Annotated in this window: 37 protein-coding genes (1 of these 37 only partly in view); 12 read left to right on the plus strand and 25 right to left on the minus strand. The window is 69.5% G+C overall.

What is annotated here, in order from left to right; all coding sequences use genetic code 11:
* From ACZ4RZ_RS42895 to ACZ4RZ_RS42910, 4 genes are all read right to left on the minus strand, one after another.
* Nucleotides 1-878 carry the 5' portion of a DUF4153 domain-containing protein gene (locus ACZ4RZ_RS42895; protein ID WP_467752983.1) on the minus strand. 595 nt of this gene lie to the left of the window's left edge, so the window shows 878 of its 1,473 coding nt (coding positions 1-878); the start codon lies at nt 876-878; the stop codon falls past the left edge of the window.
* A gap of 565 nt (nt 879-1,443) precedes the next feature.
* Nucleotides 1,444-2,373 (minus strand): ADP-ribosylglycohydrolase family protein, encoded by a 930-nt coding sequence (locus ACZ4RZ_RS42900; RefSeq protein WP_467752984.1) that lies wholly within the window; start codon nt 2,371-2,373, stop codon nt 1,444-1,446.
* A 12-nt stretch (nt 2,374-2,385) separates the two neighbouring features.
* Entirely contained in the window at nt 2,386-3,045 is a 660-nt protein-coding gene (locus ACZ4RZ_RS42905) for a histidine phosphatase family protein (RefSeq protein ID WP_467752985.1), read from the minus strand.
* A gap of 106 nt (nt 3,046-3,151) precedes the next feature.
* On the minus strand, nt 3,152-3,757 hold the full coding sequence (locus tag ACZ4RZ_RS42910; protein ID WP_406174206.1) for a DUF4937 domain-containing protein: 606 nt from the start codon (nt 3,755-3,757) through the stop codon (nt 3,152-3,154).
* A gap of 155 nt (nt 3,758-3,912) precedes the next feature.
* On the opposite strand from ACZ4RZ_RS42910, the gene ACZ4RZ_RS42915 reads away from it, so the two are divergent.
* On the plus strand, nt 3,913-4,446 hold the full coding sequence (locus tag ACZ4RZ_RS42915; RefSeq protein ID WP_467752986.1) for a TerD family protein: 534 nt from the start codon (nt 3,913-3,915) through the stop codon (nt 4,444-4,446).
* Between the two features lie 138 nt (nt 4,447-4,584).
* Here the strand turns inward: ACZ4RZ_RS42915 and ACZ4RZ_RS42920 are convergent, their stop codons facing one another.
* Together ACZ4RZ_RS42920 and nrdR are read right to left on the minus strand one after the other, a co-directional pair.
* Nucleotides 4,585-7,479 (minus strand): vitamin B12-dependent ribonucleotide reductase, encoded by a 2,895-nt coding sequence (locus ACZ4RZ_RS42920; protein ID WP_467752987.1) that lies wholly within the window; start codon nt 7,477-7,479, stop codon nt 4,585-4,587.
* Nucleotides 7,480-7,629: 150 nt separating this feature from the next.
* A complete protein-coding gene (gene nrdR / locus ACZ4RZ_RS42925) occupies nt 7,630-8,193 on the minus strand; it encodes a transcriptional regulator NrdR (RefSeq protein WP_467752988.1) in 564 nt (187 codons plus the stop codon).
* Nucleotides 8,194-8,712: 519 nt separating this feature from the next.
* On the opposite strand from nrdR, the gene lexA reads away from it, so the two are divergent.
* The gene (gene lexA, locus ACZ4RZ_RS42930; protein WP_189188217.1) at nt 8,713-9,489 is read left to right on the plus strand and encodes a transcriptional repressor LexA; all 777 of its coding nucleotides are present in this window, start codon (nt 8,713-8,715) and stop codon (nt 9,487-9,489) included.
* 801 nt (nt 9,490-10,290) lie between these two features.
* Here lexA and ACZ4RZ_RS42935 read toward each other — a convergent pair.
* From ACZ4RZ_RS42935 to ACZ4RZ_RS42955, 5 genes are all read right to left on the minus strand, one after another.
* Complete coding sequence (locus tag ACZ4RZ_RS42935) at nt 10,291-12,267, minus strand: ATP-dependent DNA helicase (protein ID WP_467752989.1); 1,977 nt, start codon at nt 12,265-12,267, stop codon at nt 10,291-10,293.
* An 88-nt stretch (nt 12,268-12,355) separates the two neighbouring features.
* On the minus strand, nt 12,356-14,323 hold the full coding sequence (locus tag ACZ4RZ_RS42940; RefSeq protein WP_467752990.1) for an IucA/IucC family protein: 1,968 nt from the start codon (nt 14,321-14,323) through the stop codon (nt 12,356-12,358).
* Between the two features lie 57 nt (nt 14,324-14,380).
* Entirely contained in the window at nt 14,381-15,268 is an 888-nt protein-coding gene (locus ACZ4RZ_RS42945) for a GNAT family N-acetyltransferase (RefSeq protein WP_467752991.1), read from the minus strand.
* 39 nt (nt 15,269-15,307) lie between these two features.
* On the minus strand, nt 15,308-17,671 hold the full coding sequence (locus tag ACZ4RZ_RS42950; RefSeq protein ID WP_467752992.1) for an IucA/IucC family protein: 2,364 nt from the start codon (nt 17,669-17,671) through the stop codon (nt 15,308-15,310).
* 338 nt (nt 17,672-18,009) lie between these two features.
* Nucleotides 18,010-19,539, minus strand: a complete 1,530-nt coding sequence (locus ACZ4RZ_RS42955) for a diaminobutyrate--2-oxoglutarate transaminase family protein (RefSeq protein WP_467752993.1) — start codon at nt 19,537-19,539, stop codon at nt 18,010-18,012.
* A gap of 265 nt (nt 19,540-19,804) precedes the next feature.
* Between ACZ4RZ_RS42955 and ACZ4RZ_RS42960 the strand changes: the two genes are divergently transcribed.
* Both ACZ4RZ_RS42960 and ACZ4RZ_RS42965 read left to right on the plus strand, forming a co-directional pair.
* Nucleotides 19,805-21,034 carry a trypsin-like serine peptidase gene (locus tag ACZ4RZ_RS42960; protein WP_467752994.1) on the plus strand — a complete coding sequence of 410 codons (1,230 nt, stop codon included), beginning with the start codon at nt 19,805-19,807 and terminating at the stop codon, nt 21,032-21,034.
* Between the two features lie 188 nt (nt 21,035-21,222).
* Entirely contained in the window at nt 21,223-22,407 is a 1,185-nt protein-coding gene (locus ACZ4RZ_RS42965) for a trypsin-like serine peptidase (RefSeq protein ID WP_467752995.1), read from the plus strand.
* A gap of 90 nt (nt 22,408-22,497) precedes the next feature.
* On the opposite strand, the gene hflX is transcribed toward ACZ4RZ_RS42965, so the two are convergent.
* From hflX to miaA, 6 genes are all read right to left on the minus strand, one after another.
* Nucleotides 22,498-23,994: a GTPase HflX gene (hflX, locus tag ACZ4RZ_RS42970; RefSeq protein WP_467752996.1), complete on the minus strand. Its 1,497-nt coding sequence runs from the start codon at nt 23,992-23,994 to the stop codon at nt 22,498-22,500.
* Nucleotides 23,995-24,188: 194 nt separating this feature from the next.
* Nucleotides 24,189-25,685 carry a M1 family metallopeptidase gene (locus ACZ4RZ_RS42975; protein ID WP_467752997.1) on the minus strand — a complete coding sequence of 499 codons (1,497 nt, stop codon included), beginning with the start codon at nt 25,683-25,685 and terminating at the stop codon, nt 24,189-24,191.
* Between the two features lie 116 nt (nt 25,686-25,801).
* The gene (locus tag ACZ4RZ_RS42980) at nt 25,802-27,979 is read right to left on the minus strand and encodes a RelA/SpoT family protein (RefSeq protein ID WP_467752998.1); all 2,178 of its coding nucleotides are present in this window, start codon (nt 27,977-27,979) and stop codon (nt 25,802-25,804) included.
* 413 nt (nt 27,980-28,392) lie between these two features.
* Nucleotides 28,393-29,262 (minus strand): diaminopimelate epimerase, encoded by an 870-nt coding sequence (dapF, locus tag ACZ4RZ_RS42985; RefSeq protein WP_467752999.1) that lies wholly within the window; start codon nt 29,260-29,262, stop codon nt 28,393-28,395.
* Between the two features lie 201 nt (nt 29,263-29,463).
* Entirely contained in the window at nt 29,464-29,991 is a 528-nt protein-coding gene (locus ACZ4RZ_RS42990) for a hypothetical protein (protein WP_467753018.1), read from the minus strand.
* Between the two features lie 107 nt (nt 29,992-30,098).
* The gene (gene miaA, locus ACZ4RZ_RS42995; protein ID WP_467753000.1) at nt 30,099-31,037 is read right to left on the minus strand and encodes a tRNA (adenosine(37)-N6)-dimethylallyltransferase MiaA; all 939 of its coding nucleotides are present in this window, start codon (nt 31,035-31,037) and stop codon (nt 30,099-30,101) included.
* 183 nt (nt 31,038-31,220) lie between these two features.
* On the opposite strand from miaA, the gene ACZ4RZ_RS43000 reads away from it, so the two are divergent.
* Together ACZ4RZ_RS43000 and ACZ4RZ_RS43005 are read left to right on the plus strand one after the other, a co-directional pair.
* Nucleotides 31,221-31,478 carry a hypothetical protein gene (locus ACZ4RZ_RS43000; RefSeq protein ID WP_467753001.1) on the plus strand — a complete coding sequence of 86 codons (258 nt, stop codon included), beginning with the start codon at nt 31,221-31,223 and terminating at the stop codon, nt 31,476-31,478.
* Between the two features lie 24 nt (nt 31,479-31,502).
* On the plus strand, nt 31,503-31,766 hold the full coding sequence (locus ACZ4RZ_RS43005) for an antitoxin (RefSeq protein WP_467753002.1): 264 nt from the start codon (nt 31,503-31,505) through the stop codon (nt 31,764-31,766).
* Nucleotides 31,767-32,047: 281 nt separating this feature from the next.
* Here the strand turns inward: ACZ4RZ_RS43005 and ACZ4RZ_RS43010 are convergent, their stop codons facing one another.
* From ACZ4RZ_RS43010 to ACZ4RZ_RS43030, 5 genes are all read right to left on the minus strand, one after another.
* Complete coding sequence (locus ACZ4RZ_RS43010) at nt 32,048-32,776, minus strand: class III extradiol dioxygenase subunit B-like domain-containing protein (protein ID WP_467753003.1); 729 nt, start codon at nt 32,774-32,776, stop codon at nt 32,048-32,050.
* Nucleotides 32,777-32,795: 19 nt separating this feature from the next.
* Complete coding sequence (locus ACZ4RZ_RS43015) at nt 32,796-33,131, minus strand: hypothetical protein (protein WP_467753004.1); 336 nt, start codon at nt 33,129-33,131, stop codon at nt 32,796-32,798.
* On the minus strand, nt 33,116-34,642 hold the full coding sequence (gene miaB / locus ACZ4RZ_RS43020) for a tRNA (N6-isopentenyl adenosine(37)-C2)-methylthiotransferase MiaB (RefSeq protein ID WP_467753005.1): 1,527 nt from the start codon (nt 34,640-34,642) through the stop codon (nt 33,116-33,118). Before miaB ends, ACZ4RZ_RS43015 begins: the two co-directional genes overlap by 16 nt.
* Nucleotides 34,643-34,691: 49 nt before the next feature.
* On the minus strand, nt 34,692-34,895 hold the full coding sequence (locus ACZ4RZ_RS43025; protein ID WP_467753006.1) for a helix-turn-helix domain-containing protein: 204 nt from the start codon (nt 34,893-34,895) through the stop codon (nt 34,692-34,694).
* Nucleotides 34,896-35,212: 317 nt separating this feature from the next.
* Nucleotides 35,213-35,617: a pyrophosphohydrolase domain-containing protein gene (locus ACZ4RZ_RS43030; protein WP_467753007.1), complete on the minus strand. Its 405-nt coding sequence runs from the start codon at nt 35,615-35,617 to the stop codon at nt 35,213-35,215.
* Nucleotides 35,618-35,713: 96 nt separating this feature from the next.
* Between ACZ4RZ_RS43030 and ACZ4RZ_RS43035 the strand changes: the two genes are divergently transcribed.
* Nucleotides 35,714-36,709 (plus strand): TAXI family TRAP transporter solute-binding subunit, encoded by a 996-nt coding sequence (locus ACZ4RZ_RS43035; RefSeq protein WP_467753008.1) that lies wholly within the window; start codon nt 35,714-35,716, stop codon nt 36,707-36,709.
* Between the two features lie 36 nt (nt 36,710-36,745).
* On the opposite strand, the gene ACZ4RZ_RS43040 is transcribed toward ACZ4RZ_RS43035, so the two are convergent.
* Nucleotides 36,746-38,152 carry a sensor histidine kinase gene (locus ACZ4RZ_RS43040; protein ID WP_467753009.1) on the minus strand — a complete coding sequence of 469 codons (1,407 nt, stop codon included), beginning with the start codon at nt 38,150-38,152 and terminating at the stop codon, nt 36,746-36,748.
* A 9-nt stretch (nt 38,153-38,161) separates the two neighbouring features.
* Nucleotides 38,162-38,848 carry a response regulator transcription factor gene (locus ACZ4RZ_RS43045; protein WP_467753010.1) on the minus strand — a complete coding sequence of 229 codons (687 nt, stop codon included), beginning with the start codon at nt 38,846-38,848 and terminating at the stop codon, nt 38,162-38,164.
* Between the two features lie 285 nt (nt 38,849-39,133).
* On the opposite strand from ACZ4RZ_RS43045, the gene ACZ4RZ_RS43050 reads away from it, so the two are divergent.
* The 4 genes from ACZ4RZ_RS43050 (at nt 39,134) to ACZ4RZ_RS43065 (ending at nt 42,482) form a co-directional block, all read left to right on the plus strand.
* Nucleotides 39,134-39,910, plus strand: coding sequence for an amino acid ABC transporter ATP-binding protein (locus ACZ4RZ_RS43050; RefSeq protein WP_189188190.1), 777 nt, complete (start codon nt 39,134-39,136; stop codon nt 39,908-39,910).
* Between the two features lie 83 nt (nt 39,911-39,993).
* Nucleotides 39,994-40,836: a glutamate ABC transporter substrate-binding protein gene (locus ACZ4RZ_RS43055; RefSeq protein WP_467753011.1), complete on the plus strand. Its 843-nt coding sequence runs from the start codon at nt 39,994-39,996 to the stop codon at nt 40,834-40,836.
* A 75-nt stretch (nt 40,837-40,911) separates the two neighbouring features.
* Nucleotides 40,912-41,577 carry an amino acid ABC transporter permease gene (locus tag ACZ4RZ_RS43060; protein ID WP_467753012.1) on the plus strand — a complete coding sequence of 222 codons (666 nt, stop codon included), beginning with the start codon at nt 40,912-40,914 and terminating at the stop codon, nt 41,575-41,577.
* Nucleotides 41,574-42,482, plus strand: a complete 909-nt coding sequence (locus ACZ4RZ_RS43065; protein ID WP_467753013.1) for an amino acid ABC transporter permease — start codon at nt 41,574-41,576, stop codon at nt 42,480-42,482. The genes ACZ4RZ_RS43060 and ACZ4RZ_RS43065 overlap by 4 nt, the downstream gene beginning before the upstream one ends.
* 274 nt (nt 42,483-42,756) lie before the next feature.
* On the opposite strand, the gene ACZ4RZ_RS43070 is transcribed toward ACZ4RZ_RS43065, so the two are convergent.
* Nucleotides 42,757-43,134, minus strand: a complete 378-nt coding sequence (locus tag ACZ4RZ_RS43070) for a hypothetical protein (protein WP_467753014.1) — start codon at nt 43,132-43,134, stop codon at nt 42,757-42,759.
* A 78-nt stretch (nt 43,135-43,212) separates the two neighbouring features.
* Here ACZ4RZ_RS43070 and ACZ4RZ_RS43075 point away from each other — a divergent pair, with 78 nt between their 5' ends.
* Nucleotides 43,213-43,980: a transposase gene (locus ACZ4RZ_RS43075; protein WP_467753015.1), complete on the plus strand. Its 768-nt coding sequence runs from the start codon at nt 43,213-43,215 to the stop codon at nt 43,978-43,980.
* Nucleotides 43,981-44,138 lie beyond the last annotated feature (158 nt).

Genomic DNA, 44,138 nt, shown 5'->3' on the forward strand with positions numbered 1-44,138 from the left:
AACACGATGACGAGCAGGGTCAGAAGCGTGACGAGCAGCAGCTGCCAGAATCCCTGACGGGCGTATTCGGCGTACGTCTGGCCGGTCTTCTTCAGTACGGCGTCGTATCCGCCGAACAGCACAGCCAGTTGGACCGCGTTGAAGGCCGCGAAGAGCGCGGTGAGCACGATCAGTGGCAGCGCCCACTCCAAGCGGCCGCGAGGGCGGCCCTTGGGCACTTCGACCCGGTCCCACTGGACGGGCGCGGCGGCCGTGTGGGCCGCCGCGAGCGCTCCCACCAGGCCGAGGACCAGAAGCACAACGCGCCAGGGGCCGCCGGAGACGGACGCGTCCGGCATCAGTTCGCCCAGCAGATCCGCGAACGCCGCGTCGGCCCCCGCGAACAGCGCTCCGAAGACCAGCAGCAGGACCGCGGTCACGGCGAGCGCACGCAGCCCCGCACCCACGCTGCGGCGCGCTCCGCCGAACCGTTCGCGCAGCCCGCGCCAGCCCCAGGTGGGGCCGGTGACCAGGGCGTTGAACACGCCGATGGGGCCGAGCAGGACGGCGGGCCAGGTGCGGCCGCCGTGCAGCGCGAGCGAGCCCAGCGCGACCGCGGTGACGACCGCGAGGAACGAAGGCCAGTCAGCGTCGCGCAGGGCGGGCACGATGAGCAGACCGATGCCGCCGATGCCCCAGACCAGCGTCCACGCGCGCGTGCGTCGTCCCGCGGCCTGGGCGGCGAAGTACGCGGCGAGCGCGGCGGGAATCGCGACCAGCAGGAGATTGAGCGCCAGGCCGTCATCGAGAAGCAGCATGCTGAGCACGCCGGTGGCGAGCGCGGCCCACAGCGTGGCCGTACGCACCGGGGCGGGTGACCTGACCTGAAGCCCGGACAACCAGGGGACGGGGGTGGGCGACGGGTAGGCCCAGCCGGATTCCTGTTCCGCTTCCTCTTCCGCCTCGGTGGCATCCCCCTTGGAGCCGGATTCGGGGCTCGGCCCAGTCGATTCAGGTTCCCCCGGATCCGCCGAAGCCGCGGATTCCGTTGGATCGGCGGGAGCGGTCGGCTCCGTCGCCTCCTTCGGCCCCGTGACCTTCCTTGGCTCCTCGCCCTCCCTTGGCTCCTTCGCCTCCGGATCCCTCGGCTTCGCCGGTCTCTGGCCTCTCGGCTCGGACGCGGACGGTATGTCGGACACAGCACCCCCTCCCAGCCGGCCTCTGGACAGCCCACAACACGCCACAGTGGCGGAAGGCTGCTGACCGGTGTCTCGTCGGAGCACGCCCGTGGTGATCAACAGGCGGCGTGGCGGACAGGGTATGCACGGGCAAGGCGCCTGAGGGAGTGGCGGCCGTGCTGTAGCAAGCCTGTGACACAGATGACCGGCATTGGCCACGGTCGCCGGCTCCCGAGGCAGGCCTCTGGGACTTCACGCGGGGCGCGGGGCGCTCCGCGCGGCCGCCCTATGCGCCGCTCGCCGTACGCCGGTACGCGGGACCCGGCACCCATTCCGGCAGCCCCTCGGTGCGCTCCACCCAGGCAGCCGGTGGCGCTCCCGCCTTTCCCGCGGCGACCGCCCCGCCCACGATGGCGCAGGTGGTGTCCACGTCACCGCCGACCTGGGCGGTGACCCAGAAGGCCTCTTGGTAGTCACCGAGGGCCCGGGCCGCCGACCAGAGCGCGAACGGCACGGTGTCGTGCGCCGACGTACGCCGTCCGCAGCCCAGGACGGCGGCCACGGTCGCGGCGTCCCCGTAGTCGAGCATGTCCCGGGCGCGCCGCAGACCCGCGCCGACGGCGCTGCGCGGCACGAGCGCGACGACGCCGTCGAGCAGCGCCTCGGCGCTCGGCGGGCCCGCCGGGTCGGCCGCCAGAGCCGCGGCCGCGGCGACGGCCATGGCACCGACCACGGCCTCGCGGTGCTGGTGCGTGGGGTACGCGGAGATCTCCGCCTGGTGCGTCGCCTGCTCCGGGTCGTCGGCGTACCAGGCGCCCAGGGGGGCGATCCGCATCGCGGCGCCGTTGCCCCACGAGCCCTGGCCCTTGAAGAGCGCGGATGCCAGCTCACGCCAGTCGCCGCCCTCCCTGATCAGCCGCAGCAGCCTGTTGACCGCGGGCCCGTAGCCCCGGTCGAAGTCGTGGTGCTCGGCGAAGGAGCGGGCCAGTTCGTCCTGGTCGATGCGGTGGTGCGCGGCCAAAACGGCCACTACGGAGCAGGCCATTTCGGTGTCGTCGGTCCACTGCCAGGGGCGGGGCGGCAGCTCACGGCGCTTGAGCAGCGGGTAGTTCGCGGGCACGAAGAACTGCGAGCCCAGCGCGTCCCCCACCGCGAGTCCGCGCAGGCTGGCCAGGGCGCGGTCCAGGCGCCTGTCGGGGGAGGAGTCAGCGGTCATCGCCCTGCCACTCTATCCGGTGACTCCGTACGATTCCGGATCACGCCATTGCTCGAAAGGCCGGTCAAGCGTGTACCTGCCGTCCTCCCCCAGAACGAGCATCCGCGTCTCCCCGTTCCCCGGGTTCGACAGCGATTCGAATTCCGCGACCGTCCAGTGGAACCAGCGCATGCAGAACAGCCGCATGGCCAGGCCATGGGTCACCAGGAGCACGTTCGGCGGGTGGTCGGGGGCCTCGAAGCTGCGGTACAGGCTCTCCAGGAAGCCACCGACCCGGTCATACACGTCGGCCCCGGACTCGCCCTGCGCGAAGCGGTAGAAGAAGTGCCCGTACGCGTCCCGGTACGCCTTCTGGAGGCGTACGTCGTCACGGTCCTGCCAGTTGCCCCAGTCCTGCTCGCGCAGTCGCGGCTCCTCGCGCACCCGTACGAGGTCGGGGTCGAGATGGAAGGCGCGGAACGTCTCGTGCGTGCGGCGGTAGGGCGACACGTAAACGCTTACGCGCTCGCGTCCAAAGAGCTCCCGCAGCTGTTTGCCCGTGTCCTCCGCCTGCTGCCACCCCTTCTCCGTGAGCGCCAGAGCGTGGTCGGGCTCGCGTTCGTACACGGTGTCATCGGCATTGCCCACCGACTCGCCGTGCCGGACAAGAACGATGCGCCGTGGTCGTGCCATGCCAATGACCCTAGATCGTGTCGCGGCCGATCGAGCACTCGTGCGGGCTCCATACGATGTAGGTCACACGGCTCCCCGCACACAGGAATCACACCACGTGGCCCGATCAGACCGTCCAGCCGGGCTCCAGGTCCACGATGTCACCCGCGAGGGCCGCGACGTCGGCCTCGATCTGGGCGCGCAGCGCGAGCCGCTCCACCCGCTCGGCGCGGTACTTGCCGTGCTCGGCCGCCGACTGCCACATGGACAGGATCAGGAACTCATGGCCGGGCGCCTCGCCGAACAGGCCGCGCACCATGCCGGGCGAGCCGGCCATCGCGGGGTTCCAGACCTTCTCCTGCATCAAAGCGAAGTGCTCGGCACGCTCCTCGTGAATCCGGCAGTGGGCCACGCGCACCAGGTCGGCGTCCGTGAAGCGCGGTTCGAAGCCGGTCTTCACGTCGAAGCGGTGATCGAACAATTTGACCTGGGAGTCCTTGAAGGTGCCCGACTGAGCGGCGGCGAGCCGGTCGTGGGAGCGGGCCATGAAGGAGTCGTAGAAGGCACGGCTTTCCCAGAAGGCGAAGACATGTGCGACGCCGGACCGCCCCCGACTCCATCCCCCGCCCTGTCCCCGGAAACCCGGCTCCCCCAGAAGCCCCGCCCACTTTCGCTGCCCCCGCTCGAAACCGCGGCGGTCCACCACGGTGCAGCGAATCCACTTGACCAGCACCGCGCCATCGTAAGGCCACGGAGCGTGGCGCTGGTCACGCTCCGGCGGACTACATCCGCGCGAGCGCCCCGGCGCGCGTGGCACGATGGACAACCGGCCCTGACCACAGGCTAGTTCGGCCAGGGAGCAGATGGGGAACGGGGAGGGGAGATCCGGTGAACGGTCTCAACAAGGGAATCCGCAAGGTCGAGCTGGCGGTGAAGTGGGATCCGAGTCCTGTGGGGCAGCCCGCAACCGATCTCGACATCATCGCGGCGACCTATCTGGCGGCCGCTCCGGGCGAAAACCCGGCCTACGTAGTCCACTTCGACAGCCGCTCGCCGGACGGCACCATCTATCTGAACCGGGACAGCAAGGACGGCAAGGGCTTCGGCTGGGACGAGGTCATGACACTGGAGCTGGACCGCCTGGACAGCCGCTACGCGCGCGTGGTGGTCGGCGTCCTCATCCAACAGCGCGCCGGTCACAAGGCGTTCGTGGGTGTGCTCAATCCCGCCTTCCGTATGCGTGAGGGCTACACCGTCCTCGCGGAGGACAACTTCGGCGACGTCCTGGGGGCTACTGCCGCGACCGTGGGGGAGTTCGTACGCGACGACTCTGGAGAGTGGACGTTCCACCCGGGCATTCACGGCTACGACACGGACCCGGCGACCTTCGCCAGGGTCATGGGCAGCCCTCAGGACGCCTGATCGCACTCCCCTGGGGACCGCATTCCAGAAACAGGCCTCTCCGAAGAACCGGGACAGCCGAAACCGGCTCTCCGTAGCGCCACGAAAACGCCGAAGGGCGGCACGGCCGGTGGCCGTGCCGCCCTTCAGGGCCTCGGATCAGCTGCAGCCGCTGGTCGAACCGCAGCCCTCGCAGATGTAGCAGGAACCGGCCCGCTGCATCTTCGTGCCGCAGGAGAAGCACAGGGGAGCGTCCGCCTGGATGCCCAGCTGCATCTCCACCAGTTCGGCACTGGTGTGGGCCTGCTTCGGAGCGGGCTTGGCCGCCTCGACCTCGGCCTTAGGGGTGGCGACGGCCTTCAGCTCCTGCGCACGGGGCGCGGACTGGGCCAGGCCCTCGACGTCGACCTCGTCGTCGGCGGGCTCGTAGGAGCCCGTCTCCAGGTGACGCTGACGCTCCTCGGCGGAGTGGATACCGAGCGCGGAGCGGGTCTCGAAGGGCAGGAAGTCCAGCGCCAGGCGGCGGAAGATGTAGTCGACGATCGACTGCGCCATCCGCACGTCCGGGTCGTCCGTCATGCCCGCCGGCTCGAAGCGCATGTTCGTGAACTTCGAGACGTACGTCTCCAGGGGCACGCCGTACTGCAGACCCACCGAGACGGCGATCGAGAAGGCGTCCATCATGCCCGCGAGGGTGGAGCCCTGCTTCGACATCTTCAGGAAGACCTCGCCGAGACCGTCGTCCGGGTAGGAGTTGGCGGTCATGTAGCCCTCGGCGCCGCCGACCGTGAAGGAGGTCGTGATCCCAGGACGGCCCTTGGGGAGGCGCTTGCGGACCGGGCGGTACTCGACGACCTTCTCGACCGCGGTGCGGATGGTCTCCTCGGCCTTGGCCGTGACCTCGGCCTTCTCCTTCGCCTTGGTCTTGGCGGAGAGGGGCTGGCCGACCTTGCAGTTGTCGCGGTAGATCGCGAGTGCCTTGACGCCCATCTTCCAGGCCTCGAAGTAGATCTCCTCGACCTCTTCGACCGTGGCCGACTCCGGCATGTTGACCGTCTTGGACAGCGCGCCGGAGATCCACGGCTGGATCGCGGCCATCATGCGGACGTGGCCCATCGCGGAGATGGAGCGCTCGCCCATGGCGCAGTCGAAGACCTCGTAGTGCTCGTGCTTGAGGCCCGGGGCGTCGACGACATTGCCGTTCTCGGCGATGTGGGCGACGATCGCCTCGATCTGCTCCTCCTGGTATCCCAGGCGGCGCAGAGCCTGCGGCACGGTGCCGTTGACGATCTGCATCGAGCCGCCGCCGACCAGCTTCTTGAACTTGACCAGCGCGAGGTCGGGCTCAAGACCGGTGGTGTCGCAGGACATCGCGAGACCGATGGTGCCGGTCGGGGCGATGACGGAAGCCTGCGAGTTGCGGAAGCCGTTCTTCTCGCCGAGGCGGATCACGTCCTGCCAGGCCTCCGTGGCGGCGGCCCAGATCGGGGTGTCCAGGTCGTCCATGCGGACGGCCTCGGCGTTGGCGTCGGCGTGCTGCTTCATGACGCGCTGGTGCGGCTGCGCGTTGCGGGCGTAGCCGTCGTACGGGCCGACGACCGCGGCGAGCTCGGCGGACCGCTTGTACGAAGTGCCGGTCATCAGCGAGGTGATGGCGCCGGCGAGGGCGCGGCCGCCGTCGGAGTCGTACGCGTGGCCGGTCGCCATCAGGAGGGCGCCGAGGTTGGCGTAACCGATGCCCAGCTGACGGAAGGCGCGGGTGTTCTCGCCGATCTTCTGGGTCGGGAAGTCCGCGAAGCAGATCGAGATGTCCATCGCGGTGATGACCAGCTCGACGACCTTCGAGAAGCGCTCGACGTCGAAGGACTGGCGGCCCTTGCCGTCGTCCTTCAGGAACTTCATCAGGTTCAGCGAGGCGAGGTTGCAGGACGTGTTGTCCAGGTGCATGTACTCGCTGCACGGGTTCGAGCCGTTGATACGGCCGGACTCCGGGCACGTGTGCCAGTGGTTGATCGTGTCGTCGTACTGGATGCCCGGGTCGGCGCAGGCCCAGGCGGCCTCGGCCATCTTGCGGAACAGCGCCTTGGCGTCGACCTCCTCGATGACCTCGCCGGTCATGCGGGACGTCAGGCCGAACTTGCCGCCCGACTCGACGGCCTTCATGAACGTGTCGTTCACACGGACCGAGTTGTTGGCGTTCTGGTACTGGACGGACGTGATGTCGTCGCCGCCCAGGTCCATGTCGAAGCCCGCGTCACGCAGGGCGCGGATCTTCTCCTCCTCCTTGACCTTGGTCTCGATGAAGTCCTCGATGTCGGGGTGGTCGACGTCCAGGATGACCATCTTGGCCGCGCGGCGCGTGGCGCCACCCGACTTGATCGTTCCTGCGGAGGCGTCGGCACCGCGCATGAAGGAGACGGGACCCGAGGCGTTGCCGCCCGAGGAGAGGAGCTCCTTGGAGGAGCGGATGCGGGAGAGGTTCAGGCCGGCGCCGGAGCCGCCCTTGAAGATCATGCCCTCTTCCTTGTACCAGTCGAGAATCGACTCCATGGAGTCGTCGACGGACAGGATGAAGCAGGCGGAGACCTGCTGGGGCTGCGGCGTGCCGACGTTGAACCACACCGGGGAGTTGAAGCTGAAGATCTGGTGCAGGAGGGCGTACGCCAGCTCGTGCTCGAAGATCTCGGCGTCGGCGGGCGAGGCGAAGTACTTGTAGTCCTCACCGGCCTTCCGGTACGTCTTCACAATGCGGTCGATGAGCTGCTTGAGGCTCACCTCGCGCTGCGGGGTGCCGACGGCACCGCGGAAGTACTTGCTGGTGACGATGTTGACCGCGTTCACCGACCAGAAGCCGGGGAACTCGACGCCACGCTGCTCGAAGTTGACCGAGCCGTCGCGCCAGTTGGTCATGACGACGTCACGGCGCTCCCACTCCACCTCGTCGTACGGGTGCACGCCGGGGGTGGTGTGGATGCGCTCGATGCGCAGCCCCTTGCTGGCCTTGGTGCCCTTGGCGCGGGAACCTCGTGCCGGACCGCTCGCCGTCTCTGTCATGCCGCCTCCCTGTATCGGGCTAAAACGCCCTGAAGTGCCTCGTTCTTCCCGTGGCACGGTGTGTGTCTGGTGCTGCGCGCGCCGTATGCGCGGCCGCCCGCAGCAGGTCCGTGGTCGCCGCCGATGAGCCGACTCAAGTCGGCCTTCCCCTCAGTCGGCGGCGCTGGCGGGCACGGGGACCTGGACGGCCTCTCCGGACCCGCGGTCGCATTCCGGGCGCTCCGCGGCGGCGTCTTCGTCGTCCGCCTCGTCCGCGGTGGGCCGCTGCCTCGTCTCTTCCCTGAGTTCCGCGATGGCGGCCTCGAAGTCCTCGAGCGAGTCGAACGCCCGGTAGACGGACGCGAACCGCAGATAGGCGACGAGGTCGAGTTCCTGCAACGGGCCGAGTATGGCCAGCCCCACGTCGTGGGTGGTCAGTTCGGCACTTCCGGTGGCCCGCACCGCCTCCTCGACCCGCTGGCCGAGCTGGGCGAGTGCGTCCTCGGTGACAGGCCGCCCCTGGCAGGCCTTGCGCACGCCGTTGATGACCTTGGTACGGCTGAAGGGCTCGGTCACGCCGGAGCGCTTGACCACCATCAGCGAGCACGTCTCCACGGTCGTGAAACGACGGGAGCAGTCGGGGCACTGGCGGCGCCTGCGGATCGACGTGCCGTCATCCGTCGTACGACTGTCGACGACGCGGCTGTCGGGGTGCCTGCAGAAGGGGCAGTGCATGGCTCCAACCCTCCTTCACAGCACGACTCATAGACCTCTCGAGACCTCTCGGGCCCCTCGAAGCAGCCCCAAGCATAGGCGATGGCCGCAGGCCCGGAGACCTGGGGGACCACAACACTTGGGCTGCTGTTGCAATCCAACCACTAGATGTGGGGATCGACGCGAAGAATGGCCCACGTCGCGCGTGTCGCATGCGTATTGGCATGTGCCGCACGGCCATACCGATCCCGGACACACGGCGATACCGTGGTGGCCGTGCAGATTGGGGGGTCGGTACCCGGTTGACGGGGTGCCGGGTGGCAGACTGGACCGCAGCGCACATCTGTCGGCACGATCATCGCCCCGGCGGTGAAGAGTGCAGCAATACGCCCTTTTGTCCGCCAGGTGCAGCGTTAGCCATACACCCAGACACATGATCACGACAGGCAATCCGCGTTTTTTCACTCGAACGTGTGTTTGGCGCAACCTTTCGAAAGCAACTACCGTTGTCCAGCAGGGAGACCATCGAGAGGGGCCGACGTGACCACCACCGCAGACAGTGCCACCATCACTGCCCAGGACCGCTCCCAGGGCCGACTCGAGCCGGTGCATGCGATGAACGAAGCCGTGAATCATGAGGGACCCAAGCGCTCCCTGCCGGGCCGACCTCCAGGCATCCGGGCGGACAGCTCCGGGCTCACAGACCGCCAGCGCCGGGTGATCGAGGTGATCAGGGACTCGGTGCAGCGACGCGGCTACCCGCCGTCGATGCGGGAGATCGGACAGGCGGTCGGCCTCTCCAGCACCTCCTCGGTCGCGCATCAACTGATGGCGCTGGAGCGCAAAGGCTTCCTGCGTCGCGACCCGCACCGCCCGCGCGCGTATGAGGTCCGAGGCTCCGACCAGTCCTCGGTACAGCCCACCGACACAGCGGGCAAGCCTGCCGCGTCGTACGTCCCGCTGGTCGGCCGGATCGCCGCCGGTGGCCCGATCCTCGCCGAGGAGTCGGTCGAGGACGTCTTCCCCCTCCCTCGCCAGCTGGTCGGTGACGGCGAGCTGTTCGTCCTCAAGGTCGTCGGCGACTCGATGATCGAAGCCGCCATCTGCGACGGGGACTGGGTGACGGTCCGCCGCCAGCCGGTCGCGGAGAACGGCGACATCGTGGCCGCGATGCTCGACGGCGAAGCCACGGTGAAGCGCTTCAAGCGCGAGGACGGGCACGTGTGGCTGCTGCCGCACAACTCCGCGTACCAGCCGATTCCCGGCGACGAGGCGACCATCCTCGGCAAGGTCGTGGCAGTGCTGCGGCGGGTGTAACCACCTGCGAAGGGCGGGACGCGCCGCCCCGCCCCTGACCGGGCCCCGGGACCAACTGCGCCGGTTCCGGGGCCCTGCGTTTTTCTGGCCGGGGGCCTTGGCAGGGAGGTGGGGTTCCTGGGCCGGGGCTTTGGGTGGGGGTGCGCCTTTCCAGGGCCAGGGGCTCTGCGCAGGGTGCGCTTCCAGGGCCAGGGACTCTGCGCAGGGTGCGCTTCGTTGGCCAAGGTGCGCGGGGTGCGCTTCCTTGGCCGAGGGCGCTGCGTGGGGGTGCGCGCCCCAGGCTGGGGGCCTCGCGTGGGGTGCGCTTTCTGGACCAGGAGCTCTGCGTGTTCTTCCTGGACCAGGAGCTCTGCGTGGGATGCGGTGCCCAGGCTGGGGAGCCTCGCGTGAGGGTGTGTGCGCCTCCTGGGTCGGGGATCTGGGTCTCCGGGGCGCTTCCCCAGCGGGGGTGGGCGGGCAGCAATGCTGTTCGGCCGGGGATTGCGGGGCGCATCGGTCGACGGCCGGGCAGGCGAGGCGCTCCCGCACCGGTGATTTGGCCGCGCGCTGGGCCGTCCTGCGGAGGACTGTGGGGCTCCCTTCCCGGATGGGCGGCGCGCTCCGGGGGAGCTGATCTGGGCGCGCGTCGGGACGGCTGGACGCGGCGGTCGGACGCCCGGCTTGCGGCGTGTCTGACCCGGTCCCCCGGGCTCAACATCTTCGCTCCCGGCCCGCGCCCGACTGACCCCGCACCGCGGGCGAACGCGGTCGGCGCACCGTGGCCGCCCAGGCCAACCCACCCCGCGGGCCGCCGCCCAGGCGCTAGGCCTCCTCCGTCTTCCTCGCCACCTCATCGATCGCCGCGAGTGACCTGCGGACCTGGTTGCGGTCCGTCGTGTACCAGAAGTCGGGCAGTGATGCCTTGAGATAACTGCCGTAGCGGGCGGTGGCCAGGCGCTGGTCGAGTACGGCGACCACGCCCCGGTCCCCCGAGGCTCGTACGAGGCGGCCGGCGCCCTGGGCCATCAGGAGGGCGGCGTGGGTGGCGGCGACCGCCATGAAGCCATTGCCGCCGTTGTCCTCGACCGCCTTCTGGCGGGCGCTCATCAGTGGGTCGTCGGGGCGCGGGAAGGGGATCTTGTCCATGACGACCAGCTGGCAGCTCGGGCCCGGGACGTCCACGCCCTGCCAGAGCGAGAGTGTGCCGAAGAGGCAGGTCTTGGGGTCGGTCGCGAAGTTCTTGATCAGCTCGCCGAGCGTCCCCTCGCCCTGCAGCAGGATCGGGTACTCGGGGATGCGCGTGCGCAGTTCCTCGGCCGCAAGCTGGGCGGCCCGCATCGAGGAGAACAGTCCCAGCGTGCGACCACCGGCGGCCCGGATCAGCTCGGTGAGCTCCTCCAGCATGTCCCCGCGGTCGCCGTCCCGTGCGGGGCGAGACAGGTGCTTGGCGACGTAGAGAATGCCCTGCCTGGGGTAGTCGAAGGGCGAACCGACGTCGACGCCCTTCCACTGCGGAAGGTCCTCGCCCTCGGTACCCTCGGGCGCGAGCCCGAGCGACGCTCCCACACCATTGAAGTCGCCACCGAGCTTCAGGGTCGCGGAGGTCAGGACGACGGAGCGGTCCGCGAAGAGCTTCTCCCTGAGGAGTCCGGACACGTTCATGGGAGCGACGCGGAGCGATGCGCCGAAGCGGTCGTGGCGCTCGTACCAGACGACATCCCACTCGGAGCCGTTGGTGATGCGCTCCGCCACGTCGTGCACGGTCTCCACGGAGGCCAGCGCCTGCTTGCGTACCGCGTCCTCGTCCTGGACGGACTTGTCGCGGGTGGAGCCGAGCGCCGAGATCACCGTACGAGCGGCGTCGCGCAGAGCCATCAAGGCGTACCCGAGGTCCTCGGGGATCTCCTCCAGACGTCCCGGCAGCGCCAGCTCCATGAGGCGCTCGAAGCCCTCGGCGGCGGTCTGGAGCTGGTCGGCGGCCTTCTCGTTGACAAGCTTCGCGGCACGGCGGACGGCGCGGTTGACCTGGCCCGGGGTGAGCTCGCCGGTCGCGACGCCGGTGACGCGGGAGACCAGCTCATGGGCCTCGTCGACGATCAGCACCTCGTGCTGCGGAAGGACCGGCGCGCCCTCGATGGCGTCGATCGCGAGCAGCGCATGGTTGGTGACGACGACCTCCGCGAGCTTGGCACGCTCGCGGGCCATCTCGGCGAAGCACTCCGCTCCGTAGGCGCATTTGGTGGCGCCGAGGCACTCCCGGGACGACACGGACACCTGGGCCCAGGCGCGGTCGGAGACTCCGGGCGTGAGGTCGTCGCGGTCGCCGGTCTCGGTCTCGTCCGACCAGTCCCGCAGCCGCAGCAGGTCCTTGCCCAGCTTGCTGGTGGGTGCGGCCGCCTCGAACTGATCGAAGAGGCCCTCCTCCTCGTCCTGCGGCACGCCCTCGTGCAGGCGGTGCAGGCACAGATAGTTCGACCGGCCTTTCAGCATCGCGAACTCGGGGCGGCGGCGCAGCAGCGGATGCAGCGCGTCGACAGTGCGCGGCAGGTCACGCTCCACGAGCTGGCGCTGCAGCGCAAGGGTCGCGGTCGCCACGACCACGCGCTCCCCGTGCGCGAGCGCGGGCACCAGGTATCCGAGCGACTTTCCGGTGCCGGTGCCCGCCTGGACCAGCAGATGGGAGCTGTCGTCGATGGCGTCCGCGACGGCTTCGGCCATGGTCACCTGGCCAGGGCGCTCCGTACCGCCGACGGCAGTGACGGCAGCATGCAGGAGTTCGGGGAGTGAGGGCTCTGTCATAGCGCTGCCACCCTACGGGGCGCCACTGACAATCGGGCGATCAAGCTGGGGACGACGGGCGTGATCAAGACGCGTACCGGCCGCGTGATCAAGGCTGGTGAAGGGGGTTCGGGACGGTACCGTGCACGGCGGCGTGCGGGCGATCGGGGCGGTCGCGGTAACCGTCGAGGTGCAGCCGGTTGCGGTTCAGGCACAGCCGCTCGATACGGGGAGTGAGCAGGTCGAACATCTCGTAACGCTCCTTGAGCTCGGGAAAGCGCGTCTGGTGGCGGATGATCTCCGCTCGCACGAGGGACCAGAACTCGCCTTCCGGCACGCCCAATTGCTCCTCGCAGAGTGGCGCGAGATAGCGGAACACCCCTACAAAGAGCCCGGAATGGATGAACTGGGTCAGGAACTCGGGCGGCTCGGTGAGCAGCACACCCCGCACGTCGTCCGGCATGGAGGCATGCTCGGGCAGTGGCTCCGCGCTCACATTGATGTCGTCCACGAAGTCCTTCACCGCGAGCCGCACGGGTACGTCATGGTCGTCGAAGACAACGATCGCGTTCTCTCCATGGGGGCTGAACACAGTGCCGTACCGATAGAGGCAGTGCAGCAAGGGTGGCAGGAGCGCCGCGAAGAGACGGCGCAGCCAGACCTTCGGAGTCACCCCCGAGCGGGCGACCAGCTGCGCCGTGAAGGCACGCCCCTCCGGGTCGGTGTGCAGGAGCGCGGCCAGAGTGCGGGCGCGTTCGCCGGGGACCAGATGTCGGGAGATCGGTTCGCGCCAGATGGCTCCGAGCAGCTCCTTGTACTGATAGGGCACTTCAGGGAGGCCGTCGTACACCGGATGTCCGACAGTCACCGACGCGACCTCGCCGAGCATGATCACTCCGCAGGTGTCGCGCAGGAACGGGTCGGCGTCGCGCAAGCCCTGCATCCAGGCGGTGACGGCAGGGGCTGCGAGCGTCCGTTCCGTCGGGATGCCACGCCACACCAGCGTGTTCAGGACGGACAGCGGCAGCTTCACGGTGTGCCGGTCCGGCCGCGAGACATTGAGGAACGTACGGATCGACTGCTGAGGCAGGCGCAGATCACCGTCCGAGTGCAGCGGCACGATCGCGTCCGCGGCGACGTGGGACCCGAAGAGGGGCAACACGACGTCGTCCCACTGCCAGGGGTGAACGGGCAGATAGAGGTAGGACTCCGGCGTGAGCCCACGCGCGCGGAGTACCCCGTCGAAGGACTCCCTCGTGGCGGGGGCGAGCTCGCGTGCGTAAAGGTGTTCTGCCGTGTCGAGGCCCCGCACACCCCTGTAGGCGGCGAGCGTGGTGTGGACCGCGATCCACGGAAGAGCCGTCGCCCGGCGGGCCTCCGGCGCCCAGTGCGCGGCGTCCTTCGCGGAGAAGCCGAGGCGCCCCTTGTTGAGCACGATCCAGGGGTGCCCGGTCTGGTTGCCCTCCAGTTCCGCGTATCCCAGCTCGGCCAGCTCGGCGGCCGAGACGGCATGGTGGTCGAGGCGCGCGTCCGCGGCGAGCGTGGTGCTCAGCTCGCGGATGACATGACCGAGCGTCGCTCCGTCGAGCCCCAAAGTGCCTCGGGTACGGGTGAGGAAGCCGACCGGGTCGGTGAAGGGCCGGGGCTCCGCCCCTCCCTCTTCGAGGGTGAGCGAATCGGGGTCCACGCGCCAACTGTCGTATGCGGTACGTCGGGCGCGGAAGGACAGGCTGCCGCCGGCGTCGAGGCGGAGGGTGTAGTCGGCGCGGCGCCTGTCGGCCGCAGTCGTTTTCCTCTCCGGGTTCGCGACGGGGACTGAGGAAAGGTCCGTTCCCGGGGCCACGGACACTGAGGCCCGAATGACGTCCCGCCGCAGCTCCGGCTCGCGCTCCGGCTCCGGCTCCGGCTCCGGCTCCGGCTCCGGCTCCGGCTCGATGATCCCCTCGTACGCGAACTCGCCGATCATCTTGGCGAGCAGGCGGCGGCCGACCCGATCCCATCGCTCTTTGCGCAGCTCAGGCGGGTCGTAGAGGCTGGGCGGCTCTCCGGGTGCCGGGGCGGCGGATGGATTCGGCACGGGGACTCCTCGGCAGGGAACCGGATCGGGACGAGCGGTGTACTAAGAGTGATAGCGCTACAACAGATCGCGCAGGGCTCGGTCTCGGACCATGAGGGCTGCTCGCTTGTCGGGCAGATCAACCTCGGCGGAGAACCGGAAGCCGGCGCTCAGAAAGGCGGAGACGGATGGGGTGTTGCGCAGATCGGGTTCCGCGACGACGCGAGCGCATGCCGGGCGCTTGTCCAGTACGTGGTCGGCGACAGCTCTGAGCAGGGTGGAACCGAGGCCGCGCCCACGGTTGGCGACACCACCGATGAGGAGGTGAATTCCGGTGTCGTGCGGTCGGGCGGGGTAGTGGCGAGCCAGGAGATCGAGATCCGCGCGGTAGATCTCCCAGTAGCTCATCGGCGTGCCGTCCAGCACTCCGAGGCACGGGACGCTGCGTCCGTCCCCGTCGAGCTGGCGGCGCAGATGCTCCTCCGCCACGGACTCGGGCCCCGCCAGCTCCCAGAACGCCGCGACGGCAGGGTCGTTCATCCAGCGAGCGATGAGCGGGAGATCGCGCTCGACGCGCACGGGGACGAGGTGGAAGACGCCGACGGGCGTGGCGGTGGGCCCCCAGCCACCGACGCGGTCGAGCAGGTCGTCGTCGGCCGGAGCGGCGGCGGGGTTCTCCGCCATGCTCCGACGCTCTCCCCCGGCCCCTCCCGAGGCGTCGCCCATGTCGCCACCCGAGGCGTCGCCCATGTCCTCCCCCGTGGCGTCGCCTGTCGCCCCGCCGCGTGTCCCGGCTTCCCCGGCGAAGAGCGCGATGAGCTCGTCGGGAAGGCGCAGGTCAAGGGTGTCCTCGCCGTCGGTGCTCGCGCCGGAGCCCGAACCGGGACCCGAGCGGGGCCCCGTGTCGGTGGCGAGTTCGGTGGCGGGGGCGGTACCGGCGTCGGTGCTCGCATCGGTGGGAGGCACGGCGACGCTCCTCTCAGGAGACGGGGTGGGTCATGTTCCTCAGGAATGAAGGGGGTTGGAGATGGTGACGTAGACCGACTGGGTGTCCACGGGACCGACGAGTTCATCGAGGCCGTGCAGCCGGGTCAGCAGGTTGGCCTTGCACCGCAGGACGGGTGAGTCGAGCAGCTGGGCGGGCAGAGACGTACGCAGCCGAGCCGGACCGGTGGCCACATCGGCGAGGAATCGGCGGAAGGCGGCGAGCAACAGCTGTTCGTCGGCCAGGCGCTGGGAGCCGAACGCACCGACGAGGCCGAGTACGTTGTTGATGGCCAGGTAGTAGGCGAAGCGTTCGTCGGTGACCTCGTCGGAGACGAAGGTGTCGCTGTGCTGGCCGATGCCGGGCAGCCGGGCGTCGAGATCCGCGCGCCGTGACTCGCGGAAGTAGTAGCCCTGGTTGTCGCGGTAGCGGCCGCCCTTGGGCCAGCCCTCGGGGTCCAGCAGAAGCAGGGTGTTCTGCTGGTGCGCTTCCAGAGCGATGCCCGCCTCGCTGTCCAGCCAGAGCACCGGGCGAACGACCTGCTCCAGATAGCGCAGAAACCACTCGGTGGCGACCGCGCCGCGCGAGCGGCCGGTGCGCCCCGCGAGACGTGTGACGATCTCGGTGAGCCGGGACCGCATGAGGGGCCGGCCCTTTGCCGCGTTCCGTGCGCCGGACTGGGCGTGCGGCCGGGGCGAGACCAGTCCCGCGATACAGCCGGCATCGTCCGTCGGGCTGAACGGGTTGTGGCGGATCATCACATCGAGCCCGGGCAAGGGGCTGCCGTCCGAGCCGTTGACGGCGAGCCAGGCCGGGTCGCGGACGATGTCGAAGCCCGGGTGGGCGGCCTGCCACTGCTTGAACAGGCCGCTGCGCAGCAGGCGGTGGACCTCCACGCCACGGTGGAGTTCCTTGCGGAGGTTCTCACGACGGGAGTTGGTGATACGCAGGCCCAGCGAGAGTTTGAGCATCGCCGGGGCACCGGACCGGTAGACGGTGCGGACCGAGGAGGTGGGGTGCCACGGGGGGCCCTGCGGGCCGAGGTCCCGGAGCAGCCCGTCATCCAGCAGGGCCGCGGCCTCGCGACGGTGGCGAATCTCGCGCATCTGCCAGGGGTGCAGCGGTAGTGCGGCATACCCCTCGGGCAGTGACAGCGCGGCGTCGGCCAGCCGTGTGGTGAGCTGCTCCGCCGAGACGGGGCGGCCGCGCTCCGTCCACGCCGAGTCGGCTACCAGCACCGAGGGGGCGACCGCCATCCAGTGCAGGGGGAAGGATCCGCGCAACTCGGGTGAGTACAACCGGGCTTCGGCCTCGGAGAGCCCCTCGCGGCCCTTCGGTGTGGGATGCAGCGGGTGGCCCAGCAGCAGCGCCTGCTCGGCGGCGAGAAAGAGGTCGGGCTCGTCGGCGGGGCGTTCCCTGCGGTCGCGGATGAACACGGCGGTGCGCCGAACGGAGTCGGCAACGCGCCCAACGAGTTCGGACCCGTCACCGGCCGGGCTGTGCGGGGCCGCCTGAGGTTCGGGGCGAGTCGCGGCGGCGCCGAGGAGCGCTCTGCCGGGCCCGGTTGCACGGGGCGTGGTGGTCGCCGGGTCGAAAGTGCTGGGTGCCGCCTGAGCAGTGGCAGGAGCCAGGGCGGCAGTGGCGGGAGCCTGGTCGACGGTGGCAGGAGCCAGGCCGACGGCAGAGGCAGCCTGGTCGACGGTGGCAGGAGCCAGGCCGACGACAGAGGCAGCCTGATCAACGGTGGCAGGAGCCAGGCCGACGACAGAGGCAGCCTGGTCGACGGTGGCAGGAGCCAGGCCGACGACGGAAGAAGCCTGGTCGACGGTGGCAGGAGCCAGGCCGACGACGGAAGAAGCCTGGTCGACGGTGGCAGGAGCCAGGCCGACGACGGAAGAAGCCTGGTCAACGGTGGCAGGAGCCAGGCCGCCATTCGTGGCTGCCGATGTGCCGGTCGCCGTTTGCCGTGTGAACAGTGCCGCCACCGTGACCGCGTCGGCGGGCGGCGCCTCGTCGGGGGCGTCGGCGAGGTAGGGGAGGCCGAAGCGGTGCCAGCCGGTGGCGGACCAGTAGTGCACGGGGGCCAGGAGTGTCGTGCCGCTGGCGGGGAGGGGGATGCGGAGGGTGCCGTCGTCGGGGGCGGGCAGGTTGTTCTCCCGTACCCAGCAGCGCAGCAGGTTCTCTACGGCCGCCGCCTGGGCCGCGGTCTGCGGATCGGGGTGTTCCAGCAGGTCGGCGGTGGCGCCGCCCAGCCGCTCGGACTCCCGGGCCCCTTCCTTCTGCCGGGGGACCGATTCGGCCCCCGGCACGAGCGGGGTCTGCGTGCCACGGGCCGCTCGCTCGTGGGTGTGGGGACGGCCGTCGGGTGCGGGGGTGGCGTTCACGGGGTTCCTTGTGGGGTCGTTCGGGCTCGTGCGGCGACGAACCGGGGCGGTACGTCGGGCCTTCGGCGTTCCCGGTTGATTCGGGTGGGAGCGGGGTGCTTCGGGTAGAGGTCGTTGGCTGTGTGTGAGGGCTGGGGTTTCCATGCGTGGGGGGCGTTGATCGGGATGGAGCCTGAGTGGGCGGGGAATGCGGCTCGAGCTGGGTGCGCCGGTCCGGTCCTGGCGGTCCCCGCTGGGTGAGAGCGAGCCCCCACGGCCCGAGGCCGTGCGCCGGGCTCCGGAGCCGACGCCCCGCCCGACGCCTTCCAGGACGGCGTTCACCGACCAGTCCTCCGGCTCTACGGCGTCCGCCGGGGCTCCAGCTCCCGCAGGTCACCGTGAAGCTCGCCCTGACCGCGACCCCCATCAGCACGGCGAGGCTCGCCGACACCGCGAGGCCGATTTCCGCCACGCTCCAAGTCCCCGCGCGCCACCGCCCCCACCGCGTCCGACAACCGGTCGAGCACCGCGGTTGTCTGTTCGTCGCTGATGGTCAGGGGAGGGAGCAGACGCACGACGCTCGATTGGCGGCCGCCCAGTTCCACGATCAGGCCGCGGCGGAGGCACTCTCGTTGGACGGCGGCGGCGAGTTCGGGGGCGGCGGGTCGGGGACCGTCGGCCGCGGGATACGGGGGCGCTTCGGGGTCGACGAGTTCGACGCCGATCATCAGTCCCCGGCCGCGTACGTCGCCGATGCAGGGGAACTCGTGGGTGAGTTTGCGGAGTTGGGCCAGCATCCGGGCGCCCAGAATCCCGGCACGCTCGGCAAGACGGTTCTCGCGGACGTACGCGAGGGTCGCGGCGCCCGCGGCCATGGCGAGCTGGTTGCCGCGGAACGTGCCCGCGTGGGCGCCGGGTTGCCAGACGTCGAGGTCGTCGCGGTAGATGACGACGGCCAGCGGCAGACTGCCGCCGATGGCCTTTGACAGGACCATCACGTCCGGCGTGATCCCACTGTGTTCCACGGCCCAGAAGGTGCCGGTCCGGCCGACTCCAGTCTGGATCTCGTCCGCGATCAGCGGGATGTCCCGTGCCGCGGTGATCTCACGCATCCGGCGCATCCAGTCGTCGGGGGCGGGAATCACCCCGCCCTCGCCCTGCACGGGTTCGAGGATCATTCCGGCGGGACGCGGCACACCCGACTTGCTGTCGTCGAGCACGGACTCGGTCAAGCGCGCGGCGAGTTCGGCGCCTCGCGCGCCGCCGACACCGAACGGGCAGCGGAAGTCCTGTGGATAGGGCAGGCGCGCGACACGTACCTCGGTCGCGCCCCCGGATGCTTCGAGCGCCCCCGCGGTCATCCCGTGGTACGCACCGGTGAAGGCGAGCATCCCCGTGCGCCCGGTCGCCGCGCGCACCAGCTTGAACGCGGCCTCGACGGCGTCCGTCCCGGCCGGTCCGCAGAACTGGACCCGCGCGCGGTCGGCGAACCCGGACGGCAGGCTGCGGAACAACTCGGTGGTGAAGGCGTCCTTCACGGGCGTGGCGAGGTCGAGGACGTGCAGCGGCGCCCCCGAGTCGAGGACCTTTCTGATCGCCTCCAGGACCACCGGATGGTTGTGCCCGAGGGCCAGAGTTCCGGCGCCCGACAGGCAGTCCAGATAGCGGCGCCCGTCGGCGCCCTCGATCGTCAGCCCGCGCGCCCGCACCGGAACGATCGGAAGGGCACGTGCGTAGGTGCGCGCCGCCGACTCGCGGGCCGACTGGCGCCGCAGAATCCCCTCGTGCGCCGCGCGCGCCCCTTCGGACACGCCAGGAACAGCCTCCCGCGCCCCCTCGGACACCCCGGGCGCCCCCACCGGCACCACCGCAGACTCGGTCACGGCCACGACTTCAGGTCCTCCCGCTGTCCAGAGGCGAGTTGGCAGGGGGCTCTGAACGCAGGCGGCAGGTCCCCCGTACGTACCAACGACGCGGACCGCGCGGGGAAGCGGGTGAGTCGAAGATCCTTGCCGTGACGGAACCGTTGCCGTTCCGTCGGATGTCCCCCACAGCGACCGCATAGTCTTTGGTGCCGTTCAGACGTACCGATTGATCAAGGTTGATCGGCGCCCACCAGCGCACAGTTCTCTTACGCCCAGGGGGAGTTACACCATGCGATCGATACGCCCGCCTTTCGCCGCTCGCCGAGGGAGGAGCGCGCGCCGCAGAACCTCCCCCGTGCTGGCCGCCGTCGGCCTCACGGCGGCGCTGGCGCTGACCGCCACCGCCTGCAACTCGGGCGACGACAAGGCGAGCGGTGAGCCCACCGCGTCCGCCACCCAGAGCGGCGACGACAAGATCAAGATCCCGGACGACATCAAGAACAAGCTCAAGCAGCACGGGATCGACATCGACAAGTGGAAGAACGGCGCCTGGAAGAACTGGAACAAGGACGACTGGCTACGCGAGGCCGACGACTACATCAACCCGATCATCAAGGGGCTGTGGGACCCGGATCGGATGCGCGGCGCCGACGACCCGGACAAGAACAAGGGCGTCGACGAGAACGACCTCTCCGGTGACCAAGGTGTCACCGACCCCGAGCCGGCTCCCGTGACCGCGCAGGCCGTGAAGACCGCTTACCACGCCAATGTGCCCGAGGCCGGCAAGGTGTTCTTCGACTCCCCCGAGGGCACGATGGTCTGCTCGGCGACGGTGGTCGAGGACCCGGCGCACCCGGGCAAGTCCAACCTCGTGTGGACCGCGGGCCACTGTGTGCACGCCGGCAAGAAGGGCGGCTGGTACCGCAACATCGCCTTCGTGCCCTCGTACAACGACTCGGGCAAGGCGGCCGCCCAGCTGGAGAAGGCCACCCGCCAGGAGGTCGCTCCGTACGGTGTCTGGTGGAGCGACTGGGCGCAGACCTCGGACCAGTGGATCGAGCAGGGTGGTTCCACGGGCGGCCAGGGAGCCCCGTACGACTTCGCCGTGCTGCATGTGACGCCGGAGAAGGGCAGCGACGGCAAGTCGCTGGAGGAGACGGTCGGTTCGGCGCTTCCCGTGAACTTCAACGCTCCCGCCGTGCCCAAGGTGTCGAGCATCACGGCGACCGGCTACCCGGCCGCGGCGCCGTTCGACGGCCAGAAGCTGTACCAGTGCACGGACAAGCCGGGACGGTTGTCGGTGGCGCAGTCCGACCCGACGATGTACCGCATCGGGTGCACCATGACCGGTGGCTCGTCCGGTGGCGGCTGGGTGGCCACGGGGTCGGACGGCAAGCCGGCGCTGGTGTCCAACACCTCTATCGGGCCGGTCAAGTTCGGCTGGCTGGCGGGCCCGCGCCTGGGCGATGTGGCCAAGGGTGTGTACGACTCGGTGAGCAAGAAGTTCGCCGGACAGTGATGCACGCGACGTAACAGGGTTCGGACAGACGGCGGTGGACCTGCTCACAGGAACCTTCACCGGCCCACCGCCGTTCGTCCCCAACTGCGCAGGCATAGTGGGGTGTCGCGTCCGGGCGGGTGTCGCGGGGAGCCGCCCCACGCCTGACAAGCACATGACATAAACGCTCCAACGGGGGTTACAGCACCATGCGTTCCTCAAGAAGTCGGCGCACCTTCCTCACCGCCACCGGCCTGGTGGCGGTCCTGGCACTGACCGCCACCGCCTGCAACTCGGGCGACGACAAGGCGAGGGACGATTCCAACGCCTCTTCGTCGCAGAGCTCACAGAGCGGCGACGACAAGATCAAGATCCCGGACGACATCAAGGACAAGCTCAAGGAGCACGGCATAGATGTCGACCAGTGGGCGAACGGCGGCTGGAAGAACTGGGACAAGGACAAGTGGCTCAGTGAGGCCAAGGACTTCGTCAACCCGGTGATCGAGGGGCTGTGGAAGCCCGAGCGGATGAAGTCCGCCAAGGACCCGGACAAGACGATCTCGGCGAAGGACGCGGCGGCCGACCAGGGCGTCAACGACCCGGAACCGGCGCCGGTCGAGGCCAAGGCCGAGAAGACTCCGTACCACGACTACGCAGCTCCGGTCGGGAAGGTCTTCTTCGACTCCCCCGAGGGCTCGATGGTCTGTTCGGGCACGGTCGTCAAGGACGTGAACCACCCCGGCAAGTCCAACCTCGTGTGGACCGCGGGCCACTGCGTGCACGCCGGCGGCAGCGGCGGCTGGTACCGCAACATCGCGTTCGTCCCGTCCTACAACGACCTCGGCAAGTCCGAGTCCGAGCTGGGCAACGCCACGGCGTCGGAGATCGCCCCGTACGGCCAGTGGTGGGCGGACTGGGCCGCCACCTCCAACGAGTGGATCTCGGACGGCGACGAGACGGGCGGCGCGGGCGCTCCATACGACTACGCCGTGCTGCACGTGAAGCCGGAGCAGGGCGGCAAGTCGCTCGAGGAGACGGTCGGCAACGCGCTGGACGTGGACTTCTCCGCGCCGTCCGCCCAGGACGTCAGCGCGATGGGCGCGTGGGGCTACCCGGCCGCACCGCCGTACAGCGGTCTGAGCATGTTCAAGTGCGTCGACAAGCCGGGCCGTCTCTCGCTGGACCCGACCCTGCCGACGATGTACCGCATCGGGTGCACCATGACCGGCGGTTCGTCCGGCGGCGGCTGGTTCCGTGTCGTCGACGGCGAGACGAAGCTCGTCTCGAACACGTCGATCGGCCCGTCCGAAAACACCTGGCTGGCGGGACCGCAGCTGGGCAAGGGCGCCGAGGCGCTCTACGAGAACATGAGCAAGGAGTACGGCGGGCAGTAGGCACCGTCGTCCACGTACGCATGAGGAAGGCCCGCCCCCTGAGACAGGGGGCGGGCCTTCCTGCGTCCGTACGAGTGCGTACGCGTGTCGCTACCGGAGCGCCGGCGCCGGAACGTACGGCGCCAGATCCGCCGCCAGTTCCTCGTGCACACGCACCTTGAGCAGCGTGCCCTCCGGGGTGTGCTCCTCGGAGATCACCTCGCCCTCGGTGTGGGCACGGGCGACCAGCTTGCCGTGCGTGTACGGCACGAGCGCCTCGATCTCGACCGAGGGGCGCGGCAGCTCGTTGTCGATGAGCGCGAGCAGCTCGTCGATGCCCTGGCCGGTACGGGCCGAGACCGCGATGGAGCGCTTCTCGATCCGCATCAGCCGCTGGAGCACCAGCGGGTCGGCCGCGTCCGCCTTGTTGATCACGACGATCTCAGGTACGGCCGTGGCGCCCACATCCCTGATCACCTCGCGCACGGCGGCCAGCTGCTCCTCCGGCGCCGGGTGCGAACCGTCCACCACGTGCACGATCAGGTCGGAGTCGCCGACTTCCTCCATGGTCGAGCGGAAGGCCTCGACCAGGTGGTGCGGCAGGTGGCGTACAAAACCGACCGTGTCAGCCAGCGTGTACAGCCGCCCGCTCGGGGTCTCGGCCCTGCGGACGGTCGGGTCCAGGGTCGCGAACAGCGCGTTCTCGACCAGCACGCCCGCGCCCGTGAGGCGGTTGAGCAGGGAGGACTTGCCCGCGTTGGTGTAACCGGCGATGGCGACCGAAGGCACCTTGTTGCGTCGGCGCTCCTGGCGCTTGATCTCGCGGCCCGTTTTCATGTCCGCGATCTCCCGGCGCATCTTCGCCATCTTCTCGCGGATACGGCGCCGGTCCGTCTCGATCTTGGTCTCACCGGGACCACGGGTGGCGAGGCCGCCGCCCTTGCCGCCGCCCATCTGACGGGACAGCGACTGACCCCAGCCGCGCAGCCGCGGCAGCATGTACTGCATCTGCGCGAGCGCGACCTGTGACTTGCCCTCTCGGGACTTGGCGTGCTGGGCGAAGATGTCGAGGATCAGGGCCGTACGGTCGATGACCTTGACCTTGACGACGTCTTCGAGGTGGATCAGCTGGCCGGGGCTCAGCTCACCGTCGCAGATCACGGTGTCGGCACCGGTCTCCAGGACGATGTCCCGCAGCTCATTGGCCTTGCCGGATCCGATGTACGTGGCCGCGTCGGGCTTGTCGCGGCGCTGGACGACGCCGTCGAGGACGAGCGCGCCCGCGGTCTCCGCGAGGGCTGCCAGCTCGGCGAGCGAGTTGTCCGCGTCCTGAATGGTTCCCGTGGTCCAGACACCGACGAGCACCACGCGCTCCAGGCGGAGCTGTCGGTACTCGACCTCGGTGACGTCCTCGAGCTCGGTGGAGAGGCCCGCCACACGGCGCAGCGCCGCACGCTCGGAGCGGTCGAACTGCTCGCCGTCCCGCTCTCCGTCGATCTCGTGGCTCCAGGCGACGTCCTCTTCCATCAGGGCATCGGCCCGAAGACCTTCGGGGTAGTTCTGCGCGAAGCTCTGCGCGTCCTGGGAAGGGGAAGAAGAGGAGGTCATTGGATCCTTACGTCGATGGGGAACATCATGCGGCGACGGATGCCACCCGTCATCGAGAACAACGTCCGAGGCCTCCGGGAGATTCCCGGATTCCGCCGGGCCAACCCTCCGAGGGGCCGCGCCGCCGACCCGAAGATGGTCGCACGGCACGGCCCGTCTCGTCACGCGAGTTATCAGCGGCCCGTACGCGCCCGTCAGGAGCCCTTGCGCGCCTTCGGAGGGTCGCTCTTCCAGTCCGGGTGCCCCGGCATCGGCGGTGTCTTCTCGCCGTACAGCCACGCCTGGAAGAACCCGCTCAGATCGCGGACTGCGACGGCGGAAGCGAGGTCCACGAAGTCGGCCGTCGAGGCGGCGCCGTCGCGGTGGACGCGCACCCAGGTCCGCTCCAGGCGCTCGAAGGCGGGGCGCCCGATCTCCTGGCGCAGCGCGTACAGGGCCAGCGCCGCACCGTCGTAGACGTTCGGCCGGAAGATACTGATCTTCTGGCCCGGCTTGGGGCCCTTCGGCGCCGCGGGCGGTCCTCCTGCCGCCCGCCAGGAGTCGGACGCGCGATAGGCCGCCTTCATCCGCTCCTCCATGGGCCTGTGCGCCTTCTCCTCGGCGTACAGAACCTCGTACCAGGTGGCGTGCCCCTCGTTGAGCCACAGGTCGGACCAGGTGCGCGGGCTCACGCTGTCGCCGAACCACTGGTGCGACAGCTCATGCACCATGATCGACTCGACGTACCACTTCGGGTACGCGGGCTCGGTGAAGAGCTCTCCCTCGAAGAGAGAGAGCGTCTGTGTCTCCAGTTCGAAGCCGGTTTGGGCCTGGGCCATCAGCAGCCCGTAGGTCTCGAAGGGGTACCGGCCGACCTTCCCCTCCATCCAGGCGATCTGGTCGGGCGTCTTCTTGAGCCACGGTTCGAGCCGCTCGCGGTCCTCGGTGGTCACCACATCCCGTACGGGCAGACCATGCGGCCCGGTCCGGTGCAGCACGGTGGAGCGTCCGATGGACACCTGGGCCAGCTCGGTGGCCATGGGGTGCTCGGTGCGGTACGTCCAGGTGGTGGACCGGCGGGCACGTTCCGCTCCGGCCGGAAGTCCGCTGGCCACGGCCGTGTACCCGCTGGGCGCGGTGACATGGATGGTGAACATCGCCTTGTCGGAGGGATGGTCGTTGCACGGGAAGACCAGGTGCGCGGCGTCGGCCTGGTTGGCCATCGCGAGCCCGTCCTTGGTCTGCACCCAACCGCCGTCCTGGCCCTCGGCGGCGACCGGGTCGCTGGTGTGGCGCACGGTGATGCGCATCCAGCTGCCGGCGGGCACCGGCTCCTCGGGCGTCACGACCAGGTCCTCACCGGCCCGCGTGAACGCGGCGGGTGCCCCGTTGACCTGGACCGATCCCACCGTTCCGCGCGCGAAGTCGAGATTGATGCGTTCGAGCCGGGAGGACGTCACGGCGTCGATGGTGGTGACGGCGGCGAGCGGCTTGCTGTTGGTGCCGGGATAGGTGAAGGCGAGGTCGTACGACTCGACGTCGTATCCGGGGTTCCCCAGGTGCGGGAAGAGGCGGTCACCGACGCCGAGGGGTGCGGCCGGGTTGGGGGCGCTCGCGGCGATCAGGCAGACCGAGACGGCCGAGGCGAGGAGGGCCGCCTTGATACGGCGGGTCCGGGGGTGTGGGGGCCTTGGGCGGGGGGTGAGCAGCATGGATCACCGCTACCAGCGCGCGCCCGTCCCGCGGTGACGACTCGCGCCGGGCTCACCCGAACGGGTCGATAGAGAGGCCAACGGGTCGACAGGGAGACGTGGAAAGCCCAGGGACGTTATTGCGCGGCCGCCGCCTGATGCTGTGCCCGGCTCACGTCGTACACCCCCGGCACGTTGCGCATGGCCCGCATCAGCCCGGGAAGGTGCGCCGCGTCCGGGAGTTGGAGCGTGTACGTGTGGCGTACGCGCTGCTGGCTGGGAGGTTCGACGGTCGCCGAGACGATGGCGACGCCCTCCAGAGCGATGGCTTCGGTGAGGTCGGCGAGCAGATGCGGGCGCCCGAAGGACTCGGCGACCAGCGTGACGCGGCACTCGGTGGTGTCGCCCCAGCGCACGCCGACCTCCGCGCGCCCCCCGCTCTTCATGCGCGCCACTCCCGCGCACTCCGCGCGGTGGACAGTCACCACTCCCCCGCGCACGGCGAAGCCGGTCACCTCGTCGGGCGGTACGGGCGTACAGCAGCCCGCGAGCCGTACGGTCGCGCCGGGCTGGTCGACGACGGCATTCGCCGCGGGCCGTGCGGCGCGCACGTCGGCCGCCGGCCGAGGAGTCGCGGCGGGGGCCTCCGGGGTCTCCGTGCCGCTGGGTGAGGGATGCGCGGCAATCCAGCGCTGGATGGCGATCCGCGCGGCGGGCGTGTGCGCGTGCTCCAGCCACTCTCTGGAGGGCTCGGAGGCGGGGTCCTGGCCCATGAGGAGCTGCACGGTGTCGCCGTCCCGCAGGACCGTACTGAGCGTCGCCAGGCGGCCGTTGACGCGGGCGCCGATGCAGGCGTGCGCGTCCTCGCCGTACTGCGCGTACGCCGCGTCGACACAACTGGCGCCCTCGGGAAGCCCCAATGCGCCGCCGTCGGCGCGGAAGACGGTGATCTCGCGGTCCTGGGCGAGGTCTTCGCGCAGTGTGGACCAGAACGTGTCCGGGTCCGGGGCGCCTTCCTGCCAGTCGAGGAGCCTGGAGAGCCAGCCCGGACGGGTGGGGTCGGCGCGCTCGCCGTCGAAGGGGCGCTCCTCGCCGCCGTCCGCCTGCTCCTCCGAAGGAGGAGCGTAGGGGTTGCCGAGCGCGATGACCCCGGCCTCGGCGACCTTGTGCATCTGGTGGGTGCGGATGAGGACTTCGGCGACCTCGCCGTCGCCGCGCGCGACGGCCGTGTGCAGCGACTGATACAGGTTGAACTTGGGGACCGCGATGAAGTCCTTGAACTCCGAGACCACCGGAGTGAGACAGGTGTGCAGTTCGCCGAGGACTCCGTAGCAGTCGGCGTCCTCGTTCACGAGCACCAGAAGCCGTCCGAAGTCGGCGCCGCGCATGGGGCCGCGTTTGCGCGACACGCGGTGCACGGAGACGAAGTGGCGTGGCCTTATGAGGACTTCGGCCTGGATCCCGGCGTCGCGCAGGACCGTGCGCACCTCCTCGGCGATCTCCGCGAGTGGATCGCCCCCGCGTGCCGCGTTGTCGGCGATCAGCTCCCTGGTGTGCTCGTACTCCTCGGGGTGCAGGATCGCGAAGACGAGGTCTTCCAGCTCGGTCTTGAGCGCCTGGACGCCGAGCCGTTCGGCGAGCGGGATCAGGACGTCCCGGGTCACCTTGGCGATCCGCGCCTGCTTCTCGGGGCGCATGACGCCGAGGGTCCGCATGTTGTGCAGCCGGTCCGCGAGTTTGATCGACATGACGCGGACGTCGTTGCCGGTCGCGACCAGCATCTTGCGGAACGTTTCCGGCTCGGCGGCGGCCCCGTAGTCGACCTTCTCCAGCTTGGTGACGCCGTCCACCAGGTAGCAGACCTCGTCGCCGAACTCCTCCCGTACCTGATCGAGCGTCACTTCCGTGTCCTCGACGGTGTCGTGGAGCAGGGAGGCGGTCAATGTCGTGGTCTCCGCGCCGAGTTCGGCGAGGATCAGGGTCACGGCGAGCGGGTGCGTGATGTACGGCTCCCCGCTCTTTCGCATCTGGCCGCGGTGCGAGGACTCGGCCAGGACGTACGCCCTGCGCAGTGGCTCCAGGTCCGCGTCGGGGTGATGGGCGCGGTGGGCCTCGACCACATGGCCGATCGCGTCGGGCAGCCGGTCGCGGGCCGCGGGGCCGAGCAGCGCGGCCCGGCCCAGGCGGCGCAGATCGATCCGCGGAAGGCCCTTCCTGCGGTGCGACGGGGGTACCCCCTGCTCGCGCGAGCCCGAGAGCTTGGGGGAGGGCGTGGCAGGACCTGGCGTCGCGGGATTCGTCGCCTCCGCACTCATGGGCACCTCCGGCTGCGTAGACCGGCGGACGGGTGCCCCATGGCGTAGACGGCTCAGGGGATGGCGTCGATCCCCCGTCCGGGCCGGTGCTTGATGCTACCGAGCCCACCACGCTCGGCTGACCGCCTCTCGCCGAGCGTGAAACGGATCACCCATTCGAGCGAAGGTTCAGGGGTTTACGGTTTCGAACTTTTGGAAGGGGCGGGAGGTCCGGCAGCCAGCTCCAGGCCAGGGCAGCGGGGTACGGCGCCTCAGAGGCCCAAGGGCGCACGGCGTCAAACCCCAGGGGCTCAAAGGCGGGCCGCGTCGTGGCCCGGGAGGCATGGCGCCGAGTCCCGCGGAGGCTCAGGAGTGCGCGGCGCCATGTGCCGGGAACGCTCAGGAGTTGCGCGGCGCCGTACCCCGGGGAACGCTCAGCGGCGCGCGGCGTCGAGCCACTCCGCGTCGATCTCGCCCTCGGCGACGATCACCGCGGGGCCCGTCATCTCGATCTCGCCGTCTGCGTGCTCGGTGATCACCAGGCGACCGCCGGGTACGTCGACGGTGTACGTCGCCGGAGTCCCGGTCACGCCCGGGTCGGTGCCGTCGCGGCGGGCCGCGGCGACGGCCACGGCGCACGCGCCCGTGCCGCAGGAGCGGGTCTCTCCGGCGCCGCGCTCGTGGACACGCAGGGCCACGTGACGCGGACCCCGGTCGACCACGAACTCGACATTGACTCCGTCCGGGTACGCCGACGCCGGGCTGAAGGGCGGCGGCGCGAACAGGTTGCCGGCGTGCGCGAGGTCCTCCACGAAGGCGACGGCGTGCGGGTTGCCCATGTTGACGTTGAGCGCGGGCCAGCTGCGCTCGCCGACACTCACGGTGACGTCCCCTTCGGGGAGGAGCGCCTTGCCCATGCCGACCGTCACGTCACCTTCCTTGGCGAGGTGCACGCTCTTCACGCCCCCGCGCGTGGCGATCGCGATGTCCCCTTCGGCCACATGACCGGCCCGCTGAAGGTAGTGCGCGAACACACGTACCCCATTGCCGCACATCTCCGCGATCGAACCGTCGCCATTGCGGTAGTCCATGAACCACTCCGCCTCGGCCGCCATCTCCTTGGCCTCGGGGTGCGCGGCGGACCGTACGACATGCAGCAGACCGTCCCCGCCGATGCCCGCGCGACGGTCGCACAGGGCCGCGACGGCGGTCGGGGGCAGGTCAATGACGTTTTCCGGGTCCGGGATGATCACGAAGTCGTTCTCGGTCCCGTGGCCCTTGAGGAAGGCGATCCGCGTGCTCATTCCTCGATCGTACGGGGTCGGTACGACACTCCGGCCCATGTGGGGGCGTCTGCGGAGACGGCCGGGAGGACGGGTCGGGCCAGGAGGAATGGGCGCCGCGGGCCGGGCCCTGCCTCGGCATCAGCACAGCCAGGCCGCGACGTGGGGCCGGCACAGGCAGGCCGCGCCTCGGAGTCAGCACCGCCAAGCCGCGCCTTGGAGTCAGCGCAGCCGGGCCACGCGCCACACGGCGAGCACCGCCACCGCCGCGACCACCACGACGTAGGCGATCACCACGCGCCAGTCCAGGCGGCGGTCGGAGCCGCGCTGCGGGAATCCCGGCCAGGTGTAGCCGACCCGGCGGGCCGCCATCATCCCCCAGCCCGCGGCGCACGAGCAGATCAGCAGGCCGAGCATGGCGACCACGGCACCGCCGTCACCGAACTCGAAGGCCAGCGGGAAGGCGAACATCAGCGAGCCGGTCGCGGCCAGGGCCACGATGGGCGCGAGCTGCCAGATGCGCAGCCGACGCTGCGGGCGCAGCTCGACCTCGACCTCGGGTCCCGGGGACATCTCGCCAGGCTCGGGCCCGTCGGCGGTCACCCCTCCCGGGGTGTCCTCGGGTCCGTCGGAGCTCAGATGCTCCCCGCCCAGACCTGTCTCATCGCCCGGATCGATGCCCAGACGATCTCCGTCCGGATCGGCACCGTGCTCAGCGTCTCGTGCAGTGTCGCGAGGGCCGGCCTCCATCGCCACGCGCCCTCCCAACTCGGACTTCACTGGTCGATCGAAGCTCGATGATGGCACGCCGCCAGAGGCCGGGATGACGGCCGGAGCGTCCCGATGCCATGACGTGATCAGGCTGTAACCGGTCGTTCGACCAATGCCATTGCAAGCTCCGGGAGTTCCGTGAGATCCGCCGCAGCCCCACTGAGCCAATGCACCCGAGGGTCACGCCGGAACCACGAATCCTGACGGCGCGCGAAGCGCTTGGTGGCGCGTACGGTCTCGGCGCGCGCCTCTTCCTCGGTGCACTCCCCCGCGAGCGCGGCGAGCACCTGCTGATACCCGAGCGCGCGTGATGCCGTACGCCCCTCACGCAAGCCCTGCGTCTCAAGGGCGCGCACCTCTTCGACGAGCCCCGCCGTCCACATCCGGTCGACCCGGCGCGCGATGCGCTCGTCGAGTTCGGGGCGCGCGACGTCGACGCCGATCTGGAGGGTGTCGTACACCGAGTCGTGGCCCGGGAGGTTCGCGGTGAAGGGCTTGCCGGTGATCTCGATGACTTCGAGGGCGCGGACGATACGGCGGCCGTTGCTCGGCAGGATCGCGTGCGCGGCCTCGGGGTCCGCCATCGCCAGACGCGCGTGCAGCGCGCCGGAGCCGCGCAGCGTGAGCTCCTCCTCCAGCCGGCCCCGTACCTCGGGGTCCGTGCCGGGGAACTCCAGGTTGTCGACGGCCCCGCGGACGTACAGCCCGGAGCCGCCCACCAGGATCGGCCAACGGCCCTCGGCGAGCAGCGCGTCGATGCGGGCGCGGGCGAGCCGCTGGTACTCGGCGACGCTGGCCGTGACCGTCACGTCCCAGATGTCCAGAAGGTGGTGCGGGACCCCTCCGCGCTCCTCGGGCGTCAGCTTGGCGGTGCCGATGTCCATCCCTCGGTACAACTGCATGGAGTCGGCGTTGACAACTTCTCCTCCGAGACGTTGGGCGAGGAAAACGCCCAGATCGGACTTTCCTGCCGCGGTCGGTCCGACGACTGCGATGACCCGGGGGGCGGGGGGTGCGCTACTCACCGCCCCAGTCTCGCAAACCCCACTGCCTCTCCTCGAACGAGTTACGTGACGCCACGGGTCCGGCGTCGTTGCCTGTTGCGAGGTTCCAGCCGCCGGTTTTCGCGAACCGGTGACCCGGGCGACGCAATGGGACGCACCGGGTGACGCGGGATTTCGCCCTCGCGAGTAACGTATGGAGTGGATATGGGCGTTTTTGCACGACTTCTCCGGAGGTCGAAGGCTACGGAGGAGGCGTCAACCGCCGAGGCGCAGGTCGACACGCAGACGGCCGAGACCAAGGCGGAGGCGGCGGAGGAAGCGAAGGGTTCGTCCCCGACCGAGGGCGAGGCGACGGCGGAGGACACCGCCGAGGCCGCCGCCGGGGAGGACGTCGACATCCCCCAGCAGCAGACCGCCGAGAAGGCCGCCGACAACGAGGCCGGCGAGGGCGCCCGCAAGTAACTGCCCCGCGAGGGAAGGTGAACCATGAGTCTCCTGGACAATCTCAAGGCCAAGCTGGCGCCTGCCAAGGACAAGGTCTCGGACCTCGCGCAGCAGCACGGGGACAAGGTCACTCACGGTCTCGACAAGGCCGCGAAGGTGGTCGACGAGAAGACCAAGCACAAGTACAGCGACAAGATCCAGACGGGCACGGGCAAGGCGAAGGGCGCCATGGACCGACTCGCGCACAAGGACAGTGGCGGCGCCACGCCTCCGCCGGACGTGCCGACAACGCCTCCGGCTTCCTGAACTGAGCGACACACATCGGCGGATGGCCGCGGAGCACCCAGGGCTCCCGGCCGTCCGCCGTGTTCAGGTGCCTGCAGCCCCAGGGGCCGAGTGCGCTCCGGGCCGTGTTCAGGCGCAGGACCCAGTCCGCTCCGGGCCGCAGTCGAGCCGGTGAGACACAAGACGGCCGAGCCCGCTCAGGGCCGCATTCGGGCCGGCACGGCCCAGAACGGTACGGGGGCCGTGCCGCCGTGTTCGGACCCGCACGGCTCAAAGAGCCGCGACTTTTTTGAGAAGGCCGGCTACGACCAGGCCGCCACCAGATACCCCACCCCGTACGGGGCGTCGTCGTAGAGCAGCGCGCCACCCAGCCCCGCGCCCTCTGCCGCGCCCGCGAGGACCTGCCAGGGGGCTCGCCCCGAGACCTTCAGCTCGTGCGCCAGTTCGGCGTCCAACGCCTCGAGGGCAGCCACGTCCGCCGCGCCCAGCGCACGCGCGATCTCCGCGTCGAAGCCCGCCGCGCGCTCGTCGAGATAGCCCGGCGCCTTGAGCGTCCGGCACGCGCTGGCGTCGCCCATCACCAGCAGTGCCACCCTCTCGGCCCGGCCACCGATTTCCCCTCCGACTTGGATACACCGCTCGGCCTCGAGCGGTTCCCCCACCCCGAGACCTTCGACGGGAGCGTCGGACCAACCCGTGCGATCCAGCAGCCACGCGGCGACGGCGAGCGAGGGCGGAAGCTCACGTGCCGAACGCTCCGCGGACCCTGGACCCGGCTTGTCTCCGCCGAGGCGTACGTCGAGATCGACACCGAATCCGCGGAACGAGCCCCGCGTGCCCTGTGGGTGCGGACCGCGCCCGCTCTGCTCGGCGGGGCCCACGACGACCAGCAGGTCGGGGCGGGAGGCGGCGAGCACGCCCAGCGCGTCCGTGCACGCCGCGCGCGCGGCATCCAGTTCGGGCGCCGCGCCGGCGGCGACCTGGGGGACGAGCAGCGGCGGACAGGGGCAGACTGCGGCGGCTACAAGCATGATCGGCAGCGTAACGCGCTCAGTAGGTGATCTGTCCCGAGTCCCACTCCAGCTCGGTGAGCATGAAGTGGTAGGTGAAAACACCGCCGGCCGAGCCGCCGCCGATGAGCATCCAGCCGTCACCGGTGCGGTACCGCCGCATCGGCACCGGGTACAGCGGGTGCTTCGTGCGGTACAGCCGTACGAAATCACCGCGCCGTGCCACAGCCTCCTCGTGCGTGCCGTCGACCGTCGCCATCAGTTCGTACTGCCTGCGCAACGGCCCCTCACCGGCCGGCTTGTCCAGCAGCAGTGCCGTCGAGCCATTCGCCCGTCCCCCGTCGTCAACGCCCGCTCGGGTCAGTCGCAGCCGCATCCGCTGCCCGTGGCCACCGGCAGCGGCTCCGGGGCCCCGATCTTCGGCAGCCCCAGCATGACGCCGGCCGGCTTCGCGGCCTCGGCGGCGTTGCGCTTCTCCCAGGCGTCCCCCGCGCGCGTGCGGCGCACGTCAAGGACCGCGCCCTCGGCGAGCAGGTGGTGCGGGGCGGCGTAGGTGATCTCGACGGTGACCACGTCGCCGGGGCGCACCTCTTCGTCGGGCTTGGTGAAGTGGACCAGGCGGTTGTCGGGGGCACGGCCGGAGAGGCGGTGCGTGGCGCCGTCCTTGCGGCCCTCGCCCTCGGCGACCATCAGCTCCAGGGTGCGGCCGACCTGCTTCTTGTTCTCGTCCCAGGAGATCTCCTCCTGGAGGGCGACGAGACGCTCGTAGCGCGCCTGGACGACCTCCTTGGGGATCTGCCCCTCCATGGTGGCCGCCGGGGTTCCGGGACGCTTGGAGTACTGGAAGGTGAACGCCTGCGCGAAGCGGGCCTCGCGGACCGCGTGGAGGGTCTGCTCGAAGTCCTCCTCGGTCTCGCCGGGGAAGCCCACGATGATGTCGGTGGTGATCGCCGCGTGCGGGATGGCGGCCCGGACCTTCTCGATGATCCCCAGGTAGCGATCCTGGCGGTACGAGCGGCGCATCGCCTTCAGCACGGTGTCCGAGCCGGACTGCATCGGCATGTGCAGCTGCGGCATCACGTTCGGCGTCTCCGCCATGGCGGAGATCACGTCGTCGGTGAAGTCGCGCGGGTGCGGCGAGGTGAAGCGGACGCGCTCCAGGCCCTCGATCTGCCCGCAGGCCCGCAGCAGCTTGCTGAAGGCCTCGCGGTCACCGATGTCGCTCCCGTAAGCGTTTACGTTCTGCCCGAGCAGCGTGATCTCGGAGACGCCCTCGCCGACCAGGGCCTCGATCTCGGCCAGGATGTCGCCGGTCCTGCGGTCCTTCTCCTTGCCGCGGAGCGCCGGGACGATGCAGAAGGTGCAGGTGTTGTTGCAGCCGACCGAGATGGAGACCCAGGCGGCGTACGCGCTCTCGCGGCGGGTCGGCAGCGTCGACGGGAACGCCTCGAGCGACTCGGCGATCTCGACCTGTGCCTCTTCCTGTACGCGGGCGCGCTCCAGGAGGACCGGCAGCTTGCCGATGTTGTGCGTCCCGAAGACGACGTCCACCCAGGGCGCCTTCTTCACGATGGTGTCGCGGTCCTTCTGCGCGAGACAGCCACCGACGGCGATCTGCATCCCGGGGCGCTTCGTCTTCATCGGTGCGAGGCGGCCGAGGTTGCCGTACAGCCGGTTGTCGGCGTTCTCCCGTACGGCGCAGGTGTTGAAGACGACCACGTCCGCGTCGCCGTCCGAACCCTCGGGGGCGCGTACGTAACCGGCGTCTTCGAGGAGCCCGGAGAGCCGCTCGGAGTCATGGACGTTCATCTGGCACCCGTAGGTGCGCACTTCGTACGTCTTGGATTGCTGAACGTCCACTGCCTGACTCCGGTCGCCGCTGCTCATGTGACAAGGGTAGGCGGTAGCCGGAGTGCGTCCTGTCGTAGTGCGGGCCTCACCCCCATAGTGAGCGGGCCGTCACGCCGACCCGGTCCCGCAGCAGGGTGCGCCGGGCGCCGGGGTTCTCGTAGCCGACGCGGCGGGCCACCGTCGCCATGGGCAGGTCGGTGGTGCTCAGGAGGTGCCTGGCCCGCTCGACACGGAGGTCCTGGACGAAGCGGATCGGTGAGCAGCCCAGGGTCCGGCCGACCGCGCACACAGGAGTCGGGGGTGTAGAGGTAGCTGCCGCTGCCCATGCCGTACCACTGGGCCCAACCGCCCGGCACATAGCGGTCCTGGTCGTGCCAGGTGACCGTGGAACGCGGTGTCGCGGAGGGCGGGTTGGCGGCCGAGTCGCCAAACCAGTGACGAAGCATCTCGCCCTGCGGGTCGTCAGCGCAGTTGGTCAGGAACGGGTAGAAGGTCGTGCCGCAGGACAGCGGGCCGTTCCGCGTGGGCCAGCCATGACCGGACGGCAACGGCGCCCGCCGCGAGTGGCGGCCGAGCGCGGTGGCTACGGCAAGCAGCGGCTCGGTGCTACGCCTCCGCCGCACTCCAGCCCTGCTGCCGCAGGATCTCCGAGACGTCCGGAGCACGGTAGTGGTCCCCCTTGAGGACCTTGCCGTCGGCCCTGCGGGCGGCCCTGCCGTCGGGGCCCAGCTTCGTCATGTTGGACCGGTGGACCTCGGCGATCACCGCGTCGAGGTCGATCCCGTGGACGAGTGCCGTGCCGTACGCCACGTACACGACGTCGGCCAGTTCGTGCGCCAGCCGGTCGAGCGGGCCGGTGACCGCGACCTCGGCGACTTCGGCGGCCTCCTCGGCGAGGAGTTCACCGCGGTGAGCCGCCAGCTCCGGGGAGACCTCTGTCGGCACGGTGCGGGCGTCGAGGCCGAAAGCGAGGTGGAATTCACGGACCAGGGAGGCGGGAGAGGGCTGCATCCGACGACCCTATCGATCCGCCGAGGTCCTCCGACGACCCCGGTCAATGGGCCCGGCCCTGGTCAGGATCGCCCCCGAGCTGGCAGGATCGCGCGCATGTTCCAGGCACTCCCCCGTATCGGCCGGCGCCGCGCGCTGCTCGGCTCGGCGGCCGCTTTCGCGGTCTTCGGGCTGCTGCTGTGGTGGCTGCTGCCGGGCGAGGGGTCGCCCAGCGGGACGATCACATTCAGCACGGGCACGCCGACCGGGGTCTACCAGAAGTACGGCACGCTCCTTGAGGGCGCAATCGCCAAGGACATGCCGCGCGTGGACGTACGGCTGCTGAACAGCGACGGATCGCAGGAGAACGTACGGCGCGTGGCGACGGGGAAGGCCGACTTCACCATCGCGGCGGCCGACGCGGTGGAGACGTACATACTCGAGAACAAGCCGGGAGCGGGCCGGCTGCGCGGCTGCGCCCGGCTCTACGACGACTATGTGCACCTGGTCGTCCCGCGCTCGTCGTCCGTGAAGTCCGTGGCGGACCTGCGGGGCAGGACGGTCGCCGTGGGACCGAGCGGTTCCGGCGTGCGGCTGATAGCGAACCATGTGCTCCAGGCGGCCGGGCTCGACCCCGACAACGACATCGAGCCGCGGGCCGACGGCATCGCGACCATGCCCGACCTGCTCAAGCACCACAAGATCGACGCCTTCTTCTGGTCCGGCGGCCTGCCGACGAGTGCTGTGCTGGAGCTCTCGAAGACCTACGACATCAGGCTCGTGCCGATCGGCGGCTCCCTCATCAAGAAGCTGCACGCACAGGGCGGCGCCTCGCGCTACTACCGGGCCGCCGTGATGCCCGCCGATGCCTACCCCAGGGCGCAGCGCGGCTCGTCCGTGCAGACGCTGGCCGTAGCCAACTACCTGATCACACGGGAGGACGCGGACGCGAAGCTCACCGAGGAGCTCACCCGCACGGTGATCGCCAGCCGTGACCACATCGGCGCCGTGGTGCACGCGGCGCAGCTGGTGGACCTGCGCACGGCCATCTACACGGATCCGCTGCCGCTGCACGAGGGCGCGCGACGCTACTACCGGTCGATCAAGCCGTAGCCGCTCACACCTGGTGGTCGCTCCCCGGCGTGGGGCTCAAGAGGCCGGCCCTGACCTGGGCACCGTCACCGTCACCCGCAGGCCGTGCGGCTCGTGATGGGCGTACGCGATGGAGCCGCCGCCCGCCGCGAGCAGCGCCCGCGAGATGGACAGGCCGAGGCCCGAGCCCTTGATGTTCTGGTGCCCCGCGCTGCGCCAGAAGCGGTCGCCGATGCGGGCCAGGTCCTCGTCGCTGAGGCCGGGGCCGCCGTCGGTGACCACGACGGTCGAGACCTCGCCGTTCGAGGCGACCTTCACCTCGACGCTCTCCCCCTCCGGCGTGAACTTCAGCGCGTTGTCGATGACCGCGTCCAGGGCGCTGGACAGTGTGACCGGGTCGGCCCAGGCGGTGGTGGCCGGGCAGGTCCCGGCCAGCCGTACGCCCTTGTTCTCGGCGAGCGGCTGCCAGGACGACACGCGCTCGGCCGTCAGCGCGCCGATGTCGGTGAGCCGCAGATCCGCCTCGGCGTGCTCGGCGAGCGCCAGGTCGAGGAGGTCGTCGAGGACCTGGGCAAGGCGCTTGCCCTCGGTGCGGACCGAGGCGATCTCCGCATTTCCCTCCGGCAGTTCTAGCGCGAGCAGCTCAATGCGCAGCAGCAGCGCCGAGAGCGGGTTGCGCAGCTGGTGCGAGGCGTCGGCGACGAAGGCGCGCTGCTGCTCCAGCACGTCTTCGACGTTGTCCGCCATCTCGTTGAACGACCGGGCCAGGCGCCGGAGTTCCGGCGGCCCACCGGCGACCGCGACCCGGGACTTCAGGCGTCCTGTCGCGATGTCGTGTGTGGTGGCGTCGAGGACGCGTACGGGTCTGAGCACCCAGCCGGTGAGGCGCAGCGCGGCGCCGAGGGCGATAAGCATCGCGGCGATCTCGCCCGCGCCGATGAGCAGCCAGCCGCGCAGGGTCTTCGAACGCATCTGCCCGGTGGGCGAGTCGGTGACGACGACGGCGATCACGTCGCCGTCCCTGATGACCGGGGAGGCCACGACGAGACGGTGCCGCTGCCAGGGCCAGACCTGCTGCGGGTCGTGGCTGCGGCGGCTGAAGAGCGCCTCGCTGAACGCGTCGCGCCCTTCACCGGTCTTGGGCAGGAACCAGTTCGTCGGGGCGTTGGCCATGGGCCTGTCGTTGCGGTAGAAGACGCCGGCCCGTATGCCGTACACGTCGTAGTAGCGGGCGAGCTCCTTGTTCAGGGTCTCCTTGCGTTCGTCCGTGTTGTTCGACTGGGAGCCGGTCAGCGAATCGGTGACGTACTGGGCGAGGGCAGCGAAGCGCGCCGTGTCGTCGATGCGGTCGACGACCACCCGCTGCTGCTGAGCGGCCGCGACACTCACGGCGAGCGGAAGGCCGAGCGCGAGCAGCACGGCGGCCATCAGAACGATGAGCAGTGGGAGAAGGCGAGTGCGCACCCGTACCCGCTACGACGCAGGGGCGACGAGCCGGTACCCGACGCCGCGCACGGTCTCGATCAGCGCCGGCATGCGCAGTTTGGAGCGCAGGGACGCGACATGCACCTCCAGGGTGCGCCCGGTCCCCTCCCAACTGGTGCGCCACACCTCGCTGATGATCTGTTCCCGGCGGAACACCACTCCGGGGCGCTGGGCCAGCAGTGCGAGCAGGTCGAACTCCTTGCGGGTCAGTTGGACAACCAAACCATCCACGGTGACCTGGCGGTTGGGGAGTTCGATGTGCACGGGGCCGAGCTTCAGCGCGGTGTCGCCGGGGGCCGAGGCGTCGTCGGGGGCACTACGCCGGCTGACGGCGTGGATACGGGCGAGCAGTTCCCCGGTGTCGTACGGCTTCACTACGTAGTCGTCGGCGCCGAGGTTGAGGCCGTGGATCCGGGAGCGTACGTCGGCGCGCGCCGTGACCATGATCACCGGAGTGCTGGTCCGCTTGCGGATCTTGCCGCAGACCTCGTAGCCGTCCTGGTCGGGCAGGCCCAGGTCGAGCAGGACGACGCCGAACCCGTCGCCCTCGGGGACCAGCGCCTGCAGAGCCTCCTCGCCGCTGCGGGCGTGCGTGACGTCGAAGCCGTGCCGCGCCAGCACCGCGGACAGGGCGGCGGCGACATGGTTGTCATCCTCGACGAGGAGCAGTCTCATTCCGGCCCCCTCCGGTTCATCGGTCGTACGGTCTTGGCTTGTAGAACGCGGTGCACGCGCGGGTGCACCATGGAAGTCACGCCGATGGATAAGGATGGCGTCAAGGGCCTTCGGGTTGCGGAGGGCTTCCGTTACCCAGCCGGTACGCGGTCGCGTACCGGCTGCTACGACACGTGTCCGATTGCTACCGGATCGTGATGCTCAAGTTCCCCTCAGATGTAATGACGCTGGTCGTACGGGGTTACTACTGTCCTCCGAAACCGAGGAGGACGGAGCCAAAGAGCGATGACCGAAGTATCGGTGGCCAAGGACGCTGTGGCCGCGACCGACGAACTGGTCGTCCTGAAGAGCGTCAACAAGCACTTCGGCGCGTTGCACGTGCTCCAGGACATCGACCTGACGATCGCCCGTGGCGAGGTCGTCGTGGTCATCGGACCCTCCGGGTCCGGGAAGTCCACCCTGTGCCGCACCATCAACCGCCTGGAGACGATCGATTCGGGCGACATCTCGATCGACGGCAAGCCGCTGCCTGCGGAGGGCAAGGCGCTCGCCCGGCTGCGGGCCGACGTGGGCATGGTCTTCCAGTCCTTCAACCTCTTCGCGCACAAGACGGTGCTCGACAATGTGATGCTGGGACAGATCAAGGTCCGCAAGGCCGACAAGAAGGCCGCCGAGGAGAAGGCCCGCGCGCTGCTCGACCGCGTCGGCCTCGCCAATCAGGCGGACAAGTACCCCGCTCAGTTGTCGGGCGGCCAGCAGCAGCGCGTCGCGATCGCGCGAGCACTGGCGATGGACCCCAAGGTCATGCTCTTCGACGAGCCGACCTCGGCACTGGACCCCGAGATGATCAACGAGGTCCTTGAGGTCATGCAGCAGCTCGCGCGTGACGGCATGACCATGATCGTCGTCACCCATGAGATGGGCTTCGCTCGTTCGGCTGCCAACCGAGTGGTCTTCATGGCCGACGGCCGGATCGTCGAAGAGGCTGTGCCGGACCAGTTCTTCAGCAATCCGCGCAGCGACCGGGCCAAGGACTTCCTGTCGAAGATCCTCCACCACTGACGGCCCCCACATCGCGTCTCTGACGACCTGCGTCACCCGCCCTGACGGGCCCGCATCTCTTCACCAGTCAAAGGATGTTCACCATGAAGCTCCGCAAGGTCACCGCCGCTTCGGCTGCTGTGCTCGCCCTCGCGCTCGCCGCCACGGCCTGCGGCTCCGACAACGACAAGGACAGCGGCAGCAGCCCTTCGGGCGGCAGCAAGAAGATCACCATCGGCATCAAGTTCGACCAGCCGGGCATCGGTCAGAAGACGCCCCAGGGCTACGCCGGCTTCGACGTCGACGTCGCGACGTACATCGCCAAGAAGCTCGGCTACAGCGCGAACCAGATTCAGTGGAAGGAGTCGAAGAGCGCCGACCGCGAGACCATGCTGCAGCGCGGTGACGTCGACTTCATCGCCGCCTCGTACTCGATCACTCCGGAGCGCGAGAAGTCGGTCGACTTCGCCGGCCCGTACCTGCTGGCCCACCAGGATGTCCTGGTCCGTGCCGACGACAACTCGATTAAGTCGCCGTCGGACCTCAACAGCAAAAAGCTCTGTTCGGTGGTCGGCTCGACCTCGGCACAGAACGTCAAGGACAAGCTGGCCCCCAAGGCCAATCTGCAGGAGTACCCGACGTACTCGGCGTGCCTCACTGGTCTGCAGAACGGGGCCATCGACGCGCTGACCACGGACGACTCCATCCTGGCCGGTTACGCCGCGCAGTCCCAGTTCAAGGGCAAGTTCAAGCTCGGTGGCTTCAAGATGACCAACGAAAACTACGGCATCGGCGTGAAGAAGGGCAGCGACCTCAAGGCCAAGATCAACACGGCCCTGGAGGGCATGGTCTCCGACGGCTCCTGGAAGGCGGCCGTCGAGAAGAACTTCGGCCCGGCGAACTACAAGAACGAGCCCGCGCCGAAGATCGGCGACGTCAAGAGCTGAAGCAGTGCCTGAAAGGTGCGCTGTCTCCCGGGGCGGCGCACCTGGGCATCCCTACACGCGGAAGCACGGGAGATCGTGTTCGACTTTCTTGAAGGTTACGACCTGCTGGGGGCCTTCTGGACGACGGTGCAGCTCACCCTGCTCGCCGCCGCCGGCTCCCTGGTATGGGGGACCCTGCTGGCCGCCATGCGCGTCGGCCCAGTGCCCCTGATGCGCGGTTTCGGCACCGCCTACGTGAATATCGTGCGGAACATCCCGCTGACCGTGATCATCCTGTTCACTTCGCTGGGCCTGAACCAGACCCTCAGCATCAGCCTCGGCGCGGACGACTTCAAGACGATCAACTTCCGGCTCGCCGTGCTCGGTTTGACCGCCTACACCTCGGCCTTCGTGTGCGAGGCACTGCGGTCCGGCATCAACACGGTGCCAGTCGGGCAGGCTGAGGCGGCCCGTGCGATCGGCCTCAGCTTCACCCAGGTGCTCCGGCTCGTCGTGCTGCCTCAGGCGTTCCGCTCGGCGGTCGGCCCGCTGACGAACGTCCTGATCGCGCTCACGAAGAACACCACAGTGGCCGCCGCGATCGGCGTCGCCGAGGCGGCGACCCTGATGAAGACGATGGTGGAAAAGGAGGCCCAGCTCATCCCGATCGCCTCGATCTTCGCCCTCGGCTTCGTGATCCTCACGCTGCCGACCGGCCTGATCCTCGGCTGGGTGGGCAAGAAGGTGGCGGTTAAGCGATGACTTCCGTTCTCTACGATGCCCAGGGGCCACGCGCCAAGCGGCGCAACCTCCTGTACACGGTGGTCTTCCTCGCCGCCCTGGCAGTGGTCCTGTGGTGGATGTACACCCAACTCAACGACAAGGGCCAGCTCGACTGGGCACTGTGGAAGCCGTTCACCACCAGCGAGGCCTGGTCCACGTACATCTGGCCGGGTCTGAAGAACACCCTCAAGGCCGCGGCGCTCAGCATGGTCATCGCACTGCCGCTCGGCGCCGTCCTCGGCATCGCCCGGCTCTCGGACCACGCCTGGATCCGCATACCGGCCGCGATCGTGGTGGAGTTCTTCCGGGCGATCCCGGTGCTGGTCCTGATGATCTTCGGGCTTGCGCTATTCGCCAAGTACACCAACGTCAGTTCTGACGACCGTCCGCTGTACGCGGTCGTCACGGGGCTCGTGCTGTACAACGCCTCGGTTCTCGCGGAGATCGTCCGGGCCGGCATCCTGGCCCTGCCGAAGGGCCAGTCCGAGGCGGCGATGGCGATCGGTCTGCGCAAGGGCCAGGTGATGAGGCTCATCCTGCTGCCGCAGTCGGTCACCGCGATGCTCCCGGCGCTCGTCAGCCAGCTCGTCGTGATCGTGAAGGACACCGCCATCGGTGGCGCGGTGCTCACCTTCCCTGAACTGCTCGCATCGGCCAACACGATGATCGGCTACTACGGCAACACCATCGCCAGCTTCACCGTGGTGGCCGTGATCTTCATTCTGATCAACTTCTCCCTCACGACATTCGCGAGCTGGCTGGAGGGCCGGCTCAGGCGTAGCAAAAAGAGCACGGGCGCCGTAGTCGGTGCGGAAATGATTGAGGACCTCGAGACCGTGGGGCACGCTCCACCGGTCGCGCCAGGTGACAACAACAAGGCATAGGTCCAAGGAATTACCAGGTTTCCCGCGAGGGGTGGTACGTGTAGGGGGTACTATCCCTCGCCGGTTTCGCCAGACATCAGCCGACCCCGGCGCCGCCTGGGGAAAAGGCGGCAACCGGGGCCGGTGGCTCGGGCTGTGGAAGTGTTGCGCGGGGCTTCTTGGTCGGTTCAGTTGATGGGCGTGACCGAGACGCTCCTTGTGTCACCGGAGATCGGGAGGTACGGGGTGTCCCGTAACTGCGGGAGCGTGAGGAACGGCTCCGGCTTCGTCGACATCAGAGGAAGAGAAGTTCGACGTCCTTCGCGACGCAGAGCCGCAGAACGACCGTCAGCTGTTGGGCCGCATCGATGTGTGCCCGAGGGACGTCGACCTCGTTCCGCCACTGGTCGACGATCGCCTCCAGCCGGGGCAGGAGCGCGGCGCACTCGGTAGGCGTTAGCTCGCCTCCGCCGTCATCGGGGCGATCGAGGAGTGGTTCGAGCGAGGTGGAGACGTCACTCCAGGGGCGCTCTCCGCCGAAGCCCCGCACCTCGGAAAGAGTGAATCCTTCGGCTCGCGCCAGCTGTCGCCGGAACGCGGCGAAGCCGCTGTAGGACCAGGCGACGTCGGGACTGCTGGTGTCTCCGTCTCCCGGGAACAGAGTCAGCCCCACGTCGTTCTCCCTCTTGGTCGTCGAATACGCAAAGGATCAGTCGAAACCAGCGACGTCTGCAACTGAGATGATCCAGCGGTGGCTGGTGTGATCACGGCGTCAGAGCCTTCCTGGATAGCCCCTTTCACCGGGCTGAGCCCGCGCGCTTTCGGGAAGCTGGTGACTGTGCTGCGGCGCGAGGGTGCGGCCGCGGTCCGCAAGGGCCGGCCGTGGAGCCTTCCGCTGGAGGACCGGGCGCTACTGGTCGCCGCCTACTGGCGAACAAACTTGACGATGCGTCAGCTCGCACCGCTCTTCGGGGTCTCGAAGTCCGCCGCGGACCGCATCATCGACCACCTCGGACCCATGCTCGCTCTTCAGCCCCGCAAACGGTTCGCCAAGGACACCGTGCTGATCGTGGACGGCACTCTCGTGCCCACCCGCGACCACGCCATCGCCGCGCAGTCGAAGAACTACCGGTACTCCACCAACCACCAGGTCGTCATCGACGCCGACACTCGCCTGGTCGTCGTGATTGGCCACCCCCTGCCCGGCAACCGCAACGACTGCAAGGCATGGGAGGAATCCGGCGCCAAGACCGCTGTCGGCAGGACCGTGACGATCGCCGACGGCGGCTACCCGGGCACCGGACTCGTCATGCCGCACCGCCGCCGCAAAGGCGAAGACCTGCCCGACTGGAAGAAAGCCCACAACAAGTCCCACAAGCAGGTCCGCGCGCGCGTCGAACACGTCTTCGCCCGAATGAAGACCTGGAAGATCCTCCGCGACTGCCGCCTCAAAGGCGACGGCGTCCACCACGCCATGCTCGGCATCGCCCGCATGCACAACCTCGCCCTCGCCGGATAGGCAGCGGCCCGGACCGCGACCGACCACCCCAGGCGACTCAAAGATCAGTTACGGGACAGCCCTTAACTTGATCTTTAACCTGTGCGGCGTGGTCGTGGGGTGGTTGACGTCTTCGTTCGCCGTTTCGCGGGTTGTGTCTTGCGGGGTGTGTGCACGTC

The organism is Streptomyces sp. NPDC027189, assembly GCF_055566975.1.

What these genes read in the sequence shown, in the direction of transcription:
- ACZ4RZ_RS43005 (WP_467753002.1), top strand. Translation starts at nt 31,503, where the DNA reads ATGAGTCTCCTGGACAATCTCAAGGCCAAGCTGGCGCCTGCCAAGGAC.
- ACZ4RZ_RS43015 (WP_467753004.1), bottom strand. Translation starts at nt 33,131, where the DNA reads ATGCGGCTGCGACTGACCCGAGCGGGCGTTGACGACGGGGGACGGGCG.
- ACZ4RZ_RS42980 (WP_467752998.1), bottom strand. Translation starts at nt 27,979, where the DNA reads ATGAGTGCGGAGGCGACGAATCCCGCGACGCCAGGTCCTGCCACGCCC.
- ACZ4RZ_RS42900 (WP_467752984.1), bottom strand. Translation starts at nt 2,373, where the DNA reads ATGACCGCTGACTCCTCCCCCGACAGGCGCCTGGACCGCGCCCTGGCC.
- ACZ4RZ_RS42990 (WP_467753018.1), bottom strand. Translation starts at nt 29,991, where the DNA reads ATGGAGGCCGGCCCTCGCGACACTGCACGAGACGCTGAGCACGGTGCC.
- ACZ4RZ_RS43065 (WP_467753013.1), top strand. Translation starts at nt 41,574, where the DNA reads ATGACTTCCGTTCTCTACGATGCCCAGGGGCCACGCGCCAAGCGGCGC.
- hflX (WP_467752996.1), bottom strand. Translation starts at nt 23,994, where the DNA reads ATGACCTCCTCTTCTTCCCCTTCCCAGGACGCGCAGAGCTTCGCGCAG.
- ACZ4RZ_RS43030 (WP_467753007.1), bottom strand. Translation starts at nt 35,617, where the DNA reads ATGCAGCCCTCTCCCGCCTCCCTGGTCCGTGAATTCCACCTCGCTTTC.
- ACZ4RZ_RS43000 (WP_467753001.1), top strand. Translation starts at nt 31,221, where the DNA reads ATGGGCGTTTTTGCACGACTTCTCCGGAGGTCGAAGGCTACGGAGGAG.
- dapF (WP_467752999.1), bottom strand. Translation starts at nt 29,262, where the DNA reads ATGAGCACGCGGATCGCCTTCCTCAAGGGCCACGGGACCGAGAACGAC.
- ACZ4RZ_RS42960 (WP_467752994.1), top strand. Translation starts at nt 19,805, where the DNA reads ATGCGATCGATACGCCCGCCTTTCGCCGCTCGCCGAGGGAGGAGCGCG.
- ACZ4RZ_RS43055 (WP_467753011.1), top strand. Translation starts at nt 39,994, where the DNA reads ATGAAGCTCCGCAAGGTCACCGCCGCTTCGGCTGCTGTGCTCGCCCTC.
- ACZ4RZ_RS42935 (WP_467752989.1), bottom strand. Translation starts at nt 12,267, where the DNA reads ATGACAGAGCCCTCACTCCCCGAACTCCTGCATGCTGCCGTCACTGCC.
- ACZ4RZ_RS42905 (WP_467752985.1), bottom strand. Translation starts at nt 3,045, where the DNA reads ATGGCACGACCACGGCGCATCGTTCTTGTCCGGCACGGCGAGTCGGTG.
- nrdR (WP_467752988.1), bottom strand. Translation starts at nt 8,193, where the DNA reads ATGCACTGCCCCTTCTGCAGGCACCCCGACAGCCGCGTCGTCGACAGT.
- ACZ4RZ_RS43045 (WP_467753010.1), bottom strand. Translation starts at nt 38,848, where the DNA reads ATGAGACTGCTCCTCGTCGAGGATGACAACCATGTCGCCGCCGCCCTG.
- ACZ4RZ_RS43035 (WP_467753008.1), top strand. Translation starts at nt 35,714, where the DNA reads ATGTTCCAGGCACTCCCCCGTATCGGCCGGCGCCGCGCGCTGCTCGGC.
- ACZ4RZ_RS42975 (WP_467752997.1), bottom strand. Translation starts at nt 25,685, where the DNA reads ATGCTGCTCACCCCCCGCCCAAGGCCCCCACACCCCCGGACCCGCCGT.
- ACZ4RZ_RS43010 (WP_467753003.1), bottom strand. Translation starts at nt 32,776, where the DNA reads ATGCTTGTAGCCGCCGCAGTCTGCCCCTGTCCGCCGCTGCTCGTCCCC.
- ACZ4RZ_RS42920 (WP_467752987.1), bottom strand. Translation starts at nt 7,479, where the DNA reads ATGACAGAGACGGCGAGCGGTCCGGCACGAGGTTCCCGCGCCAAGGGC.
- miaB (WP_467753005.1), bottom strand. Translation starts at nt 34,642, where the DNA reads ATGAGCAGCGGCGACCGGAGTCAGGCAGTGGACGTTCAGCAATCCAAG.
- ACZ4RZ_RS43050 (WP_189188190.1), top strand. Translation starts at nt 39,134, where the DNA reads ATGACCGAAGTATCGGTGGCCAAGGACGCTGTGGCCGCGACCGACGAA.
- ACZ4RZ_RS42965 (WP_467752995.1), top strand. Translation starts at nt 21,223, where the DNA reads ATGCGTTCCTCAAGAAGTCGGCGCACCTTCCTCACCGCCACCGGCCTG.